Origin of the sequence: Dendrosporobacter sp. 1207_IL3150, assembly GCF_036763085.1 — a bacterium.
GTDB lineage: Bacteria > Bacillota > Negativicutes > DSM-1736 > Dendrosporobacteraceae > JBAIYU01.
Genome location: NZ_JBAIYU010000026.1, coordinates 1 through 48,656 on the forward strand (window position 1 = coordinate 1; position 48,656 = coordinate 48,656).

The 48,656-nt window shown below is 36.8% G+C and carries 37 protein-coding genes, 1 tRNA gene, 1 rRNA gene, 1 riboswitch and 2 other annotated features; of the genes, 7 read left to right on the forward strand and 32 right to left on the reverse strand.

Annotated elements, in window-relative coordinates; all coding sequences use genetic code 11:
• Nucleotides 1-319, reverse strand: a 16S ribosomal RNA gene (locus V6C17_RS12910); the annotation flags it as partial.
• Nucleotides 320-713: 394 nt separating this feature from the next.
• Nucleotides 714-1,403: a sporulation protein YunB gene (gene yunB, locus V6C17_RS12915; protein WP_333522987.1), complete on the reverse strand. Its 690-nt coding sequence runs from the start codon at nt 1,401-1,403 to the stop codon at nt 714-716.
• Nucleotides 1,404-1,606: 203 nt separating this feature from the next.
• On the opposite strand from yunB, the gene V6C17_RS12920 reads away from it, so the two are divergent.
• A complete protein-coding gene (locus V6C17_RS12920; protein ID WP_333522988.1) occupies nt 1,607-3,751 on the forward strand; it encodes a transglycosylase domain-containing protein in 2,145 nt (714 codons plus the stop codon).
• 559 nt (nt 3,752-4,310) lie between these two features.
• Here the strand turns inward: V6C17_RS12920 and V6C17_RS12925 are convergent.
• Nucleotides 4,311-4,682, reverse strand: coding sequence for a hypothetical protein (locus tag V6C17_RS12925; RefSeq protein ID WP_333522989.1), 372 nt, complete (start codon nt 4,680-4,682; stop codon nt 4,311-4,313).
• A gap of 137 nt (nt 4,683-4,819) precedes the next feature.
• On the opposite strand from V6C17_RS12925, the gene V6C17_RS12930 reads away from it, so the two are divergent.
• Together V6C17_RS12930 and V6C17_RS12935 are read left to right on the forward strand one after the other, a co-directional pair.
• On the forward strand, nt 4,820-5,140 hold the full coding sequence (locus V6C17_RS12930) for a YbaB/EbfC family nucleoid-associated protein (protein ID WP_333522990.1): 321 nt from the start codon (nt 4,820-4,822) through the stop codon (nt 5,138-5,140).
• Between the two features lie 12 nt (nt 5,141-5,152).
• Nucleotides 5,153-5,743, forward strand: a complete 591-nt coding sequence (locus tag V6C17_RS12935; protein WP_333522991.1) for a hypothetical protein — start codon at nt 5,153-5,155, stop codon at nt 5,741-5,743.
• A gap of 49 nt (nt 5,744-5,792) precedes the next feature.
• Here the strand turns inward: V6C17_RS12935 and V6C17_RS12940 are convergent, their stop codons facing one another.
• From V6C17_RS12940 to V6C17_RS13035, 21 genes are all read right to left on the reverse strand, one after another.
• Nucleotides 5,793-6,323 (reverse strand): ferredoxin domain-containing protein, encoded by a 531-nt coding sequence (locus V6C17_RS12940; RefSeq protein WP_333522992.1) that lies wholly within the window; start codon nt 6,321-6,323, stop codon nt 5,793-5,795.
• Between the two features lie 38 nt (nt 6,324-6,361).
• Nucleotides 6,362-8,716: an endonuclease MutS2 gene (locus V6C17_RS12945; protein ID WP_333522993.1), complete on the reverse strand. Its 2,355-nt coding sequence runs from the start codon at nt 8,714-8,716 to the stop codon at nt 6,362-6,364.
• A 12-nt stretch (nt 8,717-8,728) separates the two neighbouring features.
• Nucleotides 8,729-11,254, reverse strand: a complete 2,526-nt coding sequence (locus tag V6C17_RS12950; protein ID WP_333522994.1) for a DUF3656 domain-containing U32 family peptidase — start codon at nt 11,252-11,254, stop codon at nt 8,729-8,731.
• Nucleotides 11,255-11,409: 155 nt separating this feature from the next.
• Complete coding sequence (locus V6C17_RS12955; protein WP_333522995.1) at nt 11,410-12,081, reverse strand: DUF421 domain-containing protein; 672 nt, start codon at nt 12,079-12,081, stop codon at nt 11,410-11,412.
• 55 nt (nt 12,082-12,136) lie between these two features.
• The gene (locus tag V6C17_RS12960) at nt 12,137-12,385 is read right to left on the reverse strand and encodes a cell division protein ZapA (protein ID WP_333522996.1); all 249 of its coding nucleotides are present in this window, start codon (nt 12,383-12,385) and stop codon (nt 12,137-12,139) included.
• A gap of 154 nt (nt 12,386-12,539) precedes the next feature.
• Entirely contained in the window at nt 12,540-13,934 is a 1,395-nt protein-coding gene (locus V6C17_RS12965) for an amino acid permease (RefSeq protein ID WP_333522997.1), read from the reverse strand.
• Between the two features lie 184 nt (nt 13,935-14,118).
• Nucleotides 14,119-16,548: a phenylalanine--tRNA ligase subunit beta gene (gene pheT / locus V6C17_RS12970; protein ID WP_333522998.1), complete on the reverse strand. Its 2,430-nt coding sequence runs from the start codon at nt 16,546-16,548 to the stop codon at nt 14,119-14,121.
• Between the two features lie 27 nt (nt 16,549-16,575).
• Nucleotides 16,576-17,598 carry a phenylalanine--tRNA ligase subunit alpha gene (gene pheS, locus V6C17_RS12975; RefSeq protein WP_333522999.1) on the reverse strand — a complete coding sequence of 341 codons (1,023 nt, stop codon included), beginning with the start codon at nt 17,596-17,598 and terminating at the stop codon, nt 16,576-16,578.
• A 258-nt stretch (nt 17,599-17,856) separates the two neighbouring features.
• Nucleotides 17,857-17,946 (reverse strand): YqzL family protein, encoded by a 90-nt coding sequence (locus V6C17_RS15990; protein ID WP_442891497.1) that lies wholly within the window; start codon nt 17,944-17,946, stop codon nt 17,857-17,859.
• 90 nt (nt 17,947-18,036) lie between these two features.
• Nucleotides 18,037-18,837 (reverse strand): TrmH family RNA methyltransferase, encoded by an 801-nt coding sequence (locus V6C17_RS12980; protein WP_333523000.1) that lies wholly within the window; start codon nt 18,835-18,837, stop codon nt 18,037-18,039.
• Nucleotides 18,834-19,490 (reverse strand): potassium channel family protein, encoded by a 657-nt coding sequence (locus V6C17_RS12985; protein ID WP_333523001.1) that lies wholly within the window; start codon nt 19,488-19,490, stop codon nt 18,834-18,836. The genes V6C17_RS12980 and V6C17_RS12985 overlap by 4 nt, the downstream gene beginning before the upstream one ends.
• Before the next feature lie 11 nt (nt 19,491-19,501).
• Nucleotides 19,502-20,872, reverse strand: coding sequence for a TrkH family potassium uptake protein (locus V6C17_RS12990; protein WP_442891498.1), 1,371 nt, complete (start codon nt 20,870-20,872; stop codon nt 19,502-19,504).
• A 129-nt stretch (nt 20,873-21,001) separates the two neighbouring features.
• On the reverse strand, nt 21,002-21,856 hold the full coding sequence (locus tag V6C17_RS12995) for a class II fructose-bisphosphate aldolase (protein WP_333523002.1): 855 nt from the start codon (nt 21,854-21,856) through the stop codon (nt 21,002-21,004).
• Between the two features lie 183 nt (nt 21,857-22,039).
• Complete coding sequence (gene rplT / locus V6C17_RS13000; protein ID WP_333523003.1) at nt 22,040-22,393, reverse strand: 50S ribosomal protein L20; 354 nt, start codon at nt 22,391-22,393, stop codon at nt 22,040-22,042.
• Nucleotides 22,394-22,425: 32 nt separating this feature from the next.
• The gene (gene rpmI / locus V6C17_RS13005; protein WP_333523004.1) at nt 22,426-22,623 is read right to left on the reverse strand and encodes a 50S ribosomal protein L35; all 198 of its coding nucleotides are present in this window, start codon (nt 22,621-22,623) and stop codon (nt 22,426-22,428) included.
• A gap of 13 nt (nt 22,624-22,636) precedes the next feature.
• Nucleotides 22,637-23,161, reverse strand: coding sequence for a translation initiation factor IF-3 (infC, locus tag V6C17_RS13010; protein ID WP_333523022.1), 525 nt, complete (start codon nt 23,159-23,161; stop codon nt 22,637-22,639).
• A gap of 22 nt (nt 23,162-23,183) precedes the next feature.
• Nucleotides 23,184-23,307 (reverse strand) — a sequence feature (ribosomal protein L20 leader region).
• A 51-nt stretch (nt 23,308-23,358) separates the two neighbouring features.
• The gene (gene thrS, locus V6C17_RS13015) at nt 23,359-25,269 is read right to left on the reverse strand and encodes a threonine--tRNA ligase (RefSeq protein ID WP_333523005.1); all 1,911 of its coding nucleotides are present in this window, start codon (nt 25,267-25,269) and stop codon (nt 23,359-23,361) included.
• Between the two features lie 43 nt (nt 25,270-25,312).
• Nucleotides 25,313-25,532: a binding site (T-box leader), on the reverse strand.
• A 44-nt stretch (nt 25,533-25,576) separates the two neighbouring features.
• Nucleotides 25,577-26,470 (reverse strand): putative sporulation protein YtxC, encoded by an 894-nt coding sequence (gene ytxC, locus V6C17_RS13020; RefSeq protein ID WP_333523006.1) that lies wholly within the window; start codon nt 26,468-26,470, stop codon nt 25,577-25,579.
• A 162-nt stretch (nt 26,471-26,632) separates the two neighbouring features.
• Complete coding sequence (locus V6C17_RS13025; protein ID WP_333523007.1) at nt 26,633-26,956, reverse strand: GRAM domain-containing protein; 324 nt, start codon at nt 26,954-26,956, stop codon at nt 26,633-26,635.
• 102 nt (nt 26,957-27,058) lie between these two features.
• The gene (locus V6C17_RS13030; protein ID WP_333523008.1) at nt 27,059-27,367 is read right to left on the reverse strand and encodes a hypothetical protein; all 309 of its coding nucleotides are present in this window, start codon (nt 27,365-27,367) and stop codon (nt 27,059-27,061) included.
• Between the two features lie 70 nt (nt 27,368-27,437).
• Entirely contained in the window at nt 27,438-28,733 is a 1,296-nt protein-coding gene (locus V6C17_RS13035; RefSeq protein ID WP_333523009.1) for a polysaccharide deacetylase family protein, read from the reverse strand.
• A gap of 195 nt (nt 28,734-28,928) precedes the next feature.
• Between V6C17_RS13035 and V6C17_RS13040 the strand changes: the two genes are divergently transcribed.
• Both V6C17_RS13040 and V6C17_RS13045 read left to right on the forward strand, forming a co-directional pair.
• Entirely contained in the window at nt 28,929-30,071 is a 1,143-nt protein-coding gene (locus V6C17_RS13040) for a glycosyltransferase family 2 protein (protein ID WP_333523010.1), read from the forward strand.
• A 12-nt stretch (nt 30,072-30,083) separates the two neighbouring features.
• Nucleotides 30,084-31,208, forward strand: coding sequence for a hypothetical protein (locus V6C17_RS13045; protein ID WP_333523011.1), 1,125 nt, complete (start codon nt 30,084-30,086; stop codon nt 31,206-31,208).
• A 71-nt stretch (nt 31,209-31,279) separates the two neighbouring features.
• Here V6C17_RS13045 and eutJ read toward each other — a convergent pair whose 3' ends face one another.
• From eutJ to cobT (V6C17_RS13060), 3 genes are all read right to left on the reverse strand, one after another.
• Nucleotides 31,280-32,095 carry an ethanolamine utilization protein EutJ gene (gene eutJ, locus V6C17_RS13050; protein WP_333523012.1) on the reverse strand — a complete coding sequence of 272 codons (816 nt, stop codon included), beginning with the start codon at nt 32,093-32,095 and terminating at the stop codon, nt 31,280-31,282.
• A 474-nt stretch (nt 32,096-32,569) separates the two neighbouring features.
• A complete protein-coding gene (gene cobT / locus V6C17_RS13055; protein WP_333523013.1) occupies nt 32,570-33,661 on the reverse strand; it encodes a nicotinate-nucleotide--dimethylbenzimidazole phosphoribosyltransferase in 1,092 nt (363 codons plus the stop codon).
• A gap of 29 nt (nt 33,662-33,690) precedes the next feature.
• Nucleotides 33,691-34,749, reverse strand: a complete 1,059-nt coding sequence (cobT, locus tag V6C17_RS13060) for a nicotinate-nucleotide--dimethylbenzimidazole phosphoribosyltransferase (protein ID WP_333523014.1) — start codon at nt 34,747-34,749, stop codon at nt 33,691-33,693.
• Nucleotides 34,750-34,917: 168 nt separating this feature from the next.
• A riboswitch (cobalamin riboswitch) is annotated at nt 34,918-35,098 on the reverse strand.
• Between the two features lie 675 nt (nt 35,099-35,773).
• Between cobT (V6C17_RS13060) and V6C17_RS13065 the strand changes: the two genes are divergently transcribed.
• A complete protein-coding gene (locus V6C17_RS13065) occupies nt 35,774-36,325 on the forward strand; it encodes a hypothetical protein (protein WP_333523015.1) in 552 nt (183 codons plus the stop codon).
• A gap of 569 nt (nt 36,326-36,894) precedes the next feature.
• A complete protein-coding gene (locus V6C17_RS13070) occupies nt 36,895-37,248 on the forward strand; it encodes a hypothetical protein (protein WP_333523016.1) in 354 nt (117 codons plus the stop codon).
• Nucleotides 37,249-37,636: 388 nt separating this feature from the next.
• Here V6C17_RS13070 and V6C17_RS13075 read toward each other — a convergent pair whose 3' ends face one another.
• The 5 genes from V6C17_RS13075 to V6C17_RS13095 all read right to left on the reverse strand — a co-directional run bounded on the left by V6C17_RS13075 (nt 37,637) and on the right by V6C17_RS13095 (nt 47,995).
• On the reverse strand, nt 37,637-38,413 hold the full coding sequence (locus V6C17_RS13075) for a YdcF family protein (protein WP_333523017.1): 777 nt from the start codon (nt 38,411-38,413) through the stop codon (nt 37,637-37,639).
• A gap of 718 nt (nt 38,414-39,131) precedes the next feature.
• Nucleotides 39,132-39,208, reverse strand: a tRNA-Val gene (locus V6C17_RS13080).
• A 348-nt stretch (nt 39,209-39,556) separates the two neighbouring features.
• Nucleotides 39,557-40,540: a hypothetical protein gene (locus tag V6C17_RS13085; RefSeq protein WP_333523018.1), complete on the reverse strand. Its 984-nt coding sequence runs from the start codon at nt 40,538-40,540 to the stop codon at nt 39,557-39,559.
• Nucleotides 40,533-43,136 (reverse strand): hypothetical protein, encoded by a 2,604-nt coding sequence (locus tag V6C17_RS13090; RefSeq protein ID WP_333523019.1) that lies wholly within the window; start codon nt 43,134-43,136, stop codon nt 40,533-40,535. Before V6C17_RS13090 ends, V6C17_RS13085 begins: the two co-directional genes overlap by 8 nt.
• Before the next feature lie 1,184 nt (nt 43,137-44,320).
• A complete protein-coding gene (locus V6C17_RS13095; protein ID WP_333523020.1) occupies nt 44,321-47,995 on the reverse strand; it encodes a hypothetical protein in 3,675 nt (1,224 codons plus the stop codon).
• Nucleotides 47,996-48,656: the final 661 nt, after the last annotated feature.

Consider the following 48,656-nt stretch of genomic DNA (forward strand, 5'->3'; position numbering starts at 1 on the left):
AATACAACATTCGGTATTAGCGTCCCTTTCGGAACGTTGTCCCCATCTAGAAGGCAGGTTGTCTACGCGTTACTCACCCGTTCGCCACTAGGTTCCATTCAGCACTCAGTGTTCTTTTAAATTGAAGTTTGTGTTAGTCACTTTATAGGGCGTAATGCTACTCCGGATTGTTCACTATCGTTCACAATCCTCCGCAGCATATGCGCTGTCTATATCCCTCAATCAAAAGCACTCAGTGCTGAATGTAACCCCGTTCGACTTGCATGTGTTAGGCACGCCGCCAGCGTTCGTCCTGAGCCAGGATCAAACTCTCCATAAAATTTATTTATGAAGAACCTTGATGGCTCTTTATAATTCGAAATTGCTTTGTTAATTCGTTTGCACGATTAACGTTTTGTGCTCAATGAGCACCGCACATCTGGCATTAATTCTTCTTACATTGTTTAGTTTTCAGGGAACACTGGTTGTTCTTGCGTTCAACCTTATTTGACTCGCTGCCATCTGACAGCTTATCTATATTAACACAACCAATTCATCATGTCAATATGTTTCTTTTGGTATTTTGTGCCACCGTTTAACGACGACTTAACTAGGTTACCACATATGATGACCACTGTCAATCAAACTCCAATTGTAAATAATACCATAAAACCTAAAAAGCACTGGCTAGAAATAAGACACCTTATTTCTAGCCAGTGAAAACTACTATATAGTTAATGGGCACTGCCGTTACCTGGGTCATTACCACTGAATTCATGTGGAAGAGGGAAAGGAAACTGCACATATGTACTTGGCACTTCACCAACAACTACATATTCGGCTATAGGAACTTGAGTGTTTACGCTGACGCTCTTACTAACTAGCGGTACAACTATTTTAACATCAGTCGTCGCGACTAAGTAAACCATATGCCTCGTCTGGTTTATACCTGCTTGCTCGAACTTATCAATAACGTTTACTTGAACAGTTCCGATCGGTATTATCGTTACGGTTATTTTAGGCCCCATACTCGCTAAAAACTGACTGCCCAATACTTGACCAATTGGTATAGCAATTTTTTCTTCAGCAATACCTTTCAATGCCTCTTGTACTTTAATTGTAGTATCCGCAGCTAGTTTGTTAAATTCCATTGTATTAGGCTGAATAAGAACAACTCTGCCTCTGCTATCTACTTTCACTGTGACCAAAGTTTGTGGATCAATACTTTGGCTCACTTTATTATTTATAACATTATTAATTGCTTCAGTAGCAATTAATCTTGAACGTGCCTCCGCTATAGCAAGCAATGTTGGCTTTAGGTGTATTTCCATTATCCAAAGGGTATATGAGATTAGCGTAATCAGTATCGCAATTATGACTGTTACTGATGGTATCCTTCGCTTTCGTCGCACTGTGAACCTCATGGGTTTTCCTCCCCAATCAAAAATTAACCAAATCGGGATATTTGTCATGTATTATATGGAAGCATATGAAAATTGGTGCTTATTTTAGAATTAATAAACATTAACGCTATTACAAACTCCTGTCGATCTTTAATAATTCTCCTACCAATTTATTTTTTTATGATATAATGTTTGTCATATGGTAATTAGCAAGGAGGTTGTCAATGAAGAACTCCAACAGTGACGTTCCCAACAAACGAAAGGACTCAAAGAAGGGATATACTAAACCAATAGCTATTATACTAATCGTATTTATTGTAATGATTACCGGAGCAGGCTTAGGTTTTTTAACAGCTAGCCTTAACACAAAGCCTGGTCTCACAAACGATATAAGACCACCTGCGTCATCGCAGATTTACGATATAAACGGTAATTTAATTACAACAGTCCACTCGGTAGAAAACCGCGTCCCAGTTACACTAAACAAGGTACCTAAAAATCTTCAGAATGCTTTTATCGCGGCAGAAGACGCACGTTTTTATCAGCATATGGGCATTGATCCCCGTGGGATTCTGAGAGCTGTTTGGTCAAATATTATGGACCGAGGCGTATCTGAGGGCGGTAGTACTATCACCCAACAGTTGGCTAAGAATGCTTATCTATCACAAGAAAGGACCTTACAGCGAAAGATTCAAGAAGCCTTTCTAGCTTTGCAAATAGAACGACAATACACAAAAAATGAAATATTAGAGCTCTATCTAAATCAGATTTATTTCGGGCAAGGCGCTTACGGCGTACAGGCAGCGGCGCATTTATACTTTGGTAAAAATGTAGAAGATCTTAATTTAGCTGAATGTGCAATGCTTGCAGGTATCCCTAAAAGCCCTAACTATTATTCACCGCTAAATAATCTTAAAGCCGCAACCGAAAGACAAAATACCGTCATCGAGCAAATGGTTAAATATGAGTATATTGATCAATCGTCGGCAACAAAAGCTAAAAATACTAAAATCGCTCTTGCTACACGCCAAGTTAATTCTTCAGGCGGTAAGATTGCCTCCTATTTTGTCGATTATGTGACCCAAATACTTATAGATAAATATGGTGCTGATGCTGTATATAAAGATGGTTTGAAAATCTACACTTCGTTAGATCTCGATATGCAGCATGCCGCTGAACGAGCAATGGGTAAATTGCCTGCAGTATATACTGATTCAAGTGGAATTAAGCAACCTCAAGGTGCCCTAGTTGCGATCGATCCGCGAACTGGTCACATTAAAGCAATGGTAGGCGGACGAGGCAATGACCAGTTTAACCGTGCTGTTATGGCAGAACGTCAGCCAGGTTCAGCCTTTAAACCATTTGTGTACTTGGCTGCAATTGAGAATGGAATGAGTCCTTCAACGGTAATTGAAGACTCTCCAATTAGCTTCGGAAGCTGGTCCCCTGTCAATTATGATGGGAAACTACATGGTAAAGTAACTCTACGCACAGCACTTGAAAATTCTCTAAATATCCCAACAGTAAAACTTGCAAATCAAGTAGGAGTAGATAAACCACTTTATTACGCACAACAAATGGGTATATCTACTTTAGTATTACACGGTTCAACAAATGATAGAAATCTTGCAATGTCATTAGGGGGCCTTACAAAAGGTGTTACTCCTCTTGAACTCGCCAGTGCCTATGGCGTGTTTGCAAATAACGGCATTAAAGTCGAACCGATTGTAATAGTAAAAATAGTTGACCGTAATGGTAAGGTACTAGAGCAAAACAACTCACGAGAAAAAGCTGTAGTTAGTGAAAAAAGCGCTTATATAGTAACTGATATGATGCGCGGGGTATTAACCCATGGTACAGGAGCTGCAGCTAATATCGGAAGGCCAGCGGCAGGTAAAACTGGCACTACAAGTGATTACAAAGACGCTTGGTTTGTTGGCTTCACGCCTGATCTAGTTGCTTCTGTTTGGCTAGGCAATGATAATGACGGCTATTTGAACGGTATAACCGGAGGTAGTATACCAGCCCAAATTTGGCGCAGTTTTATGACCGAAGCCACTTCCAAAATTCCTTATCGGGATTTCATTAGGCCTTCTGGCGTTACAATTGATAATACCCCTCCAGAAGATTTGAATAAGACTGATCCAAATAAGCCAAATGATGCTGATGAAAAAAACAAAGACAAGGAAAAAGATAAGGATAAAGACAAAGCAACTGACAAAGATAAAAGTGATCCTTCTATCCCTTCTTCAACTGAACCTAAACCTACTGACAAAACTCTGCCTCCGCCACCTAAGTCCGAAAAAGGAGAATCACAGTCAGTCGCTCCACCTCCACCAAAATCTGATAAAGATAAAAAAAATAATTAGTAATATAAAAAAACACGCGTTTTTTACGCGTGTTTTCTTTTTTGGTGCATATACATTACTAGAGAGTTGTGTCAAAAGTATCATCGTTAAAGAAGAACAATAATATGATAATTATAATTATAATCCAAATAGCACTATTTCCGCCACCACAGCCAAATCCACGACCCATACTTTATCCCCCTTTCTCATTAGCTTCAGCTTTATTTGCTTCCGTTAGTTTGATTTTAGGGTTGACTTAGCATTGTGTCCTCTTTGCCTACAAATGAAGAAATTGTTTAGTTATAACTTAAGTATGATTAGGAAAATGTAGTGTCATCTTCAAAGAAGAACAGTAAGATGATGATTATGATGATTATCCACAAAGAACTTGAACCACCGAATCCGCCACAACCTCTTGCCATCGAATACTACCTCCTTAAAAATGTATCTTTTTGAGGGCAGCTGTTTAAATATGTGCTGCTAGACCACATTTTTAAGTACCGCCCGCCCTTCTACTTCAATATATGGCTAATTCTGTCGAAGTGTTACTCGTCAAAAATCTACTTTAACTAAAATAGCATTATTCTAAAAGACGTCTAATGGTCTTAGGGGCTTCGGCGGCAACCTTTACTGAATTCATTGTATTGTTTATTACTTCTGCAATGCTCCTTATGCGGTCTACCGTTGATGTCATCCCTTCAATTCTCCTATCCATCTGAACATTCTCTGATGCCAATGTTAATATAATTACCATTAATTGAAAACTAAAATTGGGATTATCTAAAACCTTTCTAATAAACCTCAATGGCGAATTCAACATTTTTTCAGGCTTTGCAATTTTAACGTCTTTATCCTGATTTGAGTGTATATTAGAATTTGGTGACTCGCTAGATTCGCTAACCGCCCCAGGATTAACCTCTTCTATTGTTCTTCTATTCCTGCGTAAGCGCATCCCGACCCCTCCTCACAAAATCATGATCTATCTTAATATATGTTAGATAGTTAAATTAGGTATCATTAAAATTGGACACTCACAAAATTATTCTGCTAGCATAGTGTGGCATAAAAATTATCGGAGGTGTTGTTTTAATGTTTGAAAATCTTGGCAATATGATGGAAATGGTTAAGAAGGTACAGCAAAACGTTCAAACAATTCAAGAACAGTTAAAAAATGAACGTATTGATGTTTCAAGTGGTGACGTTATCAAAGTAAGTGTTAACGGGCAGCAGGATATCATGTCTATTGAACTAAATAGTAAATATCTGTCTCCAGATAATTCAGCTCTTCTGCAAGATTTACTGGTAGCGACTATTAATAACGCCATGGCAAAATCTCGGGAACTCAATCAGACGGCTATGAATAAATTGACTTCTGATTTAAACATCCCTAAGATTCCTGGCTTATTTTAAGGGGGGGCCTTTATGTCTAACGGATCCTCTGACAAGACAATGCTGCAAAGTATTATAAGGATGCTGGATACAACTGAGGGAAATTATGATAGCTTAATAAACTTACTATCTCTATTATGTATTATTACAATATTAAATAAGAATCAATCTCACACCGTCAACTCAGCGGTACCTACTACGACAGCCGGCAGCCCAATTCAAAAACTTCTCGGCGAATTGACTAAAGGGGACGGTGGTGGTGGTGGTGGCGGTCCATCTATGGATACTCTTATGTCTTTGCTGCCGCTTCTCAATAGTCCACAATTAAAATCAAAGCTAAACCCATCAAATATGTCTTCTATATTAGGTCTAATCAACACCTTAGGTGGCAGTGGCGGCAGCCACAGCTCAAATAATAGCAATGAAAAAAATGATACCTCTAAGCCGGAAAAACAAGAAAAAATAGACACTAAACCTGAAGTAAAATCAGAGACAAAAAAGGAATCCCCCGCAGCAGCTATTACTGAAGCAATGCCAATACCGCCTAATTCAACTATTAATGAGACTGAGGAAGAATCAAAGAGATCTACAGGCCGATTTCTTAACTGGAAAACAAGCTTCTAAAAGCAAAGAGGTGTGAGCTAATCAGCTCACACCTCTTGTTTTTTTTCATTTAGCCTCGATCATGGAAAGGACTCTTTCCTGACACACTTAATGGAATACCGTATGCAATTGCTACATTTTCCTCGAATAAATCTAAATTTAAAGCTGCACGGCCAATACTAAACATAATTCTATTATCAACATGATTATGGGCTGCAATACTTACGGCCGATCCCATTGCAATACCTAAATCGCCAATACTTATAGCACACAAGCCTGACTTCTTGGCGTTTTCCTCACAATTTGCATAACCACAGTAGCCGCAATTAGGCACTCCGTTCGGTCTGACCTTTTGGCCCATCAACACTACTAGTGACGCCTTCTCAACACAGTTCGCATCACGTTCAAAAAACTGAGCTCCAGATGATTTAGCAATTCTACGCATTTCGTCAACGAGTTGATTTTTAATGCCGCCTTTAACCGTCATTGTTACTAAATTATCAATTCCCTTACCTTTTGGAGCTGTTCTAGCTGCAACACACATTGAATCAGCAACTCTTTCAATTGCACGTTCTTCAATCTCTTTGCTCTTAGTTATCATTATTCTCCTCCATCCTATCCTCTAATCATTTTTATGTATTATGTCAGGCGCACTACGGTAGCACCATCACCACCTTCGTTTAACTCACCAATACTAATATCTCTTACATGATGATGATTTTTCAGATAAGTTCTAACACCTTTTCTTAAGGCTCCAGTTCCTTTTCCATGAATAACTATTACTTGAGTTAAGCCGGCCAAAATAGCATCATCAAGGTATTTTTCCAACAGCATCTCTGCTTCTTCTACAGTCGTTCCCCGTACGTCAATTTGTCTTTGAACATCATAAACTTTGGCAAAATTAACAGTTTTCGTTTTTGATTTTTCTCGCGTAATATGTTCTTCCCCTACTAATCGGCACGAACTGATTGGCACATTTACTTTCATAAGTCCAATTTGCACCGTGACCTGATCTGAGCTAGTAGAAATAACGGTCCCTTTCTGATTTAAGTTAGTCACGTAAACTGTACTTCCTTGACTTAGAGAGCCAATATGTGCTGGAATGAAAGAACTTACATCTGTTTCAACAACAAGTTCCGCCAGCCCATCTTTTATCCTTTTGCGAGCAGAATCTATCGCTTGCTGCCTGTCTTTAGCGTTATTGTTGTTAAATTGTGCTTTAAGATCACTTATTATGGTTTCAGATTCACGCCTTGCTTGCCTAATTAATGAGGAAGCGTCATTTTGGGCTTGAGCCAATATTTTTTCTTTTTTATGCTTAAATTCTTGTTGCTCAATGCTTAATCTGTTTTGCAGAGTAATTAAGTTTTGCTCCTGAGCTCTTATTTCCCTAGTAAGATTTTCATATTTAATTTTTTGGGCTTCAAGCTCATTTAATACACTATCAAGCTCTGCATGGTCTGTACTAATAAGTTGTTTGGCTCTTTCGATAATATTATCTGCCAGTCCTAATCGTCTGCTGATTGCGAAAGCATTACTACTGCCAGGTATACCTATTAGCAGCCGATACGTAGGACGAAGAGTTTGTATATCAAATTCTACGCTGGCGTTTTCTATTCCATGTCTAGAATAAGCAAATGTTTTTAACTCACTATAGTGCGTTGTTGCTATTGTCTTAGCGTCTTTATTAATTAGATGTTCTAGTATTGCCATAGCCAAAGCAGCTCCCTCTTCCGGATCAGTCCCTGCTCCAACTTCATCAATTAAAACTAGATCACCCTGAGAAACACGATTTAGTATTCGCACTATGTTTGTCATATGTGCTGAAAATGTACTTAAGCTTTGTTCAATACTTTGCTCGTCGCCAATGTCAGCGTAAATATTGTTAAAAATCGTCATTTGTGAACCGCTAGAGGCAGGTATAAATAATCCCGACTGATTCATTAAAGCAAATAAGCCGACAGTTTTCATTGTCACCGTTTTGCCACCTGTATTTGGCCCTGTAATTAAAAGGGTGTTAAACTTTTTACCTAAATTAATATCAATCGGAACTACATTCTCATCCGGTATCAGTGGGTGACGAGCCTGCTTTAAATCAATAACCCCTTTATCATTTATATGTGGCATATCAGCCTTCATTTCAAAAGCTAATCGAGCTTTTGCAAATGCAAAATCGAGCTGAGCCAATATTTCACAGTTAAAATGAATTATTGGCGCACTATTAGCAATTTGCCCTGAAAGCATTTGAAGAATCCGTTCAATTTCATTTTTTTCTGCTGCCATCAATTGTTTTATATCGTTGTTTAAGTTTACAACTGCCATTGGCTCAATAAAAACTGTTGCTCCACTTGCTGATTGGTCATGTACTATTCCAGGGAAATTGTGTCGATATTCCTGTTTGATAGGTACAACGTATCTATCACCCCGCATAGTTACCAAAACATCTTGGAATAGCTTCTGATATTCCGTTGAGCGCAATATTGCGTCTAGTTTTTCTTTTATCTTAATTTGCGAATTTTTTATTTCCCGCCTAATCCGCTGCAGTTCAACACTCGCATCATCACGAATTGTTCCTTGTTCACTAATGGTGTTGTCTATCAAAGTTTCAATATTACGTAAGACCTCAATGTTAGCAGCCATACCTGAAAGTATTGGCACTGTTACAGTCAGGTCATTAAAAAATGCCTTTGCTCTCCGTGCAGCATATAAATTACTGCCAACACTTACAATTTCGTGTGGCTCTAATATGCCGCCAACTTGCGCCTTTTTGAGAGATGATCTAATATCACGAATCCCTCCTAATGGTGCATTTATAGCGACACTTAGAATATCGAACGCTTCCTTTGTTTCGGCAATATTATGCCTAACTTGAGTAAGATCACTTACTGGCTCTAGAGCTTCAGCCAACTCTCTTCCAAGCGAAGAACTTGTGCGCTGTGCCAACATATCTCGTATTTTATCAAACTCCAAAGTGCGTGAAACTGATAAATCCATTTCAATCTCCCTTTACAATACACCCCTGAAATAATGTCCTCTAGTAATGTTTTCATGTTCTAACATATTAATCCGGTCTTGCTCAAACAGCGGGTGCTTTTCTCCCTTAGTAATAAGTTCACTATAGAGTTTAGTAATTCGCCCTATTGTTTCGACACTACTATACTTGCCTTCTATCCTTATTCTTGCAACGCCAAGTTTAGTAAGCCTTGGAACATGGGGCAGTAAACTTAATTCTTTTGCATTTAATACATGCATTCTGCAAAACTGGTCTGTAACAATTGGGAATTGCTCATTCTTTCGATCTTTAAGCCAAAATTTATGGTTCACGCAAGCGTTACTGCATTTGCCTGTATGCAGATCTCCGAGATAACTTCCTAACGTACAATACTCGGATATCATTAATGTTAAATAGCCGTGAACAATACATTCCGTACCTAAAACACTCCTATTTATGATATCCTCGATCTGAGAAAAGTTGAGCTCAGGTGAAAGTGTAACACTATCAACAGACTGCTGAGCCAAAAACTGAATCGTCGCGTTATTGTATATATTTAGCTGATAATCACCATGGATTGGTAAATTAATCATTTTATTTGCCAAATGCAGTGTTCCTAAGTTTCCAATACTTACAGCATCGGGCTTTAGTTCATTAAATAATTCTAGCTCCACCTTGAGTATATTAGTTTGCCATTCCTTTACAAGTCGCGGCGTACTTAGGATTATTTTTCGGTTATACTTACGAACTAACTCAACGGCCTTACGATAGTCTTCGGCAGTAATAGGCTGATGACTAAAGTTTTCCCCGCCAAACATTATTATGTCAGCCCCGCTTGTTAGTGCTTTTTCGACCTTTTGAATATTATCAACGTTAACAACTAACTCTGTTAATGATTCATTACTCACTGTCTTATTTTTACTTTTTCCGAAAATTTGCTCTGACAGCCGGTGATCGAAGCTCTTTTTTACCAAACCTTCTCGGCTAAATTTAGCTAGTCTCGCATTTTCTAAAGCCTCTATCGCTCTTCGACGTGTATCATTTATCTCACTTATAGGAACCATTACTTCTCCCTGAACTACGCAATTTAAATTACCTAATTCAAAAATAGTTGTCCCGAGACGCTCAATCTGTTTACTGATAGTTTCATAATTAAGCGGACGTTTTAACGCCTTTTCCGCTAAAAAGCTGCTCTGAGCCTGCCCATAAAAACCCTCTGAGTCACGTATTTCAATATTAAGCGGCATGCCTTCTGAAACCTCGACTTGGATATCTACCGGAATACGCCGCACTGCACTTGAACCAGCAAAAAAAGCCCTAGCACGCTCCATCAATCTTGAGTCAAAGACTTTGAAAACTCTATCATTTACTCTTACAGGCGACTGCACAGGTATTGTTACACTTGTCCCCGCTGGTGCAGTGCTTACCTCTTGGTCATAAACTTTCATATTTGAAATCGTTGCACTAACACGTCCGCCGACTTTAACCCAAAATTCAACTATGTCATTTATATTTAAAGCCTCATCCAGCTTAATCGTAGCTAATCTCTTATCAGCATTGTAACTCATAACACGCCCAATGCGAACTCCTCGATTATTAGGACGCCGATCGCTCATCATAGTGCGCCCAGGCCTATGCTTCAAATACGCAGTAGTAAAATCGCGGTTAAATATTTGGGCTAGATCTTTTCTTTCTTGGTCGTCAATTTTGAATTGGTCTTGATAAGCCAAATGCCCGTCTATTGATCGTCGATATATGTCAACAACAGTTGCTACATACTCCGGTCTCTTCATTCGTCCTTCAATTTTAAACGATTTCACGCCAGCCTCAATTAATTCAGGAATTAAATCAATAGTATTCAGGTCTTTAGGACTAAGTAAGTATTCACCAGCATCTTTATTTTCTAAAGCATCCATTCCATTACTATCAACCAGTGTATAAGGTAAACGGCAAGGCTGTGCACAACGTCCACGATTACCGCTTCTTCCTCCTATCATTCCACTCATTAAACATTGACCAGAATAACTGATGCACAGCGCACCATGGATGAAAACTTCAATTTCTGCTTCAGTATTGCTGCAAATATATTTAATGTCTTCCAGTGATACTTCCCGCGCTAATACAATTCTACTAAACCCTATGCTATGTAAAAACTGTACACCCTCAAGATTGTGCACTGTCATCTGAGTACTAGCATGTATTGGAAGTCCAGGTACGACTTTGCGAGCAACATAAGCAACACCGATGTCTTGAACAATTATACCGTCGGCCCCTGCTTCATATAGAAATTCTAAATAGTCAATAAGCTGTCTCATTTCACTATTATCTACTAATGTGTTAACTGCCACATAAACATAAACTCCGCGCAAATGTGCATTTCTAATAGCTTCAACAAGTTGCTCATCGTCAAAGTTAGGTGCATACGCTCTGGCTCCAAACATTTTTCCAGCTAAATATACTGCATCTGCCCCACCTTCTAGAGCAGCATTTAAGGCTTCTTTACTTCCAACCGGAGCTAGTAATTCGATCAAAATGTTCATTCCTTTCAAACCATAATAAATCATATATAGTTAAAGAAAACACGGCTTGCGCCGAGCCTTAGCGATGGCGGAAGCCGATACTTATCTCCTTATGCATGTAAGAAAGTTGATACTTTCTTATCGTATAAAAAAGAAAGGGCGCCCCCTTCCTCTTTCTAATGCAGCTCTTCCGTTTTCTGCGGTTTTTCAATTACTTTCTGTTCGGTACTGGCTTGTTGTTCTTTAAGTACTTTTGTGAGATATTGTAAATCATTTGATATTTGCTCTATTTTTGACCAGTGTTGTCCAAATGGGCTAAGAGGGTTATCGTGAACACTATTTAGAAACTCCTCAAAGTCACGTTTGGTGAGCGGCTCCTTATCCTCAATTTTAATTACTGAGAATACTCCGCAACTTTCCAATCGAGCCAATTTTATATCTTTAATATCAGTCATATCCATACCCTGTCTATGCAATTCCTGACGAAAATCATCATAATTAAAATAGGTTTTCGAAAAATTTTCTTCTAATAGTCTGCCATCTTTTATTAACGTAACTGGTGTTCCCTCAAACCACTTACGTAAAGTATTATTTTTAAGCGATAGGTAAGAAAGTATTTGCTGCAAAACTAGTAGAGCTACTAGACCCTCTACTCCATTTAATATACTAAGCGACGGGTCCATAGCAGCCGACACGATAATGTCACCAATACCTACCATTATTACAAAATCAAATGGCGACAATTGTCCAACTGTTCGATTTCCCATTAACCGAACAGTTATCAATGCTATAGCACACAGGGCGATTATATGTATAAATACCCTGCCAAGTTCTGTAGCTTCAAACACACTATCACTCCTTTTGTTTGTTATTATAAACAAACAAAAGGAGTTTATTCTACAGCTATTTATCCTTTAACATCTCTATAAGCTGATTATAGTCCTGTTCCAATTTGGTATATTCGTCCGCTAAATTAAGCGCTGCTAAAACTGCAACTTTTAAGGGTGGCAGCTGTGAGTTAGTCTTAGCAATAGTTTTCATACGTTTATCAACCACTGCAGCCAATTTTATAACTCTCTCAGGCTTGATATCACCCTTTAGAGCATATAACTCGCCGAAAATTTCAACCGTCACTCTATTTTTACTATCCATAACTTCACCTATTCGTTAGCTTCTAACCCATTATTTTTAAATTTTATTCTATCAAATAATATAGAAATCCTGCTAATCTTAGAAAAGACTTGGTATTAGTGACCATATAATTAAAAAATGGGTTATGTTTAAACATAACCCATCAATAAACATATTATTCTATAGTATTGGACTTATTCATAGCACTATTACGGTAACTATAAGCAAAATAAACTAGAAACCCAATACCACTCCAAATAAAGAAACGAATCCATGTTTCACTCGGAAGATTATACATTAAATAACCGCATGAAATCACAGCTAAAGGTGCAATAATTGAGACTGCAGGGCATCTAAACGGTCGATGCAGCTCAGGTTTAGTAATTCTAAGAACCCAAACTCCGATTGCTGAAACTACAAAAGCAAAAAGTGTACCTATATTTGTAAGTTCTGCAATTATTCCGATTGGTGTAAAGCCAGCAATCAATGCCACAGCAATACCAGCAACTATCGTTATAATATGCGGAGTACCATATTTCGGATGAATTTTGCATACTCCAGCAGGAATTAAACCGTCACGGGACATTGCAAAAAACACTCGAGTCTGACCATACATCAAGACTAAAAGTACTGTGGTAATACCTGCAATTGCACCAGTCCCTACCAAAGCAGAACCAATATTATATCCAATTGCACGAAGAGCGTAAGCAACAGGTTCGGCATTATTAAGCTCAGTATATGGTACAACACCAGTTAACACACCTGCTACAACTATATAAAGGATAGTACAAACTACTAGTGAGCCAACTATACCAATTGGTAAATCACGATTTGGGTTACGGCATTCTTCTGCCGCCGTGGCTACAGCGTCAAATCCAATATAAGCGAAGAATATAATTGCAGCACCGCTTGCCACACCCGCAAATCCATATGGCATTAATGGAGACCAATTTGCAGGATTAACTTTAGGTCCGGCTAAGGCTAAGAAAATAAAGACTGCTGCAAGCTTAACTACTACTAAAATCTTATTTAGGGTAACACTTTCTTTTGTACCACGTACCAACAGCATACTTAAAAACAATGAGATAAGCACTGCTGGTAGATTCACAATACCACCATCTGCTGGAACTGCCGTGAAGGCCTTTGGTAGTTCGATACCACCCGTTTTAAGTAATCCTACAACATAACCTGACCATCCAGCAGCAACCGCACTAGAGCCTACTGAATACTCCAGGATAAGATTCCACCCAACAATCCAGGCAACAATCTCACCTAACGCCGCATAGGTATAAGTATAAGCACTGCCTGCTACTGGAACCATTGCGGCTAATTCAGCGTATGCTAATGCTGCGAAAGCACATGCTAAACCGGATAATACGAATGAAAGCATGATACCAGGACCTGCATATTTAGCTGCAGCAACCCCTGTGAGTACAAAAATTCCAGTACCGATAATACAACCTATACCCAGTAAAATCAAGTCCGATGCACCAAGGGTCTTTTTTAAGGATTTAGCCTCTGCTACTTCTTTAAGCATACTGATACTTTTAGTACGAAAAATACCTGTCATTTTGCCACCTCTCTCAATTTACAATGCTACAAAAACAGTAACACTAGAACTTACCCTCATCAGCAGATAAATTCCTAATATGCTACAGCATTTATTATGCTATATGTCTACTCCAGATAGCATAGTAACATAAAAAACGATCAAGGTAAAGCCCCCTGTGCAACATAAACGGACATTTTTTTGATTAACTACGTAGTTTAGCCGCTAAAGTACTTTCTAGGTGTACAACAGTGTTCTTGTAGTGTCCATCAACCTCATTATCAGTTAATGTCTTATCTTGTGACTGGAAGGTTAACGAAAAGGCTAAACTTTTCGAACCAGCTGGAACTTGTTCACCAGTATAGACATCAAACAAGCGCACTTCAGTTAACAAAGGACCAGCGCTTTCCTTTATAGCAATATTTACCTGGCTGGAAGTTATATCCTCAGGTAAGACAATAGCTAAATCACGTGTAATTGCCGGATATTTAGGTAAGTATTGGTAATTAGTAATTAATGCTGCATACTTAACTAAAGTCTCAACATTTAACTCAAAAACGTAGACTTTTCTACTAAGATCAAATGCTTCTAAAACCTCTGGATGTACTTCCCCAACATAACCTAGTAATTCACCATTGACATTAAATGAGGCAGTTTTTCCTGGATGAAGCGAATGATGCTGACTTGGATTAACATCGTAATTGGAAATACCAAGTGCAAGTAATAATGTTTCTACTACACCTTTGGCATCATAAAAATCAATATTTTCTTTCGCCTGATTCCACGCAATTTCATTGCGCTTACCAGTTAATGCACCGCATAACATGAGTGGCTCACTAGGCAATGTTTCTATCGGCAGTTTTTCTGGTAAATAGACTGAACCCAATTCATAAATTTTTATATCTTCGTTTTTCCGTGATAGATTACGAGCAACAACCTCTAAAATACCACCTAACAGAGTTGTGCGGAGAATTGGGAAATCATCAGTTATTGGATTCATAACAGGAACAGATGTTCTTTCAATACCTTGTTCTGGCGTATTTAATTTCTCAATAGTTTGTGGATGTGTAAAACTAAATGATATTACCTCATCCAGCCCCGAACTTGTTAATATATTTTTTATTCGGTCTACAATAGTCTGAACATAGCTTTGTCCGCCGCTCATCATGTTTCCTGCGGGAGTAGTAGATGGGATGTTGTTAAAGCCGTAAATACGCGCAATTTCTTCAGCTATATCAGCAGGGCCAGTTACATCGCCACGCCACGTTGGCACGGTTACGACGATTTTAGCACCAGTTGTATCTACTTCAAATTCAAGCCTTTTTAATATATCTACCATCGTGCTTACCGGAACATTAGTTCCTAAATGTGTGTTAATTTCTTCCGGAGTAAAACTTACTTGATTCGGTAAAGAGAAGCCAGGATATACATCAACAATGTCAGGACAAACCTTACACGCACCCATCTCTTCAAGTAATTTTGCTGCTCTATCAAGAGCCCGAGTAATATTAGCTGTATCAACGCCTCGTTCAAAACGACCTGAAGCCTCTGAGCGCAATCCTAAAGCTCTAGCCGTACGCCTAATGCTAACATTATTAAATGACGCTGCTTCCAACATGACATTTTGTGTATTATCTGTAACTTCAGTAGCCAATCCTCCCATAACACCTGCTACGCCAACTGCTTGTACAGCGTCAGCAATTACAAGCATATCTGGTGATAATTCGCGCTTTACTCCATCTAATGTTGTAATACGTTCGCCAGGTTGTGCTTTACGTACAACAATGCTGTGACGGGACAACAAATTATAGTCATAGGCATGCATCGGCTGGCCTAACTCTAGCATAACAAAGTTTGTTACATCGACAACATTATTTATTGCTCGCATACCAGCAGCTTGTATGCGATGTTTCAGCCACGCAGGAGACGGGCCAACTTTAATATTCTTTAATATTCTTCCTGCAAAGCGAGAACAAAGCGAAGGATCTGCTATTTTGATCTGAATCATACCTGCCGCTTTTTCATCGCAATTTTCTTTTAGGTTTAGCATTGGTTTTTTTAGTGGATTTCCTGTTAATACAGATACTTCACGAGCTAAACCCAAGACACTAAAACAATCAGCTCTATTGGCAGTGAGCTCAAATTCAAGAACAACATCATCCAGACCTAATACTTCTTTTATGTCTACCCCAATAGGAGTCTCTTTAGCTAAAATCAAAATGCCTTCTTTTTCTTCGGCCGATAGCATTTTAGAATCAAGATTTAATTCAGCAGCAGAACATAACATGCCGCTCGACATAACTCCGCGCAACTTACTTTGCTCAATCTTCATACCGTTAGGCAGCTTAGCTCCGACTAACGCAACAGGAACAATTTGTCCCACTTCAACGTTTGTAGCCCCAGTTACTATAGTCAGTGTTTCATTGCCAATATCCAGTTTACAAACGGACAGTCTATCAGCATTAGGATGACATTCAATCTCTGTAATTTTACCTGTAACAACCTTTTCAATGCCATTACCTAAATATTCTATTCCCTCAACAGGGACACCAGCCATTGTTAGCATTTCTGCAAGCTTTTCAGGTGTTTCTTTGAAGTCCACATAATCTTTGAGCCATTTTATTGATGCACGCATATTCTTCCCCCTTCGTGGTAATTATTCTTAAAATTGCCGTAAAAAGCGTAAATCATTATCATAAAACAATCGCAAGTCATCAATGCCATAAATTAGCATTGCAATCCGTTCTACACCCATTCCAAAAGCAAATCCGCTCACTTGGCTCGGGTCATAATTACTCATTTCCAGAACACGAGGATGTACCATACCTGAACCTAGTATTTCAAGCCAGCCAGTACCTTTACATACCCGGCAGCCTTTGCCGCTGCACATTACACATGATATATCTACCTCAGCACTTGGCTCAGTAAATGGAAAAAAGCTTGGACGGAAACGAACGCCGACATTGTCACCAAACATTTGATGTATAAACAATTCTAATGTGCCCTTAAGATCAGCGAAGCTTATTCCTTTGCCAATTACGAGCCCCTCTACTTGATGGAACATCGGAGAATGCGTAGCATCATAATCCCTCCGATAAACTTTGCCGGGCGCAATTATTCTAATAGGCTGATTAGGCTTTGCATTTTGCATTGTGCGTACTTGCACTGGTGAAGTGTGGGTACGTAGAAGAATTTCATCGGTAATATAAAACGAATCTTGCATGTCACGGGCTGGATGGTCCTTTGGCAAATTGAGAGCTTCAAAATTATAGTAATCTTTCTCTACTTCAGGCCCTTCCGCTATTTCAAAGCCTAACTGCATAAATATCGACTTAATTCGGTCAAGTGTTATAGTAAGTGGATGTTTATGTCCTAAATTCTCTTTTCTTCCTGGCAATGTAACATCAATTTTTTCTGAAGCCAAACGTAGCGAAAGTTCAGCTTGTTTCAGTTCATTGTTTTTCAAGTCTATTAGCTGTTCTAACTCTGTTCTAATTTCGTTTACAACTTGTCCTACTCTTGGTCTTTCTTCCGGAGTTAAGGAACCTAATCCTCTCAGAACGCTAGTTAGACTACCTTTTTTTCCCAGGTATTTGACTCTTAATTCATTAAGCTTGTCAACAGTTGCAACATGTAATAATTCCTCTGCAGCATGCTGCCTAAGCTCTTTTAATTGCTGTTCCATACATACCTCCAATGTTAAAATTAGATATAAAAAAACTTTCGCCCCTGTAGGGGCGAAAGTTTACTTCCGCGGTACCACCCTGATTGATACTCAGCTTCCTTAACGCGGAATAACGTCCAGCCTACACAAAATAACTCTTCAGCAGGAAACTCTGGAGTGAACTTCTGCTAGGCGTTTTTAGAATCGCTCTCAATCTACGGCGATATCCTCCCTGTGAAAACAGCTTCTAACGTACTCTCTCCGTCATCGCAATTGGCATTATTGTAACATTAACTTCTTATACAATAAATATGCAGCAATAGAACCAGTGGCCTCAAATACTCTCCAAATGAATTCGGCGGTCACCATATGACCACATCCTCCCAGCTTATTCTTGGAATTAAAAGGGTCATTGCTAGCGTCATTATAACATATCAAAATGTAAAATACAAGAAAGTGCTAACACCGCTGCCTAACAGCCTCATATAGAATAACTGCGGCTGAAGCGGCTACATTCAACGATTCAGCTGCTCCAAAAATTGGTATAAAAACCTTATTATTGGATGCATCTAATAGCCTATCACTTACTCCTCGGCCTTCGTTGCCGAAAACTATCGCAACTGGTTTACTAAAATCAGCTTCAAAGTAAACACTGGAAGAACTTAATGATGTCGCTGTTAAATTAATAGAGTTATCAGACACAAAACTGATTAAATCATCCTGGTTAACTCCTGAAACAACTGGTAGATGAAACAGTGAGCCCATAGTTGCTCGTACAGCCTTACTAGCATAAACATCAGTGCATCCTTTAGTTAATACTACACTTGTAGCTCCCGCTGCATCGGCAGTACGAATCACTGTTCCTAAATTTCCAGGGTCCTGTAATGAATCTAAAACTACAATCAGCGGGTTGTCCGAAGCAAGCATATGATTTAATGTATAGCTTCTTTTTTTTATTATAATCATAATCCCTTGAGGTTGCTCCGTATCAGAAATCTTATCAAAGACACTTTCTGATACTTTAATCATTTTGCAAGCCTTATCTTCAAGCGAATTAATAATCCCTTTAACTCTGTCATTATTTAACGAATGCTCTGTATATAAGCATGTCTCAATGATCCAATCTGAAGACACCGCTTCTTCAATTAGCCTGACTCCTTCAGCTGTAAATAACCCCATCTCATCTCGTTTTTTTTTCTGCTTTAAAGATACAACTAATTTAACCGTTGTATTTTGGAGACTTGTTACAAGTTCACTCACTCAAGTTCCTCCAATCGCTGTACACCTTCATTTGTACCCACTACAACGAGAATATCCTTATCGAGGAAATTCTCAGTCGGTAACGGAGGAACAATTAAATCTTCGCCTCTTTTGATTGCAACAACATTTATCCCATATTTCGCACGAATATTAGATCCAACCAAACTTTTCCCTACTAAGATTTTGGGCGCATTAATCTCCGCTATACTAAATTTCGGAGATAGCTCTATATAATCTAAAACATTCGTTGATATTAGGTTATGTGCGACACGCTGGGCCATATCGCGCTCTGGATAAACAACCCTATCAGCACCAATTTTTTGCAGCATTTTGCCATGAAGTGGATTGCGCGCCTTCGCAACAATATACTTTACACCAATTTCTTTTAGCTGAAGCGTAGTTAAAACATTAGACTGAATATCTTCTCCTATTGCAACAACAACTACGTCAAAATTACGAATACCTAATGCCAAAAGAGCATCCTCATCCGTGGTATCAGCTTGTACCACGTGAGTTACCTCATCGCTAACTTCCTGAACCCTCTGCCCATCTTTATCAATAGCTAAAACATCATAGCCCATTTTATGTAAGGCACTAGCCATGCTGGTACCAAAGCGACCTAACCCGATAATAGCAAATTGCTTTTTCTTCATTTTCGCACTCCCTAACCTATAGTAATTTTACCTACTGGGTATTGAATAGCTTGTTTCTTATTTTTTAAAGCCAAAGCTAAGGCTAGCGTAACCGGTCCGACTCGTCCAGCAAACATTGTTAAAATAATCCACAGTTTACCTACTTCAGTAAGCGAAGGTGTAATTCCTGTCGATAATCCTACAGTACCAAACGCTGAAACCACTTCAAAAAGAATACTCATAAATGGGAAGTTTTCACTAATACTCAACATCATAGCGATAAATATCACCAAGGCTGCAGCTATAAATACTACAGAAAAAGATTTATAAATTATTTCTTGTGAAATCCGGCGTTGAAATAGTTCAGCATCGTTTTTGCCTCTGATAAGAGACCAAATAGCTGAAGTAAGTACTGCAAAAGTAGTCGTTTTTACTCCACCGCCCGTAGATGCTGGTGATGCCCCGATAAACATTAAAATAATAACAAAAAACAAAGTCGCAACTCGTAGATCAGGAATATTTACTGTATTATACCCTGCCGTACGAGTAGATACTGACTGGAAAAAACTTGCCAGAATTTTACCCTTTAAGCTCAAATCACCCATTGTTGCAGAGTTGTTATACTCTAGCACAAATATAACAATAGTCCCAAAAACAATTAGAAACATAGACGTAACTAATACTACTTTAGTATGAAGGGAGAAAGCGTTAAATTTTCTGTTTTCCCAAATATCAGCTACTACTGCAAATCCAATACCGCCGAGGATTATCAATATACCTACCGTAACATTAATCGTAATGTCATCAACGTAGCCAGTTAAACTCCGGTACTCCCCAAATAAATCAAAACCAGCATTACAGAACGCAGATACTGCATGCCAATATCCAAAGTATATGCCTTTTAGTCCATAGTCTAGATACCATTTGAAGGCTAAAATAGTGCCTCCGATAAATTCAATAACTAAAGAAGCTTGGATTACATACTTAGTTAATCTTACAATCCCGGCAACGGTCAATTGATTTAGGGCTTCCTGCATCACTAAACGTTCTCGCAATTGAATTTTTTTCCGCATTAGTAATGCCATTAGAGTTGCCATAGTCATGATGCCCAATCCACCAACTTGAATCAGAAGAATTATAACTAATTGGCCAAATTGTGAAAAATATGTTCCTGTATCCACTACAACCAAACCTGTAACGCAAACTGCAGATGTTGCAGTAAATAAAGCATCGATAAAATCAAGCGTTTCCCCTGTAGCAGATGCAGCTGGAGTCATCAGTAATAAAGACCCAACTAGTATAATTCCGGCAAATCCCAAAGCTAGAATTTGGTAGGGCGTCAGACGCCAACTACTAAGATCCATCATATTAGACAAATTCGATTCTGTTTTCAATATATACACTCCAACAATATATTTAACATGACTATTATAATGGTACAAATATCCTTAGTCTACTATTAACCTTTATTTTGCCAAATAATTCAATAAAAAAACACCCGTCTAAGACAGATGTTTTTTTATTGAATTATATTATATTGCTACAGCTTTGGAGATACAGCCAAAATTCAGCATGTAATTACGTACTGAGTCTTTAACGCCCCGCTTAACAACTGACATTAGGTGAATGTAGTTTGAGGTTGGGGTTTTGGTTAATTCTGATCTTAGCCTTTCAGCCGCTGCTAGTGACATATCTGTAGCAATATTTACTTTCGATATTCCTGAGCTTATGGAATTGCGATAATCTTCATTAGCTAGTTTGGAGCCGCCATGCATGACAAGAGGTATATCTATTGTGTTGTTTAGCTCACTCAACCGAGAAAAATTCAGTCTTGGGCTTCCTCTATAAGATCCATGATTATTCCCTATTGCTACAGCTAGAGCATCAACCTTTGTTTTATCTACAAACTCAGATGCCATATCCGGACTCACCATATTTGCATCTGTTATTGTATCAATTTGGCCGCAACTACCAATATAGCCCAATTCTCCTTCGACTGTTATACCGAGAGAATGGGCTATTCGACAAATTTCTTTAGTCTTATTCAAATTTTCACCAAAAGACAAACTCGACCCATCAAACATAACTGAGGTAAATCCCCAGTTAATAGCTTTCATTATTCCATCATAGGTATATCCATGGTCCAGATGTAACGCGATAGGAACTGTAGATTTTTGAGCACTACGTACCATCGCCGCACTCAATGTATCTACATCTACAAACCGAAATAAACGTTCAGGAATTCCAATAACTAGGGGAGTTTTAAGCTCTTCTGCCACCTCTACAACAGCGCCAAGCGTCTCGAGATTAAATACGTTAAAGCCTCCAACCGCGTATTTCCTTTTCCGTGCATCCTGAAGTATTTCTCGCATATTTACCAAGGCCAAGGGAAACTCCTCCTTTGGGTTCAATTTGGTCTATAGTTTGATCCGTTTGATATATATTATTCTAAAACTTCCAAAAAAAACCTGCAAAATAGTGACTTAATTTTCACAATAGTGAAAATTTTATGAACCAAAGCAACAAAAAAGGATTTCGGCAATTTTACCGAAATCCATTTTTTCATAATATTAGAGTTGTTCTTTTGCAGTAGCAACAAGTTGGCCAAATGCTGCACTATCGCTAATAGCTAAATCAGCAAGCATTTTACGGTTTACTTCTACGCCAGCTTTCTTTAAGCCGTTGATTAATTGGCTATAAGAAATACCATTGATGCGGGCTGCCGCATTAATACGAGCAATCCATAATTTGCGGAATTCGCCTTTTTTAGCACGACGGTCACGACGAGCATAGTAAAGAGCTTTCATTACTACTTCATTAGCTTTTTTGAACTGCTTGCTTCTTGCACCTCTGTAACCTTTAGCTAACTTTAAAATCTTTTTATGACGTCTATGTGCAGTCACGCCTTTTTTAACTCTTGGCATGTTCGTTACCTCCTATTTAATAAGTATTGTTCTTAGGCGTAAGGAAGCATTCTAGCTACGCGCTCGTGATCGGACTTGCTCACAAGGCTAGCCTTACGCAGATTACGTTTACGGGATGGTGATTTTTTCTCAAGAATATGACTTTTAAATGCTTTTGAACGTTTAAATTCGCCTGTACCGGTTGCTTTAAAACGTTTAGCGGCGGCTTTACGAGTTTTCATTTTAGGCATGGTTGTTCCTCCTTTAGTTATGCGGCTTCGGTGATAGAATCATTATCATATTTTTACCTTCAAGCTTAGGTTCACGCTCAATTGTTACCAAATCTTTAAGTTCAGCTGCCATTTTAACTAGAACTTGTCTACCTAGTTCTGGATGGGAAAGTTCCCGTCCGCGGAACATAATAGTTACTTTAACTTTATCGCCATCTTCGATAAACCTAAGAGCATTCTTTAGCTTGACGTTAAAATCGTGATCTTCAATATTTGGACGAAGTTTTACTTCCTTTACAGTAACAACTTTTTGCTTTTTCTTCGCCTCTTTATCGCGCTTTTGCTGTTCGAATTTAAATTTTCCATAGTCCATAATACGGCAAACGGGTGGCTTAGCCATAGGAGCTACTTCAACTAAATCCAGTTGCTGCTCTGCAGCTAACCGTAGTGCATCCCTTGATAACATGATCCCCAACTGCTCACCGGTTGAACTTGTTACACGAACCTCTCTTGCGCGAATTTCCTCATTGATCTTTAAAGTTTCTTTACTAATTGAGATTCACCTCCTGAAATTTTCGAGATAAAAATAATAAAAGCGGGTGGACATAAGCCACCCGCACCAATAGTAAAATAAAACTATGGCAATATCAACCTTACCAACTTCAGCGCTGCAAGGTGAGAAGCGGATGGCTTCTACTTAATCATTAATGTTACCTTGTAATATTAGCATCCTATTCCAATAAAGTCAAGCACCGTTTAGGATTTTTCCGCAATTTTTACCAAAATATCCGAAATAAATTGATCTACTGCCTGAGCGCCAATATCACCTTCACCGCGTTTTCGTACTGCGACGCTATAGGTCTCAGCTTCCTTATCACCTACAACTAAAATATACGGTGTTTTTTCTAGCTGACCCTCACGTATTTTATAGCCGATTTTCTCATTACGATCATCAACTGTAACTCGAATATCTTTATCACGCATAACAGCTGCCAGCTTATTGGCATATTCTACATGTCGATCGGTGATTGGCAATATTTTAACCTGGACAGGTGCCAACCATACTGGGAACGCTCCTGCATAATGTTCGATTAAGATTCCAATAAAGCGCTCAAGACTTCCATAAACAACCCGATGAATCATTACCGGACGATGTTTCTGTCCATCCTCCCCAATATAATTCAAGTCAAATTTTTCTGGTAGCATCATATCCAACTGAATTGTACCGCATTGCCAAGTACGACCTATAGAATCTTTCAGATGAAAGTCAATTTTAGGGCCATAGAAAGCACCATCGCCTTCATTAACCTTATAATTCATTCCACGTTCCTCGAGTGATTCACGAAGAGCGTTTGTTGCAGTTTCCCAAACTTCATCAGATCCCATGGCTTTTTCCGGTTTAGTGCTCAATTCAGCATGATAACTTAACCCAAAAGTACGATACACAGTATCAAACAAATCGATTACACCATTAATTTCAGACTTAATTTGCGATGGGAGCATAAAGATATGGGCATCATCCTGAGTAAAGCTACGTACTCTCATTAGTCCATGTAACGCACCAGAAAGCTCGTGGCGATGTACTAAGCCCATTTCGGCAGTGCGCAGAGGCAAATCACGATAACTGTGGTGCTGAGTTTTATATATTAGAATACCACCTGGACAGTTCATCGGCTTTACTGCATAACCTTCTTCATCGATGTTGGTGAAATACATGTTTTCACGGTAATGATCCCAGTGACCAGACATCTGCCATAATTTTTGATTTAGAATAATAGGTGTTTTAATTTCCTGATAGCCATACTTAACATGAAGTTTGCGCCAGAAGTTTTCCAGTTCGTTGCGAATTATCATTCCTTTGGGATGAAAAAACGGAAACCCGGGACCTTCTTCTTGAATACTGAATAGATCTAATTCACGACCCAACTTGCGGTGATCACGCTTAGCCGCCTCTTCTAACATTAACAAATATGCGTCAAGTTCAGCTTTTTTCTCAAACGCAGTTCCATATATACGCTGAAGCATTTTGCGTTTTTCATCACCACGCCAATAAGCACCTGCAATACTTTGGAGTTTGACAGCTTTTACGCGGCCCGTTGACGGAGCATGGGGACCAGCGCATAAATCGCTGAATTCGCCTTGCTTATATAACGAAATTGTAACATCTTCAGGCAAGTCCTTAATCAACTCTATTTTATAAGTCTCACCTTGTTCTTCAAACATTCTTAATGCTTGTTCTCGCGATAACTCAACACGTTCGATAGGAAGATTTTCTTGTACAATCTTCTCCATTTCAGTCTGAATCTTTGCTAAATCCTCTGGGCTAAATGGCTGAGGAGTATCGAAATCGTAATAAAAACCATTTGTTATAGATGGTCCGATAGCTAGTTTCACATCACTATACAAACGCTTAACGGCTTGAGCAAGAATGTGCGAAGCACTATGACGCAAAACTTCTTTTCCTTCGCCATCTTCGAAAGTTATGAATTCTACACTGCCATCGCGCTCCAATTTATAATTCAAATCCACCGGCCTGCCATCAAACTTTGCAGCTAAAGCACTTTTAGCTAAACTGCGACTTAATGACTGTGCAAATTCGGCCAAAGTAATACCATGATCAACTTCACGGATTGCCCCATCTTTAAGTGTAATTTTTAGTTTTTCCACTTATATAACCTCCTGACAATAAATAAAAAAACTCTCATTCCCAAATAGGGACGAGAGTTCTACCCGCGGTTCCACCCTGATTGACTTTAATAAAGTCCATCTTAATTTTTATAACGGGAACTACCCCGGCTAGGCTTACTATATTTCAGCCGCGCAGTTTAGAGGTGGTAATAATAGCTTACGCGTAAAATGCTTGCAGCCTGTGGCATTTTCTCTCTGTAACGCTTTAAAATCTATTATCGTGTCCTCTGCATTACTTTTTAAATAATTAATTTTTTATTAATTATATATTTATCCATTCGAACTGTCAAGATTCAACACTCTTTAAACAGAACTCACATCCGTTGCAAGTTATTACACGCCCCTCAAAAACATTGTTAATAGTTTCCACTACATTAGAGATACCATTAAAATTGTCATTGTGTAATATTATACTATATGGAGCTATCGTTATTAATGCTGTAATTAGTAGATCTTCATAGTTTATGTCAGAAAAACTGCTTATTGTGCAGTTTTCAAGATATTGGCTGCTTATTGCTTTACCTTGGTTATCTAATACTTTATAAGTACCACTATTATCAATTACTACGTGTACTTCTTCAGTTCGAGTCTCTTGAACATCTACAAAATATCTAAGTACGCCGATAAATTCTTTATACTCCATCTCCATCATGAAATCATCCACTGCTTTATCAACTAAATCTACAAGCTTTTCACGATAATCTTTCAGCCTAAAGTTTATAAAGCCTTCAACTACGAGCTCGTGGTGGTTATCAAGATACTCAAGAATCTTGGATGCTACATTATCACGACGTGCATTATAGCTGAAAGCAGGGTCGATTATATCTGTACATTTAAGCAGTTTTATAGCATTGCAATAAATTTCATCTCGCTCCAACTGGCTAAAATAATAATAATTTTGCTCAATAATCCTTTTAATTATTTTCTTTTCTTCATGCATTACTATCAATTCGGCTAAAATATTAGCAACCTGGTTTTTAAGTAAGTTTTTTATACGTTCATAGTTCCGAAAAGATAGTTCGCCTTCTATAACGTTGCAGCCAATGAATCTATAATCCCCTTTAATAATTTCATCTAGTGCAATTCGGAAGCCTTCTTTATTTAATGATATACAATCATTTTGCAACCTTGTCCGCACATCGTCTGTTGTATCATTTAAACCAACAGAAAGTAGTTTCACGAGCCTCACTCCCTTCTAGGTCTATTATATGTTTTACATCTTGATTGCATACAAAACAATTACTGCAAGAAAAACAAGCCATATGCGTTAGCAAAACTAATCGCATATGGCTTGTTTTTCAAAACGTATCTAATGTAATTGTTGACAACAGATGCTAGCATTCTATAGTTTGTTGATTTCTTCTAAAATCTTAGAGTACCACTTATCTCTCTTACTAATAATAAACTTCAAATTGCGCTCTTTTATAGTCTCAACCAGTAAACAATTAGGGATAACAAAGAACGTCTTATCCTTTTTTATCTCCTTGATATGTACCAATGGTATCTCCTCAATATATTTGTTATTAATATCAAGAAGATACCCTACAAAAACAATTCTTTCATTTGTTAAATATAAAGCCCCATTAAAAGCATCGCCATCACAATATAAATTAGCAAAATCTTTGTTTAAGATTTGTTCACTTTCTGCTAAAGGAAAACTATACACATTAATCGCTCCTAGTCCCTTTTTAGCATACTATTCTCTCAATTTAGTCAAGAATCCTAGTTATGATGAAGAAAAGATAATAGCTCTAACTATAATATTATCTTACGAAGGCGGTAATTCGGGGGAGTATTCATAAATTTGTCCGATTTTCATTCCAGGAGTCCATCCTTCCATTTCCGTTTTCACCGCAACTTCGCTGTTTAACGCATTAACCAAAACACCAACAATTTCGGCCATATCTTCGATCGAAAACTTAGTACGACCAACGGCATATGCATGTTCATCACTGTTTTCATTTTTTATTCTGTAAACTAGCAGCGCTGCATCAATCTTATCACCTTCGCGGCATCTTATACTGTCAAAATGATGGTTCAATTCTTCAAAATCAACATTTCTTAAGTAAATAGACATAATTAACCTCCTTCTATCCTGTCGTTTGTAGGATGTCCGTTAAGACATATACAATACCTGCCTAAACGAGTCATATACGTAAATCACTCAAATTTGTTAATAAGTATCCTTTGCTCTTTAAATCAGGAATTATTGTATCTAGAGCCTCTGCAGTATTTTTGCCATGTATGTGAAACAGGATAATCGATCCTTTTAATGCATTCTTCTCTACATTGGTGATTATCTCGGCAGCAGATACACCACTCCAATCCATAGTATCTACATCCCATAAAACCACTGCCTCGTACCCAATATTTTCCAAAACCTTACTAACACGATCATTATAATCCCCATATGGCGGTCTGAAATATTTGACAGGTGGTTTTCCTGTAGCTTCAATAATAGCCTGCTCGGTTTTTTTTATTTCAATTTCAATTTCCCGATTGTCCAAACGCGTGAAAACAGCATGTGAATAACTATGGTTAGCGATTTCATGACCGTCTGCGGCAATCGCTCTTACCAACTCAGGGCTTTGTAAAGCCCATTCACCAGAAACAAAAAAAGTCCCTGTTATGAAATTCTTCTTTAAGACACTTAACAGTTTTGTCACTTGATAATAGCTGCCACTATCGTCGAAAGTAAGAGATATCGCAGGCTTATGCGGATTGTCAACTCGACTAATCACTTCGAAATAGCGTTGATTTTTAACAACTTCCTCTTTCGGGGGTTTTACAGAAGATATCATTTCACTAACCGTTAAAAATCTATACCCATTTGCCTTTGCTTGTTGTATTACCATCGGTAAGGCATCTAATGATGACTGTTTATACAAGTTTATATTAATAATTCCTCCATTGCTCAGTGAGGAAACTACCTTATCTGCAATATATTGCGCATTAGTTACAGGCCAGTCACCAGTACTAATGCCACGAACCAAAATGTAACGGCGGTCTTCCTCCTCCATTACGCGGATAAGCTTATTATTATAATAGCCAAAAGGAGGTCGCACTAGCCTTGCGGAACTGCCTATCGCGTTGCTAAGTGCAGCATCTGCTTGCTCAATATCCTTAATGATATCTTCATAACTAAGCGCTTCCCAACTCTGCCTTTTTGTACCACTAACACCAAATTCTATTCCCATTGCCTGTGCACGTTTTATTATTTCAATATTATCAGTAATAAAACTGCTTGCACTAAAGACAGTAAGGTGTATATCTTCTTTTTTGCATATATCTAATATTTGCTCTAGCTTCTGAGTTGTAACAACTTCCTCGACTGTTAAAGCGATTATTTTTGCATTGGTATCGACTTTATCAAGCACCAAAACCGCAGCGCTAACAGGAGCAGTCAAAAAGGCCCACAGCAGTAATACAACAAAAACTCTCACAAATTCTCCCCCAATCTAGCTTCATATCTAAAATCTATAGCCAGCTTGGCCAAATTAGTACACTATTTACTAAATTAATTTTCATACGATTACTAGGTGAAATTTGGGGAATTATATATAAGCAAGAAATTGAGAGAAATGTTGTATTTCCTAAGTGCCGCTATATTTCCTAATTATTGAAAGGGATGACTATTCATGGACCTCAGTATCATAATTCCATCATTTAACGAGAGAAATAATGTTAGACTATTAGTAAATAAAATACGCAAAACTCTAAATCAGATTGATTGCCAATACGAGATCTTCTTTGTTGACGACAGCCGCGATGATACCCCCGCTATACTCGAAGATCTAGCAAATAAATTTAGCGAGGTTAGATATATCCATCGTGAAAATGAAAGAGGATTAGCCTCCGCCGTTGTAAAGGGTTTTGAGAACTCATCCGGTAGAAAAATTATTATAATGGATGCTGACTTACAACACCCGCCCGAGCTATTACCTTTGCTTTTCAGTCGCCTGGATAATGCGGATATCGTAATTCCTAGCCGTTTCGTTCCTGGAGGGTCTGATGGAGGTCTAAACACATTCCGTAAAATTATCTCGTGGACCGCACGAGTTTTAGGCCAAGCTGCTTTGAAAAAGTTGCGGCGAATTTCGGACTGCACTAGCGGATTCTTTGCAATTAACCGGTCTGTTATAGCAAATGCTAAATTAGATCCTATTGGCTGGAAAATCCTAATGGAAGTGTTAGCTAAAGGAAACTATCAAGCAGTACACGAAATTCCCTATTCATTTGTTGCTAGAGATGCAGGGGAATCGAAGATGAGCATTAAAGAGCAGTGGAATTATTTAAAGCATATAGCAAAATTGATCGCTGGCAGTCCAGAAGACCGTAGATTTTATTTATACGGTTTTATTGGATTCCTAGGTGTATTCGTAAATATGATCAGTTTAAAATTCTTGCTCAGCATATTTTATGTCGATGGTTTAATTGCTTCTATTTTGGCTTCATGTATTGCAATGGTACATAATTTTGCGCTTAATGATGCGGTTACATGGAAGCGAAATGACAAGACCACTCTATGGGCAAATATGGTTAAATTCCCGCAGTTTGCCTTAGTCTGCAGTGTAGGTATATTAATAACAGCTTTGATCACACAGCTATTCATCTTCCTAAACTTAAGCATATATCTAGGACAACTTACAGGAATAGTTATTGCCTTCTATTGGGGATTCTTAGCTAATAATAAATGGACTTGGTCGCCACAATCCCGAAACTTAGATTACCAAGACAATAATCTTATTGTCACACAAGAAAGTCCCAGCAAGTTTTCATAGTAGGTGCATTTAATGATTAAGTTCCCGGATCGAGCCGTATGGTTTTCATTTGCTATTCATACAATCCTTGTAAGTATATCTTATCTACTGTCCGTTAAATTGCCAGTAAACAACGTGCAGCTTCCCTTTATTAATGACGAACTGACCACGCTCACTCCTATCATGGATGCGCTTATTAGATGGGATGCCCACTGGTATACATTTATCGCCCAAAATGGCTACGATATGCGATCAATAGTTTTTTTTCCTTTGCTAATATACATGGTCAAAATCCCTACCTATCTTGGTTTCAGCTATGCCGCTTCAGGTTTAATTGTATGCAATTTATTTGCATTTTTAAGTTTTTGGATAATGCATACTACTCTAAAGCTTGACTTTAATGAACGAGAAGTAAACTTCGCCCTCATTTCATACGCTGTAATACCAACCTCATTTTTTCTAAACAGTATTTACACTGAGCCAATATTTCTCTTTTTTTCACTGCTCTGTGTATATTTTTCAAGAACAGAACAGTGGTGGTTTGCTGGGATATCTGGAGCGTTAGCGACACTAACTAGGAATATTGGAGTATGTTTGTTTTTACTTCTCATTTACGAATTTTATAGAAAAAATCCATATAACAGAAACTCGTTTTTTAAGATATTACCTCTATCTTTTCCGCCAATTGCCCTTATTTGTTTTTCTGCTTATAATTTTGTCTTAGTTGGAGATCCTCTTGCTTTTGTCCATTCTCAACAGGAGTGGGGCCGGCGCTTTGGGGTACCTTGGGAGAATTTTGTGCGAAATCTTCCTCATACATTTTCACCTGATCTTTACATCCAGCCTGGTGCCACTTTGGATACATTTATGGTAACTCTTTGTTTTATCGCTCTGTGCTATTTGACGATTTTTCAAAAGACAATATCCGTTCCCACATGTTATCTTATAATTGGCTGGCTATGGTTTTTAATACCACTGACTTCTACTGCACCTTGGCTCCCACTGTACAGTATGTCACGGTTTGCTCTAGTAATATTTCCTATATACATATTTATCGGCAAGCTTCCTAAAAGCCTATTTTATTTATTCATAACGATTAGTGCTGTAATCATGACTCTATGCACTGCGCTTTTTTTTAATTGGTTTTGGGTTGGATAGACGACGATATATAGCTAACCTAAAAACACTGCAGCTAATTTTAGCTGCAGTGTTTTTAGGTTCAAAATTCATCAGCCATACATTGCAATTCCTAGAGGTGTAACTAACAGCGGATGGGGTGGAACATTAACTTCCCTGCCAAATGCCTTGCCGAACTCGTCGCCAAAACCAGTTAAATATGCAGTCCCTCCTACAACATAAACTGGATATTCATCATATTCATCATGACCAGCTAACATATTCTTTACAATAGTAGCCATCTTCTCTATTACTGGTATGATAACCGGCATAATCCTTCTATGGTTTGCAGGTTCTTTTTTTAATTCTTCAGCTTGCTCAAATGTTATTTTGTAAGCTCCGGCAATAACAAGTGATACATGCGTACCACCTGTAGGTTCATCTGCAGTAAGTACCAATTCACCATTTTTAAGCACTGCAATCCCAGTAGTGCCACCGCCTATATCTACAACAATTCCATGCGATATATTCAAAGCTTTGGCAGCTGCCACCGGCTCGTCTATTTGACATACAGGTTCAAGACCCGCCCCCGCAATTACATGTCCACAGGCAAGAGCATTACGTCCTACAGTACCTGGCGGAATAGCAGTGGCACCCTTATCCAATTCAATACCCAATACCAGTTCAACTTCCTTTTTTAACTCTTCTACAATTGTCGTAGCACCGCTAAAATCTACGACTAGACCATCTTTGACAACTGAGGCCCATCTCATGCTTCCGGCTACCGGATTGCCATCAGCATCTGTCACAACTAATACAACATCAGCCGTTCCAAGGTCAACCCCAACCCTGTAGGGACCAGGCAATTTTTCTGCCACATTATTTTGAATTAGGTAATATAAGCGATTGATCTTTTCATATGCTTCCATTTTAATCCCCCCAGATACGATTCCGGCAAAAATTTTGAGTTTAAATAAATCTTCCCCTAACAAACTATATAATCCTGTTGTTCTAATCCTAATATAATAGCATCTTATTTTAAAATATTGCTCAAATAGGCTGTACCTATATTTATAAGAAATCATAATCCAGATAGACAAATTAAAAAGCTGCTCCCCCAAGGGCAGCAGCCTTCTCATAAGTAATAACAGAGCACTAACAGGTTATTGAACAATCATCTTCACAGAAGAAGCATAATAGGATGATAATTATAATAATTATCCAAACGCAATTATTATTTCGTCCACCAAAGCCGCCAAAGCCCATAATATCTTCCTCCTTAGTAAGTACTTTTCGGTAGGCTACTCTATACTATGCACTGCTAATTCATATTGACACTTGCAAATAAAAAACGACCAGCCGTATCTTTTCGATGCGGAGGTCGTATCATTCTTTAATATAAACTAATCTTTGACATCTTTACTTTGCCTAAGCGCTCCCGGGCCATCCTGAGCTACAGCTACTTCAGCTTCACCAAAAGTTTTCATGTCGTTTATCACGTGTAATGAGGCATTAATAAGAGACATTCCAAGAACAGCTCCAGTGCCTTCGCCTAGTCGCATATCCAATTTTAGATATGCAGGTACACCAATAACTTCTAAAACTTCGGCATGAGCAGGTTCTACTGAAAAATGCGAACCAACTAGGTAATCTTTTACTTGCGGCGCAATTTTAACCGCTATTAATGCTGCTGCGCTTGTTATTAAACCATCTAAAACAACTGCCGCACCGCTGGATGCCGCACCTAATATTACTCCAACCAAGCCAGCAATTTCAAATCCTCCAACTTTAGACAATACATCGATAGGATCATTCTTATCTGGTGAATTAACCTCAATTGCTCTTTTTAATACACTTACTTTTCTATCTAGTATTTCATCACTAATGCCGGTACCACGTCCAGTTAATTCTTCTAATGTCTTTTTACTATAACAAGCAACAATCGCCGTACTAGGGGTTGTATTAGCTATACCCATTTCACCTAGACCGATTACACGAGAGCCTTTAAAAGCCTCACCCTGGGCTATTTTTATACCTGTTTCAATTGCTTGCTGAGTCTGCTCGCGAGTCATCGCCGGCTCTTTTGCAATGTTCTTTGTGCCACAAGCTATTTTTTCTTGATGTATATTTGTAAGCTGTGATAAATCTGCCGCTACACCAATATCCACAAGAACAAGACGAGCACCAATATGTTCGGCGAAAACATTAATAGCAGCTCCGCCTTGGCAAAAATTCTGAACCATCTGGGCTGTTACTTCCTTAGGATAGGCACTAACTCCTTCATCGGCCACACCATGATCGCCGGCCATTAAAATTACGCTTTTTTCAAGCTTTTTTGGCCTTGGATTACCAGTAATGCCAGCCATTTGTCGAGCTATATGTTCAAACGAATGTAAACTTCCGAGCGGCTTAGTTAAATTATCAAGTCTTAATTGACACCTATCCATAGCAGCATTGTCTAATGGTTTAATTAAAGAAATTATATCTTCAAACATGCTCATGTCCCCCTCGTTTTGGCAGTGTACTATACCTGCTTCGAAACCCCTGCATTTTCAAAAGTTGCCATATTGTTTAGCATCTTAATTGAAACACTTAGCATGTCAACTACCATCGAAGCACCAATGGCTTCTCCTAAGCGAACTCCCATGTCTAAACATGCCTTCAAATTGAGTTTGTCCAATGCAATAACATGCGCTGGCTCACCCGAAAGATGTGAAGCAAATATGTAGTTTTTACTTAATGGGTGAATAGCATTAGCGATTAATGCGGCGGCAGTAGTATTTAGGCCATCTATAACTACAGCACATCTATTTGCCGCACAACCAAGAACTACCCCTGCCAATGCACCAATCTCAAAACCGCCGACCTTTGCTAACACGTCAATTCCGTCTGCTCTATCAGGCTCGTTCACTCTTAAGGCTTCACGGACAATATCGATCTTAATTTTCATCCTGCTGTCAGATATACCAGTTCCCCTGCCAGTAACTATTTCGGGAGCAAGTCCAGTAAACGCTGCAACAATAGCAGCACTTGATGTTGTGTTTCCTATTCCCATTTCGCCAAGACTGAAACATGTATATCCTTTCTGAACTCGGTCATTAACAATTTCGATGCCAGTTTCTATTGCCTGTATAGCCTGTTCACGTGTCATTGCTGGTCCTTGCGTAAAATCTTGGGTGCCATACGCAATCTTTCTGTGCCATAATTCTGGTACATGAGATAAATCTCCAGCAACCCCCATATCAACTACAACCATATCAGCACCACAGAAGTTAGCAAAAGCATTAGCACTTGCCCCCTTAGAAACAAGATAGTTGGCAGTCATGTGAATTGTTGTTTCTACTGGATAAGCACTAATACCATGCCTTGCTACGCCATGGTCCGCCGAAGTCACTACCATACAGCAGCGTGGAACTTGTGGCACGATCTCTCCCGACACCCCAGCATACTGCCTTACCATTTGTTCAAGTCTCCCTAAACTACCGATAGGTTTTGTAAGATTATCCAATCGATTTTGCACTTCTCTCATAACATCAGTATTTAACGGAGAAATTCTGGCTAATGTTTCTTTCAATAAACTCATAGTATCCCCCATTTTAGACTTATATCATTTAAAAATAAAGACGGCTTACTCAGTCTCAAAGGACGGCGCAAGCCAGTGTAAAAAATAAAACGACGACCTTTTTGAAAATAATACCAAAAAAGCCGACGAAAATACTCTTTGTGTATTACACCAACCTTTCCTCGAAGGTTTGTAATAACGGTGAAGGCAGGTCTCCTGGCTCCCAGTTCATCGACTATTACGCCTTCCTCTAATGAGTGGCATTGTAATGTCTTCCTGGTACAGTGGCGGGACCGCGCTATCAGCAAATTGCTTAGACTTCCCTATTATCCTCCAGCTGACTGGAGGCACCTTGACCGTATATTTTTTATTAAATTGTTGTCATTATAACAAATTTTTACCACTATCGTCAATTATAGACTTATCAATTATATATAAACTCATCTCTATCGAATCTATTAAAATTTAACAGTTATTAATTTATATGAGTACGGAGAAAATAATTATTGCGGAGAAGAGATGAAAAGGCTTGATTTATACGCAAAGCGCCAATAAGGGAATACGAAGCTATTAATATGCTCGGACTCCATTCGGATGCACTTGCGTATAGCTAAAGGCCAGTCATACTCTTAATCCTTTCAATACGACGGTCCTAGGGCCGTCGTTATTTTTTCATAAAATCATTATCATCAGTTTACCATCTAAGGATAAAAACTCAGTTCTGGAAAAAGTGCGGCAAATGATGTCTCATATACTAATTCAGGAAAAAAAACAAATTGAACTCGAGAATTGTGTCTATAAAGATGACTTGACTTACATACATACTTAAACCGACACCAATCGCAACGATTCTGTTTATAGTAAAGCTTGCCCCTCATACAAAAACCTCCCGTTAGTTTTACTATAAAGTATGCATTAACATAATAGGTTGTTCCTTTGTACTCGGTAAACTTATCAGGTATTAACTAATTATTTCTAGGTATTTTACTGCTGTAAAAAAAATAGTTATAGGAGTGATTAGTAAAAAACCTTGGAGGCGATGCCAATGATTATTTTTAGGAAAAAACATTTACTATTAATAGCACTCTTAGCTTTAGCTATCCCAATAGTTTTGATATCGGGTCGTGTTACAAATAAGATAATGATAAATAAAATAAATGTTTTACCGGCTCCTAAACTAGAATCACATGATTTAAAGAATGAAGATTTAAAGACATATACTAAAAGATTAATGTCATTAGAACGCGATATTGAACGACTTTATACTGAAGTAAGAATAGAAAAGCAATCTACAGAAGAGGTATATGATAAGTATCAGCAAATCAGAGTAAAATTACGGAAATTGCATGTGCATAATAGTGATACAGATAAATTTAGACTATGGCAAGAGCTTGCATATGCTAACTCAAACATCATAATGCTTGTTCAATCCTTAGACGCAACTAACCCAAACTCTAAAGAAAGTGAACAACTTGAAAAAAGAATATCATTTACACTAGAAGCATTTAAGTCCTCGGCTGACGATATTATTAACGATAGAATTGAAAAACAGCAGCTAAATACAGATATTCAGGCTATTTTCGAAATTGAAGATTAAGTTTTATTACCTCGATTTTAAAAACAGTACTTATTTATTTTATACATCTAAATAAAATACCACTGCAAGACTTTATCTTGCAGTGGTATTTTAAATTCAGTCGATAAGTAGATTAGCAATCTGTGACGTCGTCTCCGCAACAGAAGAAAAATAACAGGATAATAATGATTACGATAACGATACCACTATTACCGCGTCCTCCACATCCACCAAAACCGCCGAATCCCATTATAACTCCTCCTTGTAATTTGATTTTCTTGGGTGCACGGTATCCTATGATCAATGTAATAAATTTGCTACATACCAATACAAAAAAATTAATTTATATCGCTTTTTATCCATAATTTTAACATTACGTATTAGGCATAATGAGCTAGTTACGGCTAAAAAATACTACAACCAATGAATTATTATCGGATAAGTAAGCCTGAATTCCTTAACTACTGCATTATAGCTTTCGTAACTCCAGTATTACTGTCGCATTATACTCATAAACTGCTGATATGTTGGCTCGGAATGATAAACTTTCCGCATTGTCACAAAAATAATGTAGGATCGAAGGAGTTGCTATGTCTGCTTTTTTAATTAAATATATCATCGCCGTATTTACTCTTTGGGTAATATCATCCAACCATGATGAGCTCTACTATCCAAAAATATACCATTTTTTTATTACAAGCTTAATTATCGCCGTGACTGGAATATTAATGTCACGAATCCCGTTAGTTACACAAACGATTTGGATGAATACTACTTATTATGTGTTTGTAGCTGCACTTGCTATTTTTTTAATCTCATTCTTTTTGCCAAACAGCTACGTTACCTTGCATGGTGCCTTTTTCACCGCATCAATAGTTGGACTCCTAGAGTTAATCATTTATTTAGTAGTACGCCGTCATAGAAAACTAACAAACGGAGAATAGCGAAAAGAAAAAAACTCATAGACATAATAGAGTTGAGTTGCATATACTTTCCTTACTTGTTTTATCACCGTCAAATAGATCAATCTGAAAATTGCCATTTGCGGTAACTAATCCAGCTCCTCTAACACCTAAACTGCGGATTGGCTTATCCCATTTATAGCTAGCATTGAATAAGGCAGTTCCTATGAGTAAAGAGGAAATAACTGCCGCTTGATTTGGGTTATAATTCTATATCACAGTTGTGTTGCCGTTAAAAAAATATAAGAAATTAGGCATGTTAGAATCCCTTTAAAGATTCTAGCATGCCTTTTTTATGTCTTATATTCCCTATTAGCTGACTTTATGTTAAAGTTCGCAGTAAATTCATAAGAGAATTTGCTTATTTTATTTATGTTGTTTTAAAAAAAGTAGTACCACTTAAAGCTTTAATAATCGCAAAATATTCACGAATCGAATAATTCAGCCTAACTAATATAGGGCTAATACTAGATTTACCATCATAATCTAACTTTAAATGTTGAGCTAATAATTTTGCCCTTAACATATGATAGTCACTAGTGATAATTAAGAATCTTGGTTTTTTATCGGAAAGTGACAAGGCTATATTATTACTAAATTTGAGATTTTGCATAGTTGTCGTAGATTTATCTTCATAGATTATTCTTTCAGCATCAATACCTTTATATATAAGGTATTGGCCCATAGCTTCTGCTTCTGATATGGTTTCACCTTGCCCACGCCCTCCTGAGACTATTACCTTAGATGTTTTGATTTTTACAAGATAATCGTATCCCGCATCTAGTCGACTTATTACAGTATTTGAAACTTTATCGCCATCTAGTCCTGCCCCTAGAATTACTGCATAATCAACATTACCATCAGTATCTGAGTTCCATTCACTTATAATTAATGCTTCAATACAAATAAAGGAACTATAGAATAAAACTATCCCTACTAATGCCAATTTACGCAAATTTTTAACCCTTTTACCTGAAGTGTAATTTAACACATAATGGTTTAAGGAATATATCATAACTAGAGATATCCATGTACCTAAAATAAATAAAGTTCCATATGTAAATCCTAAGAATAACATAAGCACTATGACAATTGCTAAATAGATTAAAATAGAAACTAACATAGTTTTATTAATTGTTGCTTTCATATTCGCATAACACTCCAAATTTATCTTGTGAAACCTTAATATAAGATTATAGGATAATGCTCGAAACCCTTTATTTTATTAAACATCCTCCATATGAGGGTTGCGCCGACTATAAAAAACCATTATTACTGCTTATCACTATTTTACTGGGTAAACTTTATTATCAGATTTACACACAGAGCATATTCGAAAGCTAGTTAACGCTGGACTTGTATTTCAAGAACAAAAAATGGCAAATTTTAATTTACAAAAGAACCGCTTCCACAATATGCACTACATAAAAAGACCGAATTATGAGAAGCGCTTATTACCTAGAAATATATTGATATATTTGTTTGAAAATGTCTTGATTTGTTTTTTGAATACGTCGCTAAGTTGTTTGTAAAATTAGAATTAACTTTTATAAACAAAAACTCCCAGCAAATAAGCCGGTAGTTTTTTTTATTATGCGTTATTTTTCGTTTGAGCCTTACCTATAATCGCACTTTGTATTTAGATAAATTTCTATTTGTTCTGAAAATCGATAAACAATGATATCTATTCCACATCTCATAAACTCAATAGAAAAAGAAACCGCCGCTATTATAGCTAACTTTATCCAAAACACAACTTCAATATTTGCCGTTATTGGTACTTGTTTTTAGTAGTTAAGGGACAAAACAAGGGAGAGTTTATATAAATAAAAAAAGACTTGCACATCGGCAAGCCTTGAATTTACTGGTGGGGTTAGGCAGACTCGAACTGCAGACCTCTTCGATGTCAACGAAGCGCTCTAACCAACTGAGCTATAACCCCAAATGTATTTCGCAGCCGATTGCTCAGCTGCGAATATTATTATATTACGGTTATCCTGTAATGTCAATACCAATTTAGTATTAGCATGTAATTTAGCTTTGTGTGAAGATACTTTATGTATCCTTATATCACGTATTTTCAAAGTACATATAAAAATAGAGCACAATTAGCGAAGTGCTCTTTAATTATAGCGTTTACTTCTTTACTGCAAGATTTAGGCATGAATAAGTTATAATATCCTAAAAACATAAACCTCCCATTTAGAAGGTTTATTTAAGCGGAAACGTTCTTTCAGCTTAATAGGATGTTGCTCTATCCCCTGAAACAGGGGTTACTAGCTTTCATTCATTATGTGGTAAGTAAACTATTTAAAATCGTCTTTAAAGGCTTTTTCCCTTCGTACAAATCATCGCGTATCACGTGCAAATCGTTAACACTACTGAGTCCAGTTAATTGCAGTTGAAATAGAAACCCAACCGTTGATTCAATGCGAGATAACTCTGAGTTAAGCATCGTCATAATCAAGTTCCTCAAATTCGCAGTAAACATAGCGAAGCGAAGAAATCTATCTAATTCGTAAAACTCGAGAACTGATCCCGAATAGTAGTTTCTGCAGTTCCAACCAACTTCTTTTGTTGCTGTAGCAAAAGCTATCTCTTTACTTCTGCTTAGCTCACTCTGATTAAAGCTTACACCACTCTCTCCACGCCAACTAGCTGACACAAAGTCAGGTATCTCTACCTTCCCAACAATAGATAAATTCTCCAATGTATGTCTTATGATATCTCGTATATTTCGGGGGAGTTTCAAAACCACGAGTCGTTCAGAAGTCAGCTCGATTCTGGAAGCTACTTTAAACTCGTTTGCTATTTCATCTGGAATGTATTGAACCCATTTCGTTAGTCTTTTCTTCACTGTTAACGGCGGAATGCGCCGAAGTTCAAAACCCACATAAGAATTATCTTTTGTACTATGACATACAACTACGTCAAAGAAGACTTGCTCATATTTTAATAAATCAAATGAACTATTTCGAATAAACTTTTCAGCCGCTTCCGTAAGGCTTGCATCAGGGCTTAAAAAAGCAGACGCTAATCGTATCTCTTGTATTTCATTAGGTGTTGTAAGCGTAAATTTATATCCTCCTTTATATGGAATAATTTTGTTTACTACATCTTGCAAGAACATATCAGGATAAGGGTTTTCGGCATCTCGATCAAGTGAATCTAATCTTTTCCTTAGTGAACTATGTATATCCAAATCGTGTTTGTTAAAGAAAATTGCTTGGGCTTTATAAACCATGTCTTCATCGTGGAAAGATCGCCTACGCATCTACATCACCTTCTTGCAACTCCTGTTTTAATCTCTTGATATATTGCATTGTCTGCCAATTTACGCTACTATCGTTAAATTCTGTTCTCTCCAACAAGTATTTCGCAACAAAGACATCCGTTGCGGTAAAAACAATATCCCATTCAGAGGCTACGGAACGAATTATTGGACTTTTACGAGCGACCTCATCCTCTCCTGTATAAACGTATTCCGAAAACCTATCTCGAATTACGCCGATTTGAACGAACTTTCTGCGCAACTTCATAGACCAATCAGTTCGTAATGTATCACGAGAAGGCATTGAGAGTTGTCCAGCACAAGCTTCAATAGTTGCCATTAGCAGTAACATCAAGGCGTTAGGATCTTGTGCTTCATCAAATAACTTATCCCAAATGGGTTTCACTTCTGACCAATAGTTTTTGTTTTCCAGTTCACTATAAATAAGAGCATATCCTGATAGCTCAATCATATCAACAGTAGGACTGGATATTATTCCAACTCTCGAGGTAGTATTTAGATCTGTTGTTTCTTTTATTAATCGTTCTCTAGCAAGAAGGCTTGCAAGAAATAAAGGTTTCCATAATCTAATAAATAAATTTTCTTGTCCATCGTATAGACTGTTATAGCAACGCTGTAAAAGTATAGTATAGGAAAACCCAAAGTAATCAGGGAAAGCCTTATCTAAATTGATAGGTGCTAAGGATGGCAATACAATTCCTAGGTCAATTAATACTTCCTCTTCACATTCTCCAAGCTTTTTCTTGATTTTGTCCCATTCGATGGAAGGCCACGGTATGTCTTCGACAGTTTTTAGTTTTGAAATATTATTGTAGCTACTCCTCATGACGGGTAAATGACTATCAAATTTTCTGCATATTTCTAACCCTCGATGTAGTGCTTGGGTCGCTACTAGAATCTTGCTACCCGATATCATACTACCTATGTCTTTAGATACGAACGTTTCAAAACCTCGGACTAATGTATCACTTATTTCTTTAATTACGGTAGCAACTTCACTTGCGACTATTTGATTAATATACCATTGCGGAGTAATCCGCTTACCTTCAGCCTCATATTCAAAGGCTATTTTTTTTCTAATATCCTCTAAACAATTTATAATAGGTGTAGGCAAATCAATACCAAATACATCGTCACTTTTAGTCCATTTTACATTAGTAATGATATTACTTATATATTTGTCGTCAACAACTTTAAGTCTTTTAGAAACGCCTAATAAGATACTTAATATTGTATAGAAATACATATCCGCCATCGTAATAGAGACAGACACTTCCTCTGGTTTATAAGAAACTTGAGTATCTTGAGCATTTATATAACGCAATGATATCCTTCGGAGAGTATCAAGGAGTAAGGTCGCTTCACCATTAGCCAGTTTTTCTCCTATTAGTATTGCACTTCTTCCAACTAAGTCGGATATACTTGATACGTAAATATCTTTTCTATCTAACAGCTTGTCTAGTGCTATTTCAAATATTTCTAAAATTTCTTTCTCAAACCATATATAATCAATAATTTGTTCCGGCTGTAAAGGAACGTTTGCATTTAGACTTATCACCTGCATAGAAGAGTTTGCACGGAACCAACTTTGGTTTTGATGCTCTCTATTAAACCAATAGCTATCAATAGGAATACTGCTTTTCTCGTTCATATACCATTGAATAAGCTCAAGACAGCTTTCACATATTTTATAAAGCGACCTGGAATCAATATAATTAAAATCCTCGCGGTTTACCAATAATGTAATGTTTCTAAAAGTGGTGATATAACCAATCGTTTCTAATCTGTAATGGTTTTGAAATAACTGTTTACGCCAAAACGGGCCTTGAGGAGTTACATTTTGTACTCGTACGTGAATTTCATTTGTTACAAAATCAGTTAACCTGGTAGGATCAAAGTAATTGAATGCGCGTGCTGCCAATATGCTAAATCCTATCATCGAGACAAGGAAAAGAGCAATTACTACTATAATTGGTAATACTCCAGTCAAAAAGCCAAATACATTTAAGGTAAGCAATAAAGTCGATGAAACTCCAAACATTACGACAATGTCAAAGTATGTATTATTAATTTTTTCAGCAAATAAAGCAGTACGAACATCTGAAGGTACTTTAGAATAAATAGTACTTGCTAACACAGTAATAGCAGTGAAATAAAGTCCTAAAAATACGCCAGCTAATTGTGCAAGCACTCCTAATAAATTCAAGTATGCGTCCGGTTTTAAATCAATTCTTGAAATATAATTGCTTAGGCTTTCCGGCAGATAGGATTCAATTATCGGTTGATTAGCAAATAGAAACTTATCAACTTTTATTATCACAACCATAAATAAAAAAATTAGTATTACTTGTGTTAAAATACTAATCCAGATATCCCAAAATACCCTTGCAGCTTGATATTTTGCGTCGTAGAAGTTTCTTAATTTGTAAATTTTATTAAAAACCCTGAAACGAAGACATATAATTTTTTCGCGAATTATCCAAAACATCTTTAATTGCCTTATAACATAACCACACGCGGGTTTAAGCGATCCAAAAACAAGTTTTAAAGCATATTTGACACTATCCCAAGATAACACAAGTCCCCTTCTTTCACTATTTAATTGTTTAACTAATCTTAATTATACAACTAGTCAGTATTATTTGTAACAAATATAGCTAACGTATTTTTATAGGTAATGATAAAACACTAAAAAATGTTATTTTTGAAATGATCGAAAAGAAAGGAATTGTAAATTACTCGATAATGCAACTACACTCTCGATTCCGGTAGGTCTAATAATCGCCTTCGTAATAAACAAAAACTGGATTTATAATATTCTCGTTAAGTACACAAAAAAACATAGTTAGTGATGATGTTTGGCTTAGTACTATGACTAGAACATCTTCTCGGTCTGTTGAAGTAACTGACTTCAATTACAATCGAACATATATCGGTTGGGTTGAAGGTTTTTCTGAGTACGGAATTCAACGAGAGGTATATCTACGATATGTTATAGTTGAGCAATTAAAACCCAAGTCTTCTCTGTTTAAAACAGCTGCTATTTACTTAGTGTTAATGATGATTAAGAATAGATTTTCAGTGTTAAATATCAGGATGAACCAATTATATCTGAAAGGAGAATAAACCATGAAAGACCAACAGCGACCTCCTCAACCAGCGCAGCCTCACCCCTTGAAGCAGCAGCCACAAAGCCCACCTGCACCCTCCCGCCGAGACGGTCTAAACAATCACCCTCCGCCTAGTTCAAGACCACCACGAACAAAATAACTTTATGCACGCTGGCGCAAAAGAAAAAAGCCAGGGTTTTCTATCCCTACCTAAAAAATTGTCTTCATTATCCCAACGTTCAAAGATATAATACCTTCCAGCTCTTCTGACTATAGACTATTAAAACTATTTATTGAAAAAATCTTATTAAAGACGAATAATCGTAATACCTCGGGGCTTTCACTAGGGAAAAGGCGTTTTGGTATAGCTAAACATACGCCTAACCTCTTAATAGCTTGTGTGTATTAGGTTCGGAGCAACTTAACATACGAGTTGTTATCGGATCGAAACATATGTTTGTATCGCTATCATTGTACATTACTAACCAAAATGTATTTAATAGGTGGGTAAATTGTATTTTAATTCAACATAACAGCAGTATACATACATTTTTGCTATCTTGTTTTACTTTAGAACAAATTGTATAAATATGACTTACATCAGTAACAGACAAAGAGGCAACCTTAAGTTGCCTCTTTTGTAACATTGTTCCTAATTCCCTCTAGCAGATCTTGCAATAAGTTGTTGATGATTTTTTAATACATCTATATAAATATGAACCATTAAAACATCAGCGCCATTATTATTATTCTTATGCCTCGTGCAATAAACCCATTTGTTTTGAATACAGTTTTGAATAAATGTATTATTTTTAAATATATCCAAATCGTTAGCATTAGAATGGGCATAAACTTTATAATTAGTCTTATTACAATCGATAATGAATTCATTTTCTAAATAATCACAATAGCCTTTCCATAAATCAACAGGTGTCTCGCTAGTTCCGTAAACCAATGCATACATTACCTTACAGTTATGAATATCATAACCAAAAAGTTTATTCACATGTGAGAAGATAACTTTTTTGTTTACTGTTTCTAAACGAACAGCTTCAACTAGTGAAATTATTTGGTCGTCATATTTTATTATTAGATCGTTTTCGCCCATGCCGGCTCTCTTTTGCGCAGTAATAGTTCCTGTAAATCCACTTTTAGGTTGATCAACCATGCTAAAATTTAATAAATATGAAAACCTAAAATTAAAAAACTCTTTAAATAATATACTATATCTATCCTCCTCGCATGGCTGCTTATTAAATATTAAATGAGGAGAATAAAAGTTAATCTTGTCACAAGTATCTAATACCATCTTAGTTAGCAGCAATTCTATAGAACCTGATGAGTGTTCACCAATAACAACATTGCATAACTCGTATAAGCTAACACATTTTAGTTGATTCAAAAAATAACGAAGTTCTACTGATTGTGATTGGATTGATGTCAACTTCGGAATTATGAGCTTATCAATATCGTTTTCAAAATCGATTATATCTTGATCTTTTCCATATATATTATAGAGTACTGTAACTATATTTTTAACTTCGCTATCTTTGCCTTCCTTTTTTAGCATTGAAGCTATATAGAATGCACATTTTTTTGTATGCTTTAATGTAGAAGGCATTTTATTATAGTACCACCAAAATTCGCCTTTTTTATCAAGCTCAAGATATAAAAATAAAACATTTGAGTAAAAGATCTCTTCATCAAATAAAATACTTTCACTACTAATTGAATCTTCAATATCTAGCATTAATGTTTCCGCTTTTGTCAAAACTTCCGAGTAATCTATATTATCTTTTTTTAATTCCATTATTCTTAGTGCAAAAGCATGTAACAAATTTTGTTTTATAGATAATCTAGGCTCATTTATTAAAAGTTTTTGGTAGACAGAAATAGCCTTCTGATAATCTTTATACTTATCGGATTTTAAATGAACCAGACCTATATAAAATAAATTACCAGACGATAATATACTATCATAATCACCTTTAAGAAGAGCAATCCTCATTCGAACGCTATCTATCCATTTCTTTCTCTCTTCATAAAAACGCTCACCTTTCACCTTAACTATTGAAATATAATTATTTAGTATATCCTCTGCTTTCTCCAAAAAATTTATATTTTCTAAACAAATTAATGAATCGATATATTTTTCAATGCGAGGTATATAAAATATATTGTCTGTATTAATGTGTTTTATATTTAAAAGCACCTTATCTTCTAATCTTTTTCGATCATTGAGATTTTTTATATGTTTTAGCATTAATACCAGTTTATCAGCGTCTACACCCTCTAAATAGCTAATAATTAATTCTTTATTATTTTGCTTTATATACTCCAAACATTCTAGTACTTCTTCTAGAATGTAATCAGAATTAATTGTATCAAGGCTATTAACCTCAAAAATATCTAATTCTCGAGTAGATTGGAATGTTATAAAGCATTCCGTAAATACAGCTTCTATAATTTGAATAGTCCCGTTATCTATATTAACTAAGTTTTTAAAAGGATTTTTAATTAATCTTGAAAGAAATAATAAATGTAACGCAGCTTTCTTTTTTATAAGAAAACTTCTATTATTCATTTGATTATTTAATTCCAAGGGATTTAACACTGCTACTAACTTTTTAATATCATTTTTTTTGCGACTAACTACTTCTTTCCAAATTGGGTTTTGTATGATGTCTGTTTTAATTCCGCTAAAAATATAAGTGTCCTCACCTGTGTATGTCATGGATTTTATATATGCCTCGTAAAGAATATCTAGACATCGATTAAAAAACTCTTGAATAATCTTACTTGATTCTTTATGTGTCATTACTATATCTATTAAATCCAGCAAAAAGAAAAACTCTTTCAATACCAATGGTACTTCATTTTGGTTAAAACGGCTTTCGATATTATCCAACATATAATCAAGACAGTCTAAAACATCATATACACTGGTTTCCAGTAGTCTAATAAATGCTTTATAGATTTCCAAATAGTGAATATCTTGTTTGGATTTGCTTATAAATGTCTGTTCCCGATAGAAATGACCTTTATTAATTAAATAAAGACTTATGTTAAAAACTAGATTACTTTTTTCAGAGCCATCCATCAGGGCAAGTTTATGTTTTATAAGCTTAAGTCCCTGATTCCATAAATCTATAGGCGGAACCGGTTTATACACTTCTAAGTTATGTTCCGCTAATAGAATACACCCTAAGAACAGTGTCTCGTTGTTTTTTAATAGATCTATTATGAATTTACTTCTTTTCTTCCAAAAAGGGCGATGCATAATCGCTAGTATAACAAACGGCTTTTGGAGCAGATTAAAGAGAATATCCCGAATATCTGCATCAATTTGATCATAATAGTTAAAATATAAATCAAGTAATAAAAATACCCTTTTTCTAGGCTCTGCAATATAATGAAAGAAGTGACCATAATGCATTTCTAAAAAAATTAACCGTTCAATCTTATCAATTGGGAAAATACTATTACATTCATTTAAGGATAAGTTTTCTGGATTATCTAATAATAGCTTCTTTAAAGCAATACATTCTTCATCAATCCAATCTCCTAAATTGCTATCGGTAACTATCCACTGTAAACCTACTTGTATGAGTTGATTTAACTGTCCACTATCTAAAAATTCGCCAAATTCATTTCCATCCACAAACAGTTCATAGTATTCGATCCACCATTGTAATTTCTCTTGAAGTGAACAGAATGGTTTTATAGTTTGTGACCATAGCTTAGCAAATAAATAATTTAAAAAAGGTCTAATAATGGGATTTCGGTGATTTAACACCCAAGAACCATCATGAAATTTTAAGATTTCCATACTTTCAAACCAAGAAATATCAGGCGTATTGGTAAAATAACTTTTATGCTTATTTATTACTTCTTCTAGATCCTTAACCTTTATTTTCCTTTCGTCTTTATACTCAACCGCTGAAAGTTCACTTATAAATTTAACTTTTTGCTTTATGCTTTCACATTGGATATTACTACTATCTATATGTTTCTTATAAATCGAATTAAAGTGCCACTCTCCCAAAACATTAATTAGCCACTTTTCTGTGAATAAATCATTTAATGTGAAATATACATTCGAATTTTTCTCTAAATAATCCTGATATCTATCTTCTAAGTACTTTATCGTATAGAAGTTTTGACTAAGCTTTGAATTCATTATTATTGAAACCAACAATACATCAAATGAAAAATCATTTATCAATAGCTCAGCGTTGATATTTAGATCATTGATATAACTATCATTATTCGTACAATCCAATAGCTGTTTTAGTAACTCCGCATCTCTATTTAGTTCATAATACATGTGTTTCTCCCCCTATTGTTACTCCAATAAGATTCAACATAACAATTTCCATCTTTGTTTCAAAATTCCTTGAATTTAATAATACTTTAGTTAATCTAAGAAAAAAAGTAACGAGCTGTTAGACAGGGATAGGCCTCCTGCCCCTTCACAGCTCGTTAAATTATTTTAAAATTCAGCACGCTAACTAGTGTATCTAAATATCATGCCATTAAAGATATATATTGAAAGCAAAAAAAAACACCCTTAACGGTGTTTTACCTATGGAGGATGAAAAGCTCATAACTCATCCTCTATATATAATGTTTTGAAAAGGTAGTTTTGATATCCTATTATTTAATATCATTTGTAAAATATTTGTAAAACATTATAGTTAATATGCCCAATCCTTATTATCCAATGGATTATATTTGGCATGCTGCAACTTCATCTCTTTATCATTTAGAGCCATTTTTTCTTGTCATCGTAACATTGGTATGCCCTAGAATCTGCTGGATGCTAAAAATGTTGCCACCATTAAGTAAAAACGTTTTTGCGTGTTTTTGCTAACATAAAAGTTGACCACCTAAGTGCCAAATGATAACAAAAAAGTTGACCACCTTCACAACATTTCCTGTAAGCTAGAATTGACGAGAAACTGGCTTACGGGAGGAAAGGCGTTGTT

Bases quoted from the DNA above. Each gene is read 5' to 3' on its own strand.
- yunB (WP_333522987.1), bottom strand. From the start codon at position 1,403: ATGAGGTTCACAGTGCGACGAAAGCGAAGGATACCATCAGTAACAGTC.
- V6C17_RS12920 (WP_333522988.1), top strand. From the start codon at position 1,607: ATGAAGAACTCCAACAGTGACGTTCCCAACAAACGAAAGGACTCAAAG.
- V6C17_RS12925 (WP_333522989.1), bottom strand. From the start codon at position 4,682: ATGCGCTTACGCAGGAATAGAAGAACAATAGAAGAGGTTAATCCTGGG.
- V6C17_RS12930 (WP_333522990.1), top strand. From the start codon at position 4,820: ATGTTTGAAAATCTTGGCAATATGATGGAAATGGTTAAGAAGGTACAG.
- V6C17_RS12935 (WP_333522991.1), top strand. From the start codon at position 5,153: ATGTCTAACGGATCCTCTGACAAGACAATGCTGCAAAGTATTATAAGG.
- V6C17_RS12940 (WP_333522992.1), bottom strand. From the start codon at position 6,323: ATGATAACTAAGAGCAAAGAGATTGAAGAACGTGCAATTGAAAGAGTT.
- V6C17_RS12945 (WP_333522993.1), bottom strand. From the start codon at position 8,716: ATGGATTTATCAGTTTCACGCACTTTGGAGTTTGATAAAATACGAGAT.
- V6C17_RS12950 (WP_333522994.1), bottom strand. From the start codon at position 11,254: ATGAACATTTTGATCGAATTACTAGCTCCGGTTGGAAGTAAAGAAGCC.
- V6C17_RS12960 (WP_333522996.1), bottom strand. From the start codon at position 12,385: ATGGATAGTAAAAATAGAGTGACGGTTGAAATTTTCGGCGAGTTATAT.
- V6C17_RS12965 (WP_333522997.1), bottom strand. From the start codon at position 13,934: ATGACAGGTATTTTTCGTACTAAAAGTATCAGTATGCTTAAAGAAGTA.
- pheT (WP_333522998.1), bottom strand. From the start codon at position 16,548: ATGCGTGCATCAATAAAATGGCTCAAAGATTATGTGGACTTCAAAGAA.
- pheS (WP_333522999.1), bottom strand. From the start codon at position 17,598: ATGGAACAGCAATTAAAAGAGCTTAGGCAGCATGCTGCAGAGGAATTA.
- V6C17_RS15990 (WP_442891497.1), bottom strand. From the start codon at position 17,946: ATGGTGACCGCCGAATTCATTTGGAGAGTATTTGAGGCCACTGGTTCT.
- V6C17_RS12985 (WP_333523001.1), bottom strand. From the start codon at position 19,490: ATGAAGAAAAAGCAATTTGCTATTATCGGGTTAGGTCGCTTTGGTACC.
- rplT (WP_333523003.1), bottom strand. From the start codon at position 22,393: ATGCCAAGAGTTAAAAAAGGCGTGACTGCACATAGACGTCATAAAAAG.
- rpmI (WP_333523004.1), bottom strand. From the start codon at position 22,623: ATGCCTAAAATGAAAACTCGTAAAGCCGCCGCTAAACGTTTTAAAGCA.
- V6C17_RS13030 (WP_333523008.1), bottom strand. From the start codon at position 27,367: ATGTCTATTTACTTAAGAAATGTTGATTTTGAAGAATTGAACCATCAT.
- V6C17_RS13040 (WP_333523010.1), top strand. From the start codon at position 28,929: ATGGACCTCAGTATCATAATTCCATCATTTAACGAGAGAAATAATGTT.
- V6C17_RS13045 (WP_333523011.1), top strand. From the start codon at position 30,084: ATGATTAAGTTCCCGGATCGAGCCGTATGGTTTTCATTTGCTATTCAT.
- eutJ (WP_333523012.1), bottom strand. From the start codon at position 32,095: ATGGAAGCATATGAAAAGATCAATCGCTTATATTACCTAATTCAAAAT.
- cobT (WP_333523013.1), bottom strand. From the start codon at position 33,661: ATGTTTGAAGATATAATTTCTTTAATTAAACCATTAGACAATGCTGCT.
- cobT (WP_333523014.1), bottom strand. From the start codon at position 34,749: ATGAGTTTATTGAAAGAAACATTAGCCAGAATTTCTCCGTTAAATACT.
- V6C17_RS13065 (WP_333523015.1), top strand. From the start codon at position 35,774: ATGATTATTTTTAGGAAAAAACATTTACTATTAATAGCACTCTTAGCT.
- V6C17_RS13070 (WP_333523016.1), top strand. From the start codon at position 36,895: ATGTCTGCTTTTTTAATTAAATATATCATCGCCGTATTTACTCTTTGG.
- V6C17_RS13075 (WP_333523017.1), bottom strand. From the start codon at position 38,413: ATGAAAGCAACAATTAATAAAACTATGTTAGTTTCTATTTTAATCTAT.
- V6C17_RS13085 (WP_333523018.1), bottom strand. From the start codon at position 40,540: ATGCGTAGGCGATCTTTCCACGATGAAGACATGGTTTATAAAGCCCAA.
- V6C17_RS13095 (WP_333523020.1), bottom strand. From the start codon at position 47,995: ATGTATTATGAACTAAATAGAGATGCGGAGTTACTAAAACAGCTATTG.